The sequence below is a fragment of the Vibrio taketomensis genome (assembly GCF_009938165.1).
In the GTDB taxonomy this organism is placed as follows: domain Bacteria; phylum Pseudomonadota; class Gammaproteobacteria; order Enterobacterales; family Vibrionaceae; genus Vibrio; species Vibrio taketomensis.
In genome coordinates, this window is the sequence record NZ_AP019649.1 from 2133848 (window position 1) to 2191518 (window position 57671).

The following is a 57671-nucleotide window of genomic DNA, read 5'->3' on the forward strand; positions in this document are numbered from 1 at the left end:
TGGTTTGAATCTGGCCTACAACAATGGGATATCTCACGTGATGCGCCATACTTTGGCTTTGAGATCCCAGGTGAAGAGAACAAGTTCTTCTACGTATGGCTAGACGCACCTGTTGGTTACATGGCGTCATTTAAGAACCTATGTGACAAAACTGAAGGTCTAGACTTTGACGAATACTGGAAGAAAGACAGCACCACTGAGCTGTACCACTTCATCGGTAAAGACATCGTTTACTTCCACAGCCTATTTTGGCCTGCAATGCTAGAAGGCAGCGGCTTCCGTAAACCAAACAACGTGTTCGTACACGGTTACGTAACCGTAAACGGTGCGAAAATGTCTAAGTCTAAAGGTACGTTTGTAAAAGCAAGCACTTACCTAAACCACCTAGACCCTGAGTGCCTACGTTACTACTACGCAGCAAAACTAAACAGCCGCATCGATGACCTAGACCTTAACCTTGAAGACTTCTCTCAACGTGTAAACGCGGACGTAGTAAACAAGATTGTTAACCTAGCTTCTCGTAACGCTGGCTTCATCACTAAGCGTTTTGAAGGTCAACTAGCTGAAAACTTTGCAGAGCCTGAGCTATACAACGAATTTGTTGCAGCAGCAGAGCGTATTGCTGAACTATACGAAGCGCGTGAATTTGGTCGTGCGATTCGTGAAATCACAGCGCTAGCTGACAAAGCTAACCAATACGTTGATGAAAAAGCACCGTGGGTTGTAGCGAAAGAAGAAGGTAAAGATCAAGAACTGCAGGAAATCTGCTCGGTAGGTATCAACCTATTCCGCGTTCTGATGACTTACTTGAAACCTGTAATGCCTGCACTTGCGGCACGCACTGAAGCATTCCTAAACCAAGAACTAACTTGGGAAGGCATTGCAACACCGCTAACGGCACACAACATTACCGCATTCAAAGCGCTATTTAACCGTATCGATCCTAAAAACATCGAAGCGATGATTGAAGCATCAAAAGAAGATGCAGCAGCAGAAATGGCAGCGAAAGAGAAAGCAGAAGCAGCGAAAACAGAAACTGAACTAAGCAAAGATCCAATTGCAGCAGAAATCGAGTTTGATGATTTCGCTAAAGTTGACCTTCGTATTGCGAAGATCGTTTCATGTGAAGCTGTGCCAAAAGCGGACAAACTACTGAAATTCCAGTTGGATATCGGTGGTGAAATGCGCCAAGTATTCTCAGGCATCAAAGCGGCATACAATCCAGAAGACCTAGTAGGCAAGCTGACTGTTGTCGTAGCAAACCTAAAACCTCGTAAAATGAAGTTTGGTATGTCTGAAGGTATGATCCTAGCAGCTGGCCCTGGTGGTGCTGACCTATGGCTACTTGAGCCACATGAAGGTGCACAACCTGGTATGCGTGTAATGTAAGCGATTCGCTTTTATTACCCAAGCTTTACCAAAATCCTCGCTTCGGCGGGGATTTTTTGTATCTATTTCAAACGCATACTCCCTGAGATGGTGAAACATTGCACCAAAACAGCGCAATCACTGCAATAATGAAAACTTAACTCATTGATATGAAACAACTTTAAACTTGGCATTAAAGCTGCTCTGGTTTTAAAAACACCTAGAAACTGGGGGAACCGTTATGTTTGTTGCATTATCAATGTCAGTATCTATCGTTATTCTTTGTTTGCTCTACTACTACTCCAAACAGCGCTCACAATCACAAGAGCGAAACTATCAGCAAATCATCTCGTTGCGATTGATTATGGAGCTATGCCGACAACATCGCGCCTTGACGCACCAAGCGATGGTCTCTGATGATTTTTCAAAACCAGATGAGGTTTTACACGTTGAGCAGCAGTTACAAAAGCAAACCAGTGATCTGATCACTTTGGCCAGTTTTGATCACAAATCATTGTTTCGCATTCTCCAAATGAAAACAGCCGCGCTAGGTCAAGATTGGCAACAACGTAGTTTTGCTCGCAACCAAAGAACACACGGTACCGCCATTCGCCACTGCATGTTTCTTATCGACGATATAGCCCTTGCATGGCTAGTTGAATCTGGGCGCGAAGACTTAAGCGATGAATACCATTTAAATTGGCAACAAGTGTTGGATAGCATGGAAATCTTGACGCAACTGCGCATTTGCATTCAAGAGAAGGGGCATCGCAATGAGGAACTGCGGATAAAGTACTATGCCGACAAAATTCGTCATAAACTTCAGCAACTCAGCCTTATCAGCCCACTAACAATCCAATCACCGCTCGGGTTACAAACCCAAGCCAAGATTGATCTCCTCATCAGTATCCAAAACCTTAAGTTCACGACTCAACAACTGTATGCTTTAACTACGGATATCTCACAGTTAATCGCGCAAGTGTATGACGATATGTTATCTGACATAACAGAAAGCCTATACCAACCATTGCCAGCAGTCGGAGCGATGCCCTGCGAGAACTCCTTCCATATGGGGTGAATCGATACCCCAATGGGTTTTATCGCTGTTGGTCATGGGCATTCTCTGATAGAGTCGCCGACAATAATCTTCTCCCCCGTCGTAACCTTTCGGCGGCTGAATAGCTAATTAGGATTCCCTTTGACTAACAATGAAATTTTGCGTCGCATTCAGCACGCACTAAACCTTAAAAACGCTCAAATTATCAAAGCTTTTGAACAAGCTGAGGTGAAAGTTGCTCATGACCAACTGCAAAACTGGCTAAAGAGTGAGAGTGAAAAATCTTTCGCAAAAATGAAAGATAAAGAGTTAGCACTGTTCCTAAACGGCTTTATCAACGTTAAACGTGGCAAAAAAGACGGTGAGCAACCAAAGCCTGAGCAGCAACTGACTAACAATATGATCTTTATGAAGCTGCGTATTGCGTTGGATATGAAAAATGAAGATGTACTTGATGCTCTTGAACTGATGGGTGTTAGCCTAAGCAAGTATGAAATTGGCGCTTATTTCCGCAAGCCAAACAATAAGAACTACAAAGCGTGTAGCGATGAGTTGCTTTGCGATTTTCTAAACGGCGTACAATTTACTCAACGTCCTGATTCTGAAGAATACGCTGGATAACAAACAAAAATCCCCCAGCTTAATAAAAGCTTGGGGGATTTTTTTATCTCAATATCAATTAAAGCATTTTACGTGCTGCTTCAACCACGACTTTGATAGAGCGAGCTTCGGTTTCTTTTAGTGTCGCGTGATCTGGAATCTCTTTTTGGGTACGGTTGATAATCACGCCCGCCACACAACCCGCTTTAAGACCAGAGCTTGCACACATCGTCAGTAGTGTTGCTGATTCCATTTCAAAGTTCAGCACGCCCATATCTTGCCATTCTTGCATTGAACCTTGGAAACGCTTAACCACACGACCGGTGAAGGTGTCATAGCGCTCTTGACCCGGGTAGAAAGTATCGCTTGAAGCGGTGACGCCCATGTGCACAGTTGCGCCTGATTCTTCTACCGCTGCTTTCATTGCTGTTGCGACTGAGAAATCTGCCACTGCTGGGAATTCCATTGGTGCAAAATGCAAACTTGCACCATCTAAACGAACTGAGCCCGTAGTGACAATCATATCGCCAACATTTACATGTGGTTGAATTGCACCAGTGGTACCAACACGTAAGAAAGTACGCACACCAAGCTGAGCAAGTTCTTCTACTGCAATTGATGTTGAAGGGCCACCGATACCAGTCGAACATACTACCACCGGTTTGCCATCTAGCTCTGCACGGTAAAGCGTGTATTCACGGTGACTCGCTAGAAATACTGGATTTTCCATCTCCTCAGCGATTTTTTGTACTCGCGCAGGATCGCCAGGAATAATCGCCAACGTTGCACCAGCAAGATCAGCTTCAGTAACGCCTAAATGGAATACAGCTTGAGACATAGGAAACTCCTTGGTTTATCGAGCTCTTAATTATCGAATTATTAATCGGGGCTCGTTGTAAAAATTTATTGGGTACTGAGTTAATTTAACTAAGTTACTTAGTTGATATGGTGACACAAATCACAACCTAAAAAGCAATGACATCTTAACTTGCAGATAAAACCGTTTGGCATCACATTTCAATGTAAGGCAAATACATCACTTTGCATAAAGAATAGCCACGAAACGTGGCTATGAAGAAATTTTTACCGATTAAAGTTTAGACGCTGATTGACACTAACCTTGTTTACTCTTGAATTTAAGTAATCGCAGTGCGTTCAGTGTCACGATTGCCGTTGCTCCACTGTCTGCCAGCACGGCGACCCAAAGACCGGTAATACCAAGTAAACTGGTGACTAAAAATACACCCTTGAGGCCAAGTGCCAACGCGATGTTTTGACGAATGTTGTTGAGTGTTGCACGTGACAATTCAATCATCGCTGCTAACTCAACCAAACGGTTATGGGTAATCGCGGCATCAGCGGTTTCTAACGCGACATCCGTACCGCCTCCCATTGCAATGCCAATGCTCGCCGCTTTCATTGCAGGCGCATCATTGATGCCATCACCCACCATCGCCACATTACGCTGCGCAGATAGTTGCTCGACGTAATGCACTTTATCTTGCGGTAACAGGCTTGCTTGATAGTCGATATCAATTTTAGAACTGATTGCAGCCGCACTTCTCGGGTTGTCACCGGTTAACATGATTGAGCTGATACCCAGCGTTTTCAGCGCTTGAACAGCCTTTTGAGCATCCTCACGCAACGTATCTTGCCACGCAATCAAACCCAGCACTTGGCTTTGCTTTAGCGCAACCACTACAGTTTTGCCTTGGTCTTCTAGCTCAACGACTTGCTGTGCTAACTCATTTTCAAGAGAGAATTCCAACTTGCTTGGAGCCAACACTCGGTATAGTTCTCCCTCGATAAAGCCTTGCACACCACTGCCAACCAATGCTTGTTTTTCAGTCGCTTCAGGTAACTCAAGCTCAAGATCTTGCGCATACTTCACCAATGAAGTCGCAAGTGGGTGACTGGACCCCACTTCGATTGCAGCGATATAGCGCACCACATCATGCTCATGTTCCGCGTGTACCGCGATAACATCCGTCACCTCAGGCTTGCCTTTGGTGAGCGTGCCGGTTTTATCAAATGCCACCGTTTCTACATGGCCAAGTTGCTCTAGAGCTGCGCCCCCCTTGATCAAAGCGCCGCGACGAGCGGCCGCAGCAAGACCAGACGTAATCGCTGCCGGTGTCGAAATCACCAACGCACAAGGACAAGCAATAAGCAGCATCGCGAGTCCTCGATACACCCAGGTTTCCCAAGGCTGAGCAAACAATAGTGGCGGTGTAATGATGACGAGCAACGAGACCAACATCATTAATGGCGTGTACCAACGGCTAAAGCGATCTAAAAATCGCTCCAGCGGAGCTTTACGCGATTCAGCCTCTTCGATCAAATGCAGAATTCTATCGATCGCGTTCTCACCTTGTTTAGAGGTAATGGTAAGTTGAACTACTTTATCTACCACGACTGCGCCAGCCATCACCGGCTCATTGGTAAAACGTTCTACCGGAATAGATTCACCAGTCAGAGCACTTTCATCGAAACTTGCCCCGGTCGATATAATTCGGCCATCAGCCGGTAGACGTGCGCCGGGTGCAACTTCAATTACATCGCCTTGGTTAAGTTCACTGGCTGCAACGTCGACTCGCTTGCCATCGACCACTTTGGTCGCGGTTTCTGGTACCAGCTCCATTAAAGCTTGTACCCCACTACGGGCTCTCGATGCCGCAAAAGCCTCTAAGCGTTCACCAACTAAAAACAGTAGCAATACCATCGCAGCTTCAACGCTTTCACCTAAATACAGAGCACCAATTGCCGCCACACTCATCAAGGTTTCGATCGCAAATGGCGTGCCTGATTTAGCAAGAGAAATCGCTTTTTTGGCAATAGGGTATAAACCCACTAAACAGGTGAGAACAAATAGCCATTCACTGATTTGTGGAAGATAAGGTTTGATCATCGCCGCCACGGCCATAGCTGAAGCGATCGCTATGATTTGGCTATTTTGTTTGATAATCGACGACCAGCCAGTCGCTTGAGGTGCCGACGATTTTTGATCTGGGGAACTAAAGGTAAAACCTGTATCCAAAATGGTTTGTTCAACCAAACTGGCAACCGCATTGTCATTCGATTTCACAATCAATTTCTCGGTGGCAAACAGTACTTTTGCTTCACTGATGCCTTTAATTTTTTTGACTGCTGTTTCGACTTTACGTGCACAGGACGGACAGTCCATGCCGTTTATTTTCCAACTGTAGTTAAATAAAGAAGACGCCTGAGCGGAGTCACCTTCCTCATCATTTAAATCTGCACCACCACTGCAACTTGAACTGCTGCAGCAGTCACTACTGGTTGATTCAACCGATGCCATACGAATACTGTTGAACTTAGGGCTAGCGCAAGATGTGGATTGAGATGGGTTTATTGCTGCCTTATTTGAACGGCACGCTTCATGTTTAGTGCACATAATTGATTCTCCTATCAAAGATAGTCACTTCAGTCTATGTGCTAAGCATAAACCTTGGAGTACACTCCAAGGTCAAGCAGTTAATTAGATATTTCTTTGCTCAAAGCTTCTTTGTTGGCAGCAACATCTTCAATTAACACCGCGTCATGGGTACAAAACGGGGTGGTATTAAGACTCGCAATCGCAGGATCTTTAGGCTCCAACTCCATCGCTTCTCCTTGCATTAGGTCTCGAATATGTTTTCGTAATACCCAAAGTGCGATCAATCCAAACACAACCGTTCCGACTGCTTGACCATATAACACTCCGAGCGCACCAAACCAACTGGCACCAAGGTGCACAAAAGGTAAGGTACCCAACGTGGCTTTACCCAAGTTCAACGCCGTTGAATACAGTGGCTTACCCAAATTATTAAAGGATGTATTGGCAACAAACTGCATGCCATTAAAAATAAAGCTGATGGCAACAAACGAGCAGAAAGTGCCTACGATAAGAGCCGCATCGCCAGTCAAACTAAAGCCGCTGATGATCAAGCCTTGAACTAAGTAAAGGATGATGCACACGGTTATGGTGTATACCGTCGTCACGATCAGTGAGTTATTCAGCGTTTCTTTGACCCGATCAAAACGCTCAGCACCAAAATTCTGGCCGATAATCGGGCCAACAGCGCCAGAAAGCGCAAAGATCACCGCAAAACACACCGGCGTTAAACGCCCAATGACAGCGAAACCAGCAACAAAATCTTCACCAAATTTGGCAATCGAAGAAGTAACAATCGCATTACCAATTGGAGTTGCGATATTAGTGATAATCGCTGGCACCGCGATCGTGAGAATGGCTTTTGCATTGCAGCGCCACGCAAACCATGACGGCATCGCAACTAAGTTATGAATTTTGACTAATGGGTAAAGTGAGAAAGCGAATACCGTAATTCTTGCCACCACCGAAGCTGCCGCCGCCCCTTCTACGTTCCATTTAAAGACAAAAATAAACAGTGGATCCAGCACAGCATTGACAATACCACCAGCGAGCGTTGCCCACATCGAGCGTTTTGCATCGCCAGCAGCGCGCAGCCCCGCCCCGGCTGCCATTCCTAACGCCAAAATCGGACCGCTGGGAATTAATATTTCCAAATAAGCTTGAGCTCGCTCTGCCACGTACCCCTGCGCACCTATCGCGGCGAGAAGTTGGGGAATTGAGTTGTACATGACGATACTCACCACACAGCTAATTGCAAAGGCAGTGAGTAATGTGCTCGCACTTAATGATCTGGCATAGGTAAACTGCTTACTGCCAATCGCTTTAGAAACCAAAGCGCCCATAGCAATTGAAGTACCAATGGAAATTGAAGTAGAAAAGAAAACCAGTGTGCCAGCAAAGCCGACAGCGGCGGCCAACTCAACCTGACCAAGCATACTGATAAACAGCATATCGAGCAGATCGACCACAAACAGAGCCATCAAACCTACCGACCCCGCACCAGACATGACCAGAATGTGTCGCATGGTCGAACCTTGAATAAATTTGGCACTTTGGTCGCTCATGGCTAATCCTTTTCTCCTATATCACAGCAAAAATAAAAGGCGCCTAAGCGCCTTTTGACCTGAATTTTCAATCAGACTGGATGTTTAAAACATTCATCGATATTTTTCGCAATCGCACGCAACACATCTTTACGTGTAATAATGCCAACCAGTTTACCATTCTCAAGAACTGGATATACCTTAGGTTTGCCTACTTGCATCATCTCAGCCAGTTCAATGATGGTCATATCTGGTGTCACTGTCAGCACGTCAGGGTACATACAATCACTGACAATGTGCGTGTCTTGGCAGTAGTAACTAACCTTAATCAGTTTATCAAGTAAGTCTTGGCCAGAGAGAAATCCAATGACTTCCTTGTTCTCGTTTACCACAGGACCACCAAGATAATCAGAGCCCATCACTTTATCCAACGCCGCGCTGAGTGACATTTCTGGTGTGAAAGTTACCGCTTGCAGTTTCATGTAGTCTCTTACTCTTAACGATTCCATGTTCGTCTCCTTGTTGGTGCAACTGACTTTGGCACCTTGCCTAAAATCTTTGCTTACTGTAAGTGTCGCCTAATTTCTTGATTTTACTAAATGGTAACCACCAATTTTTGTAATGGATTTTGTCTTTTACTTAACAAACCTTACACAAAGACCAAAAAGACCACTGGTTTTGCCCGTGGTCTTAGGATTTGATTTGAGAAAATTACTTCTGCCAGCGCTCTGCTGCCTTGGTATCTGAGTCACGAGAATCAACCCAGCGAGTCGCTTCCGTGGTACGCTCTTTTTTCCAAAACGGTGCTTTAGTTTTCAGGTAATCCATCACGAATTCGCAGGCTTCAAACGCCGCGCCACGATGGGCACTTGCGACACCAACAAACACGATTTGATCGCCTGTCGTCATGTCACCTACGCGGTGAATAACTCTGATCGCTTCTAGAGGCCAACGTTGCTCAGCTTCATCACAAATCTCAGCCAGTGCTTTTTCTGTCATACCTGGGTAATGCTCAAGTGACAAACCGACCACATCATCGCCAAGGTTCATATCACGAACTTTACCGACAAAAGTAACGATAGCGCCAGAAGCATTGCTCTGTGCCAACGCTTGGTACTCATCACCAACGTTGAAATCTTCAACTTGTACTAATACACGCGGATCCATCTTACCCTCCGGTAACCGGTGGGAAGAAAGCAACTTCATCACCAGCCGTTAGCGGGTGAGTCAACGGAACAATAGATTGATTAACCGCCGCTAGTAGACGACCAGGATCCAAGGCAAGATCCCACTTACCTTCTTGCGCCGCTAAATGAGCACGCAACTGTTCAACTGTTGCAAACTCGTCTTCAAGTTGCACTTCATCGGTCTCAACCAGTTCACGAGTTTGGGCAAAGAATAAAACTTTAATCACGCTTCCACCTTAAAGTGTCCTGATTTACCACCCAGTTTCTCAAGCAGGCGAACCTGACTGATCACCATATCTTTCTGTACCGCTTTGCACATGTCGTAAATCGTCAGTGCCGCAACAGAAGCTGCCGTTAGCGCTTCCATTTCGACACCGGTTTTACCTGCTAGTTTACATACCGATTCAATACGCACGTAGTTTTCCACTTCGTTTGCTTCAAGCTGAACTTCTACTTTCGATAGCAACAAAGGATGACAAAGTGGGATCAAATCCCATGTTTTCTTCGCTGCTTGAATGCCTGCAATACGCGCCGTGGCAAACACATCACCTTTGTGATGCTGACCTGACATGATTAGTTGCAGTGTTTCTGGTGCCATATGAACAAAAGCTTCAGCGCGCGCTTCACGTACTGTTTCTGCTTTGCCCGATACATCCACCATGTTCGCTTCGCCCGAAGCGTTGATATGGGTAAACTGGCTCATGAGTGCTCCGCGTTATCGCTCAGCGATTAAACTGAAAGGTGTGGCATAAAGTTACAAGGACGGTGGCTCGCATCTAGCTGCTGCTTGATGATCTTAGTCCAACCTGTACGACATGCACCGGTAGAACCTGGCATTGCAAAAATAACAGTATGGTTAGCAAAACCCGCAATAGCGCGAGATTGAATGGTTGATGTACCGATTTCTTCATAAGAAACTTGGCGGAACAACTCACCAAAACCTTCTACTTCTTTGTCAAATAGTGGACGCAGTGCTTCTGGCGTGCTGTCACGTGAAGTAAAGCCTGTACCACCAGTAATCATGATTGCTTGAACACTTTCATCAGCAATCCATTGAGAAACGATTGCACGAATTTTATACATATCATCAATAACAATCTGTTTCGCTACCACGTTATGACCCGCTTCTTGAGCGTTCTCTACAAGGTAGCGGCCTGATGTATCGTTTTCTTCAGTACGCGTGTCAGACACAGTTAGAACTGCGATGTTTGCTGGTTGGAACTTGCTTTCTGCATGACCCATTTGCTCACCTACCTGTTGTGATTAGTTATGTGTCGAACTATGTCGACTAATAATTTTTGATAAAGAGTGTGCGATTAACCGCCAATTGACGCCAAATGTGGGGTCATACCTGTATTGCCATCTTGTAAGAAGTGGCTAACAGATTTGGTCTGTAACTGCTCTTGAATTCGTTGAATAAGTTGCGGCTCTTGCTCATCTTGCTGTAACAAGTCACGCAGCTCTACGCCGTGATCGCCGAACAAGCATAGATGAAGCTTACCCATCGCCGATACACGTAGACGGTTACAGCTTTCGCAGAAGCCTTTTTCATACGGCATGATCAACCCAATTTCACCCTGATAGTCAGGATGAACAAACACTTGTGCAGGGCCATCATTTTTTTCACGAATTTTGAGTAGCCAGCCATTGGCGATCAATTGATTGCGGATTTGAACCCCAGAAACATGATGATTCTTAAATAAATCATCCATCTCACCAGTTTGCATCAGCTCGATAAAACGTAACTGAATTGGTCGGTCTTTAATCCAATCAAGAAATAACGGCAATTGGTGTGAGTTCAAGTCTTTCATCAATACAACATTGACTTTGACTTGCGAATAACCAATCTCAAGTGCACGTTCGATACCCGCCATTACTTGATTGAACTTGTTTTCACCGGTGATTTGATGGAAAAGACGTGGGTCAAGACTGTCCACACTCACATTGATATGCGTCAAACCAGCTTGTTGCCATTCGGCGACTTGCTTTTCCATGCGGTAGCCATTGGTGGTCATTGCAACTTTGCGAATACCATTGGTGTTGGCTACGGTTTCGATGATCTGGGTAAAGTCTTTGCGTAGACTAGGCTCACCACCTGTAATACGAACTTTGCTAGTACCACAGTCGGCGAAAGCTCGCACGACACGTTCGATTTCAGGCAGTGATAAAAAGGACGAGTTTTTCTGCCCCGAAGGCTTGTAGCCATCAGGTAAACAATATGTACATTTAAAGTTACATACATCTGTAACAGAGAGACGCAAGTAGTAAAACTTGCGATGGAATTTATCTTCTAATTGTTGCGCCACGGAACACCTTTCCAAACACGGGAGGCACAATCATTTCCAATTATGCCCTTGTGACATCATGTCACTGGCTCACAAAGCCTATTCAGTCATTGAACTTAGCCTCGATGAGCTCGGAGTTATGGCAACCGTTTTGTACTCTTTTGTCATTCATTGACGAGCCAAACAGCAGCTTGCGAATAAAATACTTAAAAATGGTAAGGATTCCACCCTTGAGCGGAAAAAAAACCAGTTTTCACGTAAATTCGCTTAAGTGTAAGTATCCAAATTAAGCAAATTATCTTAGATTGTAGCTGATAACACGCAAAACTAGAAAATACAATGACTATCTACTCTACAAAAAAAATCGTCGCGATTGGCGGCGGACATGGCTTAGGACGTATGCTTGCAGCGCTAAAAGATTTTGGCTCTAACGCAACTGGCATCGTCACCACAACCGATAATGGTGGTTCTACCGGGCGTATTCGTCACTGTCAGGGCGGTATCGCATGGGGTGACACGCGTAACTGTGTTAACCAGCTCATTACCGAACCATCAATCAGCTCAATGATGTTTGAGTACCGCTTCAAGGGCTCTGGTGAACTTGATGGTCACAACCTTGGCAATCTAATGTTGACGGCGCTAGATAACCTTTCAGTGCGACCACTCGATGCCATTAATCTAATTCGCAGCATGCTAAAAGTGGATGTCAACATCGTGCCGATGTCAGAGCACCCATCTGATTTAAAAGCCCTTTCTCTTGATGGCAAATGGGTTACGGGTGAAACTAGCGTTGACGAAATGGAAGCCGATCTACAACGCTTAGATCTAGAACCGGAAGTACCTGCTACTAGAGAGGGAGTTCAAGCGATTGAACAGGCGGATCTGATTATTTTAGGTCCAGGAAGCTTTCTCACCAGCGTTATGCCGCCATTATTGCTGCCCGAAGTTGGCCGTGCGATTGCCAACAACCATAAGGCTAAAATTGTATTTGTCGAAAACTTGTCTCCTGAGCACGGCCCGGCAGGCCGAATGGATTTGAGACAAAAATTGGAATGGTGTGAGCGCGCTTGTCGAGGTCGTAAGCTCGACGTGGTTCTTGGTAACGACGCTCATGACGATCTAAATGAATGGAATTGTGTGCAAGCAGACTTGGCTTCGCAAAACCGTGATTGGCGACATGACCGCAATAAACTCAAAGCCGCCATTATCAACTTACTCAGCAAATAACGCATTCGGCACAAACCCCTGAGATTTGTGCCGATGTTTTAATGTTTAGACAGTAACTCTGCGTATTGTTGCTGAGTTTGAGACAACAAACTCAGCATTTGTTCTTTGTGCACCGAGCTATCGAGAAAAAGACCTGCTTTCCCCGCCCCGTCATAATCTACTGCCAAGGCTCTCAATGCTTCTGCTCCAAAGCTAGCGGCACTGCTTTTCAACGCATGACTGATCTCTTTTAGGTAGGCATCTTGGTCTACCTCGGCTTGGTTTAGCTTCTGCGTGTATTGATTCAATTCACCAAGAAAGATATCCAATAATATTGGCAAATTATCGTCACCTATCTCTTGTCTCAATCTATCAATTTGTTGTTGATTGATAATATTCATAACAACCTTCTTATAGTTGCTTGTCATTCCAGGCTTGCAATTTTCGGTAAATCGTCGATGGGCTGACATCTAAATAGCCCGCAGCTTTTGGAATGTTGCCATCACAAGCTTGAATGGCTTGCTCAATAGCACGCTTTTCCGTCATCCACAGTGGGAAGATATCATGTACCGACAAAACTTCCTTCTCTAGCAATGAAGGTGCCATACTCTCGCACACTGGAATATTTAGCGGCGGTGGCAGCATATCGAGCATGATTTCTTTGCCATTATTGAGCACCACCACATTACGCAAAACGTTTTGCAATTGACGCACGTTCCCCGGCCACTCAAAGCGAGAAAAGCGATCGACAACTTCAGGCGAGAGGCGCACAAAGTCCTTGCCCTCTTCTTTCGACATAAAGCCAAGTAGCGAGTAGGCAATTTCAATTACATCTTCACCACGTTCACGCAACGGCGGCAAATGCAATGGAATAACGTATAAACGATAGTACAAGTCTTCACGAAAACGGCCTTCTTGCACTTCCTTCCATGGGTCACGGTTAGTTGCACAAACAAAACGCACATCAACGCTTTTCATCTTAGATGAGCCGACTTTTTGGAAAGTACCAGTTTGAATAAAGCGCAGTAATTTGGTTTGCAGATCCAAATCCATTTCACACAATTCATCAAGGAACAGCGTACCACCATCAGCAAGTTCAGCCGCGCCTTGACGATCCGTTGCGGCACCAGTAAACGCACCTTTTACGTGTCCAAACAATTCACTCTCAATCAGGTCTTTGGGAATCGCTGCACAGTTAATGGCAATAAACGGTTTATCACCACGCTTACTCGTTGCGTGAATTGCCTCCGCACATACTTCTTTACCGGTACCACTCTCACCAGTAATGAAAATACTGGCTTTACTGGTTGCTGCTGAGTCAATGGTGCGATACACCGCCTGCATCATTTGGCTACTGCCGATGAAACCTTGATAGCCTTGGTTGAGGCCTTCTTCTGTTTTGAGTTTGGTCGCTTTACGAATTGCATTATTGACCGTAACCCTGAGGCGATCTGCCTCACATGGCTTAATCAAAAAGTCTTGAGCACCGTGACGCATCGCTTCAACGGCGGTGTCGATCGAACCGTGAGCGGTCATGAAAATAACCGGAACATCCGGATTTTGCTGTTTAACTTCAAATAACACGTCCATACCCGTCATATCAGGTAGGCGTAAATCGAGCAAAATCAGATCTGGGGTGCGAAAAGAGAGACTTTCAATAGCATCACGGCCCGTGCCGACGATGTTAATGTCGATGCCTAGCGGCGTAAGATAAGAACGGTAGAGCGCCGCAACGGAAGCGGTATCCTCAACCATCAGTAAATATTTATTTTTATGTTGAGCGGTGTTGCGCTGCATAATCTAGCCAATATTTCTGTTGCATTTTATACCAATAATTGCATTGCGCATTGCATTTTGCAAATACCCTAATGAAATTTAGCTAACTAGCTCTGAATTTCTGGCACTTATCGCTACAAAAAGCTGGCACGATTACTGCTGTGTGTATAGTGACCCTAACGGGTCACCTAGCCAACTGACGTTGTTAGTGAACCTAGTATTCACAAATGACAGCCAATAGAGTGTTTCTATTGGCTATTTTTTTGCCTATTACTTTTCACGCTATGCCGAGGTGAACGCTAACACTCATTAGCGCTCACACAACAACAACGAGCCTCTAGCTATTCGTAATAAACTGCGCTCTTAGCTTCTCTATCTCATCACGCTTCGCTGCAGCCAATTCAAATTCAAGATTCTGAGCATGCTGATACATTTGCGCTTCCAGCTTACTGATCTCTTTATCCAATTGTTGGGGTGTTAGTACATGATAATCTTGAGAAGGCTCAGCCACTTTAGAAAGTGATACCGTTTTATTACTACGCTGCTTACGACCTTTCGCGATATCACCCAGCTCCATAATATCTTTGATATTACGTTTAAGAGCTTGTGGTTCAATACCTTGCTCTTGGTTGTAAGCATGTTGTTTCTCTCGACGACGGTTAGTCTCATCCATCGCTCGCTTCATCGAGCCGGTGATTCGATCGCCATAAAGAATCGCTTTACCATTAATATTACGCGCAGCACGACCAATGGTCTGAATGAGCGAGCGCTCCGAACGCAAGAAGCCTTCTTTATCCGCGTCCAAAATCGCGACCAGCGATACCTCTGGCATATCCAAGCCTTCTCGCAATAAGTTAATGCCTACTAACACATCAAACTCACCCAAACGTAGGTCACGAATGATCTCAACTCGCTCAACGGTATCGATATCGGAGTGCAAATAGCGCACACGTACATCGTGCTCTGTCAGGTACTCTGTTAAGTCTTCGGCCATACGTTTAGTAAGTGTCGTCACCAACACGCGCTCATCTTTAGCCGTTCGGATGCGGATTTCAGACAACAAATCATCAACCTGAGTCGCTACTGGTCGCACTTCAAGTTCAGGATCGAGTAGACCCGTTGGGCGCACAACTTGATCGGCAATCTCGCCTGCGGATTTTTCCAGTTCATAGTTGCCTGGCGTAGCAGAAACGAAGATAGTTTGTGGTGCTAACGCTTCAAATTCATCAAATTTTAGTGGGCGGTTGTCTAACGCAGATGGTAGACGGAAACCATATTCCACCAGTGTTTCTTTGCGTGAGCGGTCACCTTTAAACATCGCACCAATCTGCGGCACGGTTACGTGCGATTCATCAATGATCAATAAACCATCTGCGGGCAAGTAATCAAACAATGTTGGAGGCGGCTCCCCCTCACTGCGACCACTTAGGTAACGCGAGTAGTTTTCAATGCCTGAACAGAAACCCAATTCATTCATCATCTCGATATCGAATTGAGTGCGCTGACTGATACGCTGCTCTTCGAGCAATTTGTTATTGTCGAGCAGATACTGTTTACGCTGTTCGAGTTCGACTTTGATCTCTTCTACCGCTTCAAGAATTCGCTCACGAGGCGTAACGTAGTGCGTTTTCGGATAGATGGTATAACGAGGTAAATCACGCTGTTTAACGACACCAGTCAATGGGTCAAACACACTGATGCAATCAATCTCGTCATCGAACATCTCAATGCGTACCGCATCTTGGTCTGATTCCGCAGGGAAGATATCAATCACTTCCCCGCGCACACGAAACTGACCACGCTCAAAAGCCACGTCATTACGGCTATATTGCAACTCAGCTAAGCGGCGCAGAATATCGCGCTGGTCCATCACATCACCACGGCGAACGTGTAACATCATCTTGAGGTAAGACTGCGGATCACCCAAGCCGTAAATAGCCGAAACCGATGCAACAATAATGGCATCTTTGCGCTCTAGTAATGCTTTGGTTGCTGACAAACGCATTTGCTCAATATGAGCATTCACTGACGCATCTTTTTCAATAAAGGTATCAGTGGTTGGCACATAAGCTTCGGGTTGGTAGTAATCGTAGTAAGAAACAAAGTACTCAACCGCATTATTAGGAAAGAAGGCTTTCATCTCACCATACAGCTGCGCCGCTAGGGTTTTATTGGGAGCCAACAGAATGGCCGGGCGCTGAGCTGTGGCAATAACATTAGCAAGGGTAAATGTTTTACCTGAGCCGGTTACCCCCAACAACGTTTGATGAGCCAAACCCGCATCTAATCCTTCAAGTAGTTGATGGATAGCGGTCGGTTGGTCTCCTGACGGTTTATACTCTGAGACGAGATCATACAATTTGCTCATAGTATCCTCTGAATCTTACTGAATTGATGCCTATTCTGCCTGTATATATATACATGCTCAAGATTTATATAGCCGTGTCATTGCCTTGATTTCTGCATTTGAAAATCACCTGAGTATATTTACGTTCGTTCGGGTTGGATATGTCGATCGATGTTTTTTTATTCTACTGGTAATAGTTCTAGATCCTGCCCATATAAACTGATATTATTCCTGCCCCTTGAGAGTTATCACCCCCTCAAATCCATTAAGCATATTCCACAGCTTATGCACAAATTTTGATTTTTTGTGTATTTTCCTTGTACGATCCTTTTTTCATATTTCGTCATTTATTAGATCAAAATCTCTTTTAACCACTTGCTATCACAAGCTTTATCTAAAGATCTTTTTCACGATAAGTTTAAGCGTATTGCACAGTGATTAATCCATTTTTTGGGTTATCAAAGCACAATTAACATACTTATCCACAATTTTAGTGGATAACTAAATTAAGCCCTGTCGTGATAAGGGTTTAGCATCTAACAAACGCTGATTAAAATCCAATATGGTAAAAAGCACATAGACTCATCTAAAGACTGGATACGCTATCTCACTAAATTTAATGAATTTATCGAATTTTACTATTGACACACAAATCGTGGATGGATAATATTCGCAGCGCTTAATGCAATTCCTCCTTAGCTCAGTTGGTAGAGCGACGGACTGTTAATCCGCAGGTCGCTGGTTCGAGCCCAGCAGGAGGAGCCAAATTCCAAGAAAAAGCCGTGTCATTTGACGCGGCTTTTTCTTTTTCTAAGCACTGAGATTCAACTTGCGTGCACAATAAGCTTTCACTTTCTATCGTCAAAGCTATATACCGACAAATAAATAGAGGCGCTCAATGAGCGCCTCTATTGCTTTAAACCATTTCAACCCAGCTGTGATTAAATCACAAAGCCTGCGAAAATGAAGCCAAAGATAATACTGAACACTAGGCTCAGTAGACCTGGAATCATAAAGCTGTGGTTGAAGATGTACTTACCAATCTTAGTTGTACCTGTGCGGTCAAAGTCAATTGACGCAATGATTGGACCGTAGTTTGGAATAAAGAAGTAACCATTCACCGCTACGAACGTTGCAATAATCACTTCTGGTGGCAAACCAAGCATAATACCTACCGGAACTAGTACAGCTGTCGTTGCACCTTGGCTGTTTACCATCACAGATAGACCGAATAGCGCGAAAGCAAATGTCCATGGCGCAACTTCCACCATACCAGACACGGCTTCTTTAACCATCGCGTCGTGACCTGCAATAAATGTGTCACCTAGCCATGCAATACCGAAAATCGCCACGATTGCACGCATACCTGCGTGGAATACTGAACCTTGAGTAATTGCATTGCCATCTGGTTTACAGATAAGAATGATCAGCGCACCAATTGCCAACATGATGATTTCAATAGTATGTGCCATACCCATTGGTGAACCATCGAAGTTAGGGCGTAGGAATGGGAAAGCACCCATGATTACAACCGCTAACGCGCCGAACAGGAATAGACCAACCGCGGTTTTTGCTTCTGGACGAATTTCAATTTCTTCAACTTGAACTTCTTGTTCCATCTCAGCACGGAATACTGGATCTTGCATGCGGCGTTGGTATTCTGGATCGTCTTTTAGCTCTTTACCTAGCTTGTTCACAATCACACAAGCAGCCGCAAGACCTAGGAACGTACCAGGAATTGTCACCATTAGTACGTCAGCTAGCGTAATACCTTGAGGCTCAAGGAATGCAACCAAAGCAACCACTGCAGCTGCAATTGGGCTTGCTACGATAGCAAACTGAGACGCGATAACCGCCATACCTAGTGGACGCTCAGGACGAATACCGCTACGACGGCTTACTTCAGCAATTACAGGTAGAACAGAGTAAGCAACGTGACCAGTACCCGCTAGGAAAGTAAATGACCAAGTCACTAGAGGTGCGATAAAAGTAATGTGGCGAGGATTCTTACGTAAAATGTTTGAAGCCACTTTGATTAGATAATCTAGACCACCAGCAGCCTGCATTGCTGCAGCGGCAGCAACTACTGCCATGATCATTAGCATTACGTCGATTGGCGGGCTAGTTGGCTTTAGACCGAAGACAAAGCTAAGAATCGCAAGACCGACACCACCTAGAACACCCAGACCGATACCGCCAATACGAGCACCGACTAGGATACAGGCTAGAACAATTAAAAATTCTACAAAAAACACATCAAACTCCTTGATGACAACGTTAATTAAAATTACCTAGCAGAATGATAATCTGTTTACTAGCACGTTTATCAACACAAGGTCACATAAGAATCACCCAAGCTCAAAGCATCGAAAAAAGTGCTTACTAACTCGCGCAATTTCAGCTGATTGTTAAAAATGCATTTAAATCTGGTAAAAACAAAGCGCATAAATTTTGTGTCGAATTTTTACCCATCAAATACGCAAACGTTTTTCATCCCTTTATTACGCATTTTGCGTATAATTTTTAATCAATGACCTAAAACCTTATCTTCCTTATTGTTATTGACTAAGCAAAGCAGGATAATGTCGGGATCGAATTTCTTAACTAAATAACTATGACCGAATATCTGTTGTTGTTGGTCGGCACTGTGCTGGTTAACAACTTTGTACTGGTGAAGTTCTTGGGCTTATGTCCATTTATGGGCGTTTCTAAAAAATTAGAAACGGCGATTGGTATGGGGTTAGCAACCACCTTTGTGCTGACTCTCGCCTCAGTGTGTGCGTACCTTGTTGAAAGCTACGTGTTAGAGCCTTTAGGGTTGCAGTACTTGCGCACTATGAGTTTTATTTTGGTGATTGCTGTCGTGGTTCAGTTCACCGAGATGGTGGTTCATAAAACCAGCCCGACTCTCTATCGTCTTCTGGGAATCTTCTTACCCCTCATCACCACTAACTGTGCTGTGTTGGGTGTTGCCCTGCTTAACATCAATGAAAACCATAACTTTATCCAATCGATCATTTATGGTTTTGGTGCCGCGGTTGGCTTCTCTTTGGTATTGATACTGTTTGCCGCAATGCGTGAGCGCATCACCGTAGCTGATGTGCCGGCACCGTTTAAAGGCGCTTCAATTGCGATGATTACGGCCGGATTAATGTCTCTTGCCTTTATGGGCTTTACTGGTTTGGTGAAACTATAATGAGTTCTATCGTTATTGCCATTATCGCCATTGCCGCATTAGCTGCCGTGTTTGGCGCCATTCTTGGCTTTGCCTCCATTCGTTTTAAAGTTGAAGGCGATCCTATTGTCGATCAAATCGATAATATTCTGCCACAAACCCAATGTGGTCAATGTGGCTACCCAGGTTGCCGCCCTTACGCTGAAGCCATCGCGAATGGTGACGCTATCAACAAATGCCCTCCTGGTGGTCAAGCGACCATCGAGAAGTTGGCAGATTTAATGGGTGTCGAAGCCACCGCATCAGCGCATAACCTCGATGAAGCCGTCAAAAAAGTCGCCTTTATTCATGAAGATATGTGTATTGGTTGCACCAAATGTATTCAAGCTTGCCCTGTTGATGCGATTGTTGGCGGAACCAAAGCAGTTCACACCGTCATTAAGGATGAATGTACCGGTTGTGATTTATGTGTGGCACCGTGCCCTACAGACTGTATTGAAATGATCCCTGTAGCGACGACTACAGCGAATTGGAAGTGGCAATTGAACGCCATTCCTGTTGTTGATATTACCGATTCTGCCTCCGAGCAGAAAAGCGTGAATTAAGGACTGGTATGTTGTCATTAATCGAACAAATTAAATCTGGCGCACTTTGGGACTTCCCCGGTGGTGTTCATCCGCCAGAGAATAAACTGCAGTCACTCAATACACCAATCGCTCGTGCATCAATTGCGCACGAATTGGTGCTACCGGTAAAACAGCATATCGGCCAACCTGGTAACTTGATTGTTAGTGTCGGTGAACGCGTACTTAAAGGTCAGCCTTTAACTAAGTACGACACCAGCTTTATGCTACCCATCCATGCGCCAACATCCGGCACAATCACGGCGATTGAACCTCGCACTACGGCGCACCCATCTGGTCTTTCTGAGTTATGTATTGTTATTCAACCAGACTCAAAAGAAGAATGGATTGAGCGCAATGTGATTGAGGATTACCAAAGCCTCACTCCAGAAGCTCTGATTGAGATCATTCGCCAAGCTGGTATTTCCGGTATGGGTGGCGCAGGCTTTCCTACCGCAAAAAAAATCCAATCAGGCTTGGGGCGTACCGAGATTTTGATTGTTAACGCAGCAGAATGTGAACCGTACATCACAGCTGATGATGTACTTATGCAGCACTACGCAAATGCCATTGTGCAAGGCATCGAGATTGTTGAACACATTCTCAAACCTAAGCTCACCATCATTGGCATTGAGGACAACAAACCTCAAGCAATTAAAGCACTAGAGCAAGCTGCAGAGCACAAAGATATCGTCATTCGTGTTATCCCGACCAAATACCCTTCTGGCGGCGAAAAGCAATTAATTAAAGTACTGACGAACAAAGAAGTGCCAAACACTGGCATTCCTGCTGACATTGGTTTAATGGTGCAAAACGTCGGCTCTCTGTACGCAATTCAACGAGCGGTACTCCACGGCGAGCCTTTGATTGAACGTATTGTCACTCTGACTGGTAACACCTTCGCCCAACCGCAAAACGTTTGGACGTTGATTGGTACCCCGGTTCAATCATTGCTGGACGAGTTCAACTACAGCGCGGATAAAAAAGCACCGCGTTTGATCATGGGCGGCCCAATGATGGGCTTTACCTTGCCACATACTAATGTGCCAATCACCAAAACTGCGAACTGCATTTTGGCGCCAACCTCTCGTGAAATCTCGGTGGATTCCTACGAAATGGCCTGTATTCGCTGCGGTCAGTGTGCGGAAGCGTGTCCGGCTTCCCTACTTCCACAGCAATTGCAATGGCATGCCAAAGCGCAAGAGTTCGATAAATGCGAACAGCTCAATCTTAAAGACTGTATTGAATGTGGTGCGTGTGCTTTTGTTTGTCCTAGTGAAATTCCACTGGTTAAGTACTACCGCCAAGCCAAAGCCGAGATCCGTATTCGTAAAGAAGAAGCAGAAGCTTCAGATCGCGCTAAGGTTCGCTTTGAAAACAAAAAAGCGCGCCTAGAACGAGATAAAGCCGAACGTGAAAACCGCTTCAAAAAAGCCGCGGATGATCGTCGTAAAGAGATGAAAGATTCGGGTGGCGATGATGCGATTGCCGCTGCCATTGCGCGCGTTAAAGCTCAGCAAGCGGATAAACCGCAAGAGACAGGGGCGAAACCAGCCGTTGCGGCAGCAATTGCTCGTGCTAAAGCCAAACAAGCGGCAGCTATGCAGCAAGGTCAGGCCGAGCCAGATAACAGTGAAATGGCAAAACTGCGCGAAGAACGCAAGCGTCAAGCACGTGAACGCAAAGCAGAAAAGTCTTCTGAGCCTGAGTCAAACGACAAAAAAGACGCCGTTGCAGCGGCAATAGCCCGCGCGAAAGCGAAAAAAGAGCAGCAAGCCAATGCAAGCGATGCACCAGCGGGCGACGACAAAAAAGCTGCAGTAGCAGCAGCCATTGCACGAGCTAAAGCACGCAAAGCTGAGCAAGTAGCTGATGCAGACCAAGCTGAAGCCGTAACAAGCACTACGTCAGCCGATGAAGATCCGAAAAAAGCAGCGGTTGCGGCAGCGATTGCTCGCGCCAAAGCACGCAAGGCTGAGCAAGCAGCAAGCACAGAGCAATCTGAAGCCGTAACAAGCACTACGGCAACCGATGAAGATCCGAAAAAAGCAGCGGTAGCGGCAGCGATTGCGCGCGCTAAAGCACGCAAGGCTGAACAAGCATCTGATGCTGGTCAAGCTGAAGTCGTTGCAAGCTCTACAGCAACTGATGAAGATCCAAAAAAGGCGGCAGTAGCGGCAGCGATTGCTCGTGCCAAAGCACGTAAAGCGGCACAACAAGCTCAAGCGAGTGAGTCAGCAACATCAGATGACAGCAAAGCGAGTCCATCTACAGAAAGCGCATCAATAGAGAGCGCTCAAGTAGAAGAAGATCCGAAAAAAGCAGCGGTTGCAGCAGCGATCGCTCGCGCTAAAGCTCGTAAAGCACAACAAGAACAACAAAAACAATCTGAGGAGAAAGAGTAGTGGCCTTCTTTATTGCCAGCTCACCCCATGCGCATAGCCGCAGAAGCACTCCTGATCTTATGAAATGGGTGGCAATTTGCGCCCTACCAGGTCTGATTGCCCAAACCTACTTTTTTGGTTGGGGGACTTTAATTCAGCTTATTTTGGCCATTATTGTTGCCTTAAGCTTAGAAGCTTTTGTAATGGTATTGCGCAAACGTCCACCGATGTCAGCACTGCGTGACAACAGCGCATTAGTAACGGCATGGTTATTAGCGATTGCGATTCCACCATTATCACCTTGGTGGGTGGTTGTGATTGGCCTAATCTTCGCCATCATTATTGCTAAACATCTGTACGGCGGCATCGGTCAAAATCCGTTTAACCCGGCGATGATTGCTTATGTGGTATTACTGATCTCATTCCCAGTACAAATGACGAGCTGGATCTCTCCTATTGAACTGCAGGCATCACCAGTCGGCTTTGTAGATGCCCTCTCGTTGATCTTCTCCGGCTTTAATGTTGAAGGTCTATCGCTACAGCAAATTCGCTCTGGTATTGATGGTGTCACCATGGCGACCCCACTTGATGGCTTTAAAACCGCATTAATGGCTGGTCATACAGCCCGTGAAGCATTAGCACAACCGCAGTTTGGCGCAATCGCAGGTCTAGGTTGGCAATGGGTAAACCTTGCGTATCTGATTGGCGGTTTACTACTGATTAAATTACGCGTGATTAGCTGGCATATTCCAGTCAGCTTTTTAGCCAGCTTAGTGGTAATAAGTGGTCTGTTTATGCTTTTGACACCCGATCAAACAGCGTCGCCACTGATCCACCTGTTCTCTGGTGCAACTATGTTGGGTGCATTCTTTATCGCGACCGATCCGGTTTCAGCCTCTACTACAGTGAAAGGTCGTCTGATTTTCGGTGCCTTTATTGGTGCAATGGTGTTTATTATTCGTAGTTGGGGCGGCTTCCCTGATGGCGTTGCATTCGCAGTATTGCTCGCCAACATGTGTGTGCCACTTATCGATTACTACACCAAACCACGTACTTACGGACACTGAGGTTGAGATGTTAAACGCTATTAGAAAAAATGGTCTGGTGTTAGCTATCTTCGCCTGTGCTTCAACAGGTCTAGTCGCATTAACGCAGTACTTAACCCAAGATCAGATTACTAAACAAGAGCAAAAGCAGTTGCTTTCAGTTTTGAACCAAGTAATCCCACAAAAGCTGCATGACAATGTTTTGTATGAAGCTTGTACATTGGTGCAAGACCCGGCACTTGGTACAGAGATGCCAATGCCAGCCTACATCGCCACCAAACAAGGTCAACCAACAGCAATGGCCCTAGAAGCGATTGCACCTGATGGCTATAACGGTGCGATCAAGGTGATTGTCGGCATCGATGCCAACGGCACCGTTACCGGTACCCGCGTACTTTCACACCAAGAAACTCCCGGGTTGGGCGACAAAATCGATATTCGTGTTAGCGACTGGATTCTCAGCTTCACTGGTAAAAATCTGACTGATGAGAATGAATCAAGCTGGCATGTACGTAAAGACGGCGGTCAATTTGACCAATTTACGGGTGCAACTATCACGCCTCGCGCTGTGGTTAAATCTGTAAAAAATACCGTGCAATACTTCAACCAAAATCGTGACCATTTGCTCACGCAAGCTTACGATTGTGGAGAAAACTAATGGTCGATAAAAAGAAGCTATTTAAGGATGGTATGTGGGATAACAACCCAGCACTGGTTCAGTTGCTCGGTTTGTGTCCACTGCTTGCCGTTTCTTCAACCGTGACCAACGCACTTGGCCTTGGCGTGGCAACGCTATTGGTACTTGTGGGTTCAAACATTACTGTATCGCTGGTTCGAGACTACGTACCAAAAGACGTCCGTATTCCGGTATTTGTAATGATCATTGCTTCATTAGTAACGTGCGTACAATTACTGATGAATGCCTACGCATACGGTCTTTACCTATCATTGGGTATCTTTATTCCGTTGATCGTAACCAACTGTATCATTATCGGCCGTGCCGAAGCCTTTGCTTCAAAAAATGATCCTCTACCAGCTGCGTTAGATGGTTTTTGGATGGGACTTGGCATGACGAGCGTGCTGGTAGTATTGGGCTCAATGCGCGAAATCATCGGCAATGGCACCTTGTTCGATGGTGCGGACTTACTGCTAGGCGAATGGGCGAAAGTCTTGCGTATCGAAATTTTCCACTTCGACAGCAGCTTCCTGCTCGCTCTACTGCCACCGGGAGCCTTTATTGGTGTCGGCTTTCTGATTGCACTAAAACACGTTATCGACAAAAAACTCGATCAGCGTCAGCCAAAACAAGAAAAGCCAACAATTGAACGCGCCCGCGTGACCATTAATATAAAAGCTCACCCTAGTAGTGAGCTTTTTATTACTTAAAATTGATTCCTAAAACAAAAAATACACTGAAAAGCAGCCAACAAATGAATAATACCAAACGCGTTGAAATCCTCACTCGATTGAGAGATAACAACCCTAATCCACAGACGGAGCTCAACTGGAGCACGCCATTTGAGCTATTAATTGCCGTCCTGCTCTCAGCGCAAGCAACCGATGTTAGCGTCAATAAGGCCACGGACAAACTCTACCCAGTAGCTAACACGCCACAGGCAATACTCGAACTTGGTGTCGAAGGCGTCAAAGAGTACATCAAAACCATTGGCCTATTTAACTCCAAAGCGGAGAACGTGATTAAGACATGTAAAATCTTGATCGAAAAGCATGGTGGTGAAATCCCAGAGGATCGCGAAGCGTTAGAAGCGCTGCCAGGTGTTGGGCGTAAAACTGCCAATGTAGTACTCAATACTGCCTTTGGCTGGCCTACTATTGCCGTTGATACACACATTTTCCGCGTATCGAACCGCACCAAATTTGCTGTGGGTAAAAATGTCGATCAAGTAGAAGAAAAACTGCTAAAAGTCGTACCAAAAGAATTCAAAGTTGATGTTCACCACTGGTTGATTCTGCACGGACGTTACACCTGTGTTGCTCGTAAGCCTCGCTGTGGTAGCTGCATTATTGAAGATTTGTGTGAATATAAAGAAAAAACAGATATTTAGATAAGAATCATGCCTGTAATATCGATTTATGATAGATTCAGCATGGTATAAAACACGGGAGTAAACAATGTCAAACGGACGCATCCTACACACCATGCTACGCGTGGGTGACCTAGATAAATCAATCCAATTTTACACTGACGTAATGGGTATGAACCTGCTGCGCCAAAACGAAAATACCGAATACAAATACACACTCGCTTTCCTAGGCTATGGTGACGAGTCGCAAGGCGCCGTCATCGAACTGACCTATAACTGGGGAACAACCGAATACGACCTAGGCAGTGCATTCGGTCACATCGCAATTGGCGTTGATGATATTTACAGCACTTGTGATGCAATCAAAGCCGCTGGCGGCAACGTAACACGTGAACCAGGTCCGGTTAAAGGCGGTTCTACGCACATCGCTTTTGTCAAAGACCCTGATGGCTACATGATTGAACTGATTCAAAACTCATCAGCATCAGCAGGCCTTGAAGGTTAAGCATCATTTTAGGCAGCAAAGCTGCCCTTTATTTATGTTTTACATGATAATAATTATCATTTAGAATTCATTCATCACAAATTGGATTGAGAATTGAGATGATGGATATTTCTGAGTGGGAAAAACACACCTTACTGGCTGACATTGCTTTGCAAGAGCGCGATCATTTACGCAGTGTTTTGCATTATCAACAAGCGCTCAATGCGAGTGATCACCTCGCTATCTGTGATGATATTGAAGTCGAAGAGCGCCTACTTATCTCTGTCATCTCATGCCATAACCTCGCCTCATTTTGGCGTACGATTGGTGATAACCAATACGAGTTGAAATACTTAAAACTGGCCTCTGAAAAAGTATTAACTCTCGTTCCTCAATGCCCCAATACCCACTGTGATGCCTTTGTGACTTCAATGGGGTGTTGCAAAAAAGCGCTAATTGAATTTATGAAACGCCACCCAGACGCCAAAATTGCTCGTATGGTGCAAGATATTGATACCGCAACAAGCTGCAACTTAATCGCCAAATTCAAGCTCAACTAGCGTCAAAATACAGGTCTATTCAGTCGTTCAAGCGCACAAAAACCAGCCATGTGGCTGGTTTTTTTTTCAATTTAAATCTGTGTTCGTCCAAGTGAAATCACGACTCTTCGGTTTTTATCTTTACCGAGCGGTGACGCATTGTCAGCAATTGGACGACGCTTACCATAACCTTGAACTTGAATACGATCTTCCGGCAAACCTATCGACTTAAAGTAATCGCGCAATACATCCGCTCGCTGTTCAGACAACGCTTGACTCGTACTCTTGCTGTCTTCTGAACCGGAGTAGGTTGACACCAACACAAGGTCAATATCTTGATTGTAACGGATATACTCAGCGATTTGCGCGAGGCGTTTTTGTGATGCTTTATTCAGCTGAACACTTGAACGGTCATAGTGCAATATCGTGAATGATATATCCTCAAAATTGTATGGCAACAAGTTGGCGATACAATCACTGAATACGTTGTATTTAGGTTGAAACAATACCGAAGATAACGCGACTTCAACCCGCTCATCCGAACTCTGCCACTCTTGATAGCTAAACGTCGGATAGCGCCCTTTTTCTAGCTCACTCAAAATACTCCAAGCGGTTTGCCCTCCGATATAACCATCAAACTGCTTAAAAAAGCGAATATTGGTCATTCGATTCGCGCTATCACCAGGACGCCATGCAGGCGGCATTGACACGAGAGAAACGTCGCGAGTTTCCCCCATAGGTCGTTTCATTTTCAGCTCAAAATCTAAATTGATTTTTTTGCTCGCGTTTGAGGTAAAAACAGCTTCACCGAAATTAGGGATAGGATGAACAAGCTGGCATTGTAACGGCGTATTCGACGTCATTTGCCACTGGGATTGTGTGGGCGAGGCACCATAATGCTTGCCCATCGCCCAAGTACTTGAGCTAAATAGAGCAATGGTCATCGCTACACTTTTAACAACCCGATTCTTCATTAAGCATTTTCTCTAGAATTGTTCATCTGCGGCATAATATTGCCGAACGTCATCACTATAATGACTTTGCCTCATTAAACTAGCAAAAATCCAGCCAACTTTATCGTATTTGATTCGATTGATACCAGCGCTTATGCCCTTATTCTGACAAGCATCTTCAGTGACAACTGATTAGTATGAAAAGGAATTAACGAAATACGTGGGTCACATCGCAAGCCTGAGTGGTGAATATTCATACGCTTAAAATGGAAATTAATGTTGATTGGTATTGCATCAATAATCTGCAATAATGCAATCCTTGTCACACTAATTAAAATCAATATGACTTTAGAAAATGAAGCCTTGACGTTAAAAAGTCGCTTTCGCGGGTATTTCCCGGTAGTGATTGATGTCGAAACCGCAGGGTTTAATGCCCAAACAGATGCACTTTTGGAAATTTGTGCTGTTACGCTACAAATGGATGAACATGGCGATCTCCATCCTGCATCAACACTTCATTTTCATATTGAGCCCTTTGAAGGGGCAAATCTAGTTAAAGAAGCTTTAGACTTTATTGGTATTCGTGACCCATTTAGCCCGCTACGTGGTGCAATTCCTGAGTCTGAAGCGTTAAAAGAGATATACAAGCTTGTGCGAAAAGAGCAAAAAGCGGCCGACTGTAGCCGTGCAATTATCGTGGCTCACAACGCAACGTTTGACCATAGCTTTGTTATGGCAGCAAGTGAACGCAGCAAGCTAAAACGAGTCCCTTTTCATCCCTTTGCAACGTTTGATACTGCCACTTTAAGTGGTCTTGCTTACGGCCAAACCGTTCTAGCCAAAGCATGTAAAACAGCAGGAATGGAATTCGACAATAAGGAAGCCCACTCTGCACTATACGATACACAAAAAACCGCAGAGCTATTTTGTGGAATCGTTAATAAATGGAAAGCACTTGGTGGCTGGCCTTTAGTTGACGAAGAAACTGAACAAACACAACAATAAACGCAAACATAACAAACGAGTACACTATGAATCCTGTTGTAATATCTGTATGTATCATGCTGATACTTGCCCTAATGCGGGTCAACGTCGTGGTTGCACTGACGTTAAGTGCCATCATTGGTGGTTTAGTTGCTGGCATGAGCTTAAATGACTCAATTGCCGCTTTTGAAAGTGGTTTAGGTGGCGGTGCAACTATCGCACTGAGCTATGCGATGTTGGGTACCTTTGCGGTAGCCATTTCTCGTTCTGGTATCACGGATCTACTTGCTAATAGCGTGATTAAACGCCTACATGGTAAAGAAAATAGCACTGCAACAACGGGGCTAAAATATGGCTTACTGTTTTCGCTAGTTCTAGTCACGATGTCGTCACAAAACGTTATTCCAGTGCATATCGCCTTTATTCCTATTCTTATTCCGCCTCTATTGGGTGTATTTGCCAAGTTAAAACTCGACCGCCGTATGGTAGCCTGTGTTCTTACTTTTGGCTTGATTACTCCATACATGGTTCTGCCTATTGGTTTTGGTGGCATTTTCCTCAACAACATCCTATTGAAAAACTTGCATGACAACGGTCTGGATGTCACGGCAGCGCAAGTGCCAACCGCAATGTTATTACCTGCTGCCGGCATGATCTTTGGTTTGTTAGTAGCGGTATTCTTTAGCTACCGTAAACCGCGTGAATATGCAGTAACTAGCCACACTGAAGAACCTCAACCAATTAAAAACATTGATAAAAAAAATGTCATTGTTGCCGCGTTGGGTATCTGTGCCGCACTAGGTGTGCAGTTAACGACGGGTTCTATGATTGTCGGTGCATTAGCTGGCTTTATGGTATTCACCTTCGGTGGCGTTATTGCGTGGAAAGAAACGCATGATGTGTTCACGAAAGGTGTACACATGATGGCAATGATCGGCTTTATCATGATCTCAGCGGCAGGCTTTGCAGCCGTAATGAAGCAAACTGGTGGTGTTGAAACCCTAGTAAGTGCGCTTTCAACTAGCATCGGTGATAATAAGCCGCTAGCCGCGTTGCTAATGCTTGTTGTCGGTCTATTGGTCACTATGGGTATCGGTTCTTCGTTCTCAACTATTCCAATTATTGCCACCATCTACGTACCGCTATCACTGGCGTTTGGTTTCTCTCCAATGGCAACGATCGCACTTGTTGGTACAGCAGCAGCGCTGGGTGATGCAGGCTCTCCGGCCTCAGACTCCACTTTAGGTCCAACATCGGGTCTGAATGCTGATGGACAACACGAACATATTTGGGAAACGGTTGTTCCTACCTTTATTCACTACAACCTGCCGCTGATTGCGTTTGGCTGGATTGCAGCGATGGTGCTTTAATAGCAATACCCCGATTTGAACCAATAAAAAAAGCTGACACATGTGTCAGCTTTTTTTTAACCGTCTAACTTATAGATGTTTTTCAAGCATCACTGAAATAACCTTAGCAAGGTCTTTTAGTGTGTCTTCATCAACAGGTTTACCTTTAGAGTCCGTTAAGTTGATTGAGGTACGGTTACCTAAATCACCTAACATAAAGGTATAAGTGCTGTAGTTAAGCTCGATTGGTTTAACACCCACCTCTTCCCAGAAATCATCACCTGGTTTCGAGTATTTAACTTTGATCGTACCTTGAGATTGAATGCGTTCTTCAATGGTGAATCCCATTTCAGGTAGCGCTTTAGGTAGACGTGGCCAAAGTACATCGTAAGGGGTACGTGCGATAATCACAGGTAAACCAGAGCGGTCGGTACCCATTGTAATTGGGATTTGTTTAACACGCTCGTTTGCTTTACGCTCCGCTTCTTGACGCAAATCGAGGTCGTAACGAGAGGTCAATAGGTTCGCCATCACCGCGCTGTAGCGCTCTTTATTGGTAAAGGTAACAGACTTACTGTCATTGCCTTCGCGCCAGTCGATCATCGATAATTTAATCATTTGGCGACCGTTACTCATTCCACGAGTGATTTCATAACGCGCACCTAGCGGTAACGATTCATCTTCAGAGATCCAAGTAACCCAATCGGTTTCAATACGATTGTCATCTTGAGAACGCACATCGATGCCACGTTCACTAAGAAGAGTCTTGGCCATTTGCCACACTTTATCTGCTTCGTCTTTTCTTAGCAGCCAAATCGTAACGTTACCATCGCCTCTTTCGATGCGCGCGCCAGGAACAAGTTCAAGTACCTGTCTTGGTGGACGAATATCAACAGCCGTACCCACACCACCGGCGAATTCACCTTGTGGAATATTGTAATTTGGGTAGAACTGAGGCTTAGAGCCTTCAAGTGACTGCCATTCAACCGGCGGAGGTGTATTCAAATAGTCGAAATCATTATCCGCTTGACGACGTCTTTCAGCACCGCCGGAGCATGCACTTAATACAAAAACAGCTAGTGCACTAACGACTAGCTGGGGTGACAACTTCATTGAAACTCCTGATAAATAAATGCTGAAGCGTAACGCTCCAGCAATCCTTAAACTTACTTAGTAGATGCCTGCATCTTTCATCGCACTTAGGACAATCGGCTCTGCTGCAGTAGAAAGCTCTGTCATCGGCAAGCGCAATCCACCAAACTCAATTAGACCCATTTTATGTGCAGCCCATTTTACTGGAATTGGGCTTGATTCAACGAATAGGTTTTTATGCAAAGACATCAAGCGTTGGTTGATCACTTCTGCTTCTTCGTAACGACCTTCTTTGGCAAGACGGAACATCGTTGCCATATCTTCTGCAGCTAGGTTATTTGTTACCGAAATAACACCGTGACCACCTAAACGAACAAAATCTAGACCTGTCGCATCATCACCACTTAGTAAGATAAAATCTTCGCCACAAAGTTCACGATGTTTTGCAACTCGAGTTAAATCACCGGTCGCATCTTTAAGCGCAACAATGTTCTCGATTTCAGCTAAACGACCGACTGTTTCAGGTTGAAGGTCTACACCAGTACGACCTGGTACATTATACAAAATCTGTGGAATATCGGTTTCCGCGGCAATCGCTTTGTAGTGCTGGTACATGCCTTCTTGAGTTGGCTTGTTGTAATAAGGCGTCACACTCAAACAACCCACGATACCTGAGTTATTGAGTAAGCGGCTGAATGTAATACATTCATGCGTTGCATTCGCGCCTGCACCTGCAATCACTGGAATGCGACCTTCAGCAAATTCAACCGTCTTATGGACCACTTTAACATGCTCTTCAATCGTTAGAGTTGCAGACTCACCTGTTGTTCCTACAGCAACAATACCATCGCTACCTGCAGCCACGTGAAAATCAACCAGCTTCTTCAGGCTAACGTAATCCACTTCGCCGTCTGAGGTAAATGGGGTAATAAGTGCAACGATACTTCCTGAAAACATGTCATTCTCCGATAATTTGATACTTTCTGCATGGTACTGTAAGGCGAGGAATAAAGACAAGCTCTTAAGCGAGCATAAATCCCCGTTTTGTTTGAATATCTGAGCCTAATTCCTTTCGAGCAACAGAATTAAGATCTATGTCATGTTGTCCCTAGCTTTCCCGAGCAATAATTTCTGGGAGTAAATCAGGAATTAATGCATCTTGAAGTCAATTGGGTATGTGCTAGAGTAGCCTTCAATAATCAAAACAAAAGTGAAGTGATAGTATGATTCAACATCTGGTAGTTAATGCCGTTGGCAGTGATCGTCCTGGTGTGTGCAACCAAATAGTACGACTTGTAACACAAGCTGGTTGCAATATTGTCGATAGCCGCATCGCTCTATTCGGTAATGAGTTTACCCTTATCATGCTATTGTCCGGTGGCAATGCCTCTATTACGCGAGTCGAAACGACTCTGCCTTTACTCGGTCAAGAGCTCAACTTGATCACCATGATGAAGCGCACCGCGAAACATGCCCATCACGACAACACCTTTACCATTGAAGCGTTTGTTGAATCCGACGACAAACCGGGGCTAACCGAGAAATTCACGCAATTTTTCGCTGACAAAGATATCGGTATTTCTTCACTGAGCGCACAAACGATAGACAAAGCCAAACTCGGCACTGAGCACGACCAATTTCAAATCGGTTTGTCTGCTCTCGTCGATTCAGAGTTCAACCTGATGCAATTACAAGAAGAATTCGCAGATCTTTGCCGTCAGTTGAACGTGGTTGGTTCTCTCAACTTTATAAAAAGCAGCCAATAAAAAAGGAATCCTCATGAACACGCTGACCGCGGGCTCTCCAGCTCCAAATTTCGCCTTACCCGATCAAGATGGCAATATTGTTAAGTTAGAAGATTTTGCTGGTAAAAAAGTACTGTTCTATTTCTACCCTAAAGCCATGACTCCCGGTTGTACCGTTCAGGCACAAGGTCTTCGTGACACAAAAACAGAACTCGATGCACACAATGTCGTCACTTTAGGCGTCAGTATTGATCCTGTGAAACGTCTGGGTAAATTTATCGAACGTGACAACCTTAACTTCACCCTACTTTCTGATGAAGATCATGCTGTTGCAGAACAGTTTGGAGTGTGGGGCGAGAAAAAGTTCATGGGTAAAGTGTACGATGGTCTTCACCGTATCAGCTTCTTAATTGATGAGAATGGTAACATTGAACATGTGTTCAATAAGTTCAAAACCAAAGATCATCATCAAGTGGTACTTGATTACCTAAATAGCAAATAACACCCTGAATAAGATAAAAAACGCCAGCAAATTCGCTGGCGTTTTTTGGTTTAACTACACAATAAACCGGTTCAGTATTTCATCTTGCTGACGCACACTTTCGGTTTGATGCGACATCGCTTCACTACTTTGTTGAGCCGCATCAGAAACCACCGTCGAAAGATCTTTAATACGCAACGTATTGTTATTGATCTCTTCAGCGACCAAGCTTTGCTCTTCAGCTGCAGAGGCTATCTGCATATTCATATCAGTAATACTTTGAATAATTGTACGAATCGCTTGCAGTGAATCATTCGCTTGTAGAGCCTTCTCTACTGCCATATCTGCGGTTAACTTGCTTTCATTCATCGCTGAAGAAACCGCAGCAGCCCCGGATTGTAGCTGTTCAATCATGCCACGAATTTCTGTCGTTGACTGTTGCGTGCGCTGCGCCAGTGTACGAACTTCATCTGCGACCACGGCAAAACCGCGACCTGAATCACCAGCTCGCGCCGCTTCAATTGCAGCATTGAGTGCCAACAAGTTGGTTTGGTCTGCAATATCATTAATCACTTTCAATATGGTTTCGATATTATTGGTTGCCGATTCTAGTCCTGCGACCTCCTCAACCGCTTGATCCACACGCATTGATAATTGATTAATCGCTTGAGTCGTATCATCGACCACTTGTGAACCTTGATTGGTTACGTCCTCTGCATCTCTGACTGCCGATGCGGCACCTTGAGCATTGTTTGCTACATCCGATGCCGTGACCGACATTTCATGCATTGCAGTTGCCAATTGCTCCAGCTCTTGAAGCTGGCTCGCCATTGCTTGTGATGCTTGATACGCATTAACCTGAGATTGCTCAGTGCCCACTAAAATACTCGCGCCAATATCTTTTGATTGAATAATTTGTAGCTGTAAGTTCTCAGTAAACGTATTAAAACCTTTGGCTAACTGAGAAAACTCCGCGTCGGTATTGGTATCAAGACGTTTAGTCAAATCGCCTTGGCCAGAGGCCACATCTTGAATTGCCTCATTCAGCGCATTCAGTGGACGCATTAAGAACTTGATGAGTAATGACAAGCCTAAAACACTTAGTGCCAATGCGATCAATGCATACACAATCGTACTATTGCGCATCTCATCAACCGTTTTTAACACCACTGATTCATCGACTACCGAGCCAACATACCAGCCTTCGGAAGCCACTTTAGTGAAACGAACTAGGTAAGTTTGACCATCTTTTTCAAACCGCTGTTCCCCCTCTCGCACTATCGCTTGAGGTAAGTAACTACTAATCGACTTGCCATTATATTGAGCATTAGGGTGTGCAATGGTGGTGCCATCTGGAGCTACGATAAATAAGTAACCTGCGTTAAACAAGTTAGTTTGGTTGACGATTTCAGCCAGCGCTGACAGCTCCATATCGTAAAATACCACGCCAAGAAACTGCCCTTTGCTGCGCATTGGCATCGCGATAGAAATCACCACATGATTGGTTGCAGAGTCCACATAAGGCTCAGTCACAATCAAATCACCTTTCGACTTTGCTTCCTGATACCATGGACGGGTACGAGCCTCGTAGCTTGAATCGACTTCCCATCCATCGTCATTCTCCACCACACTACCATCGGTTTCGTAGCCCGCACCAACCACAATGTATTGGTTTTTCACTGTCGACGTTTCAAGTACCGAAGAAACATAGTCGCGATCCATCGGATTAAGCTCGATCATCTGCGTCGTCGCTTGCGCAAGTTTACGACTACCTTCCATCTCAGCACTTACCGTTCGGCTTAGCTCGTGCTCAATATCATTTAAGCTAGTGCTCACTAATTGTTCTACTTCTGCTTTAACTAGCATCGATTGCTGCACCGACAATAGCACTACAGTAACGAAGAGCAGTGCCGATGAAGCGGCAACAATTTTCTGGCTGAACTTCATTCTTACCTCACAATAAAACAGCAACTGTCGCTTTATCGGCTAACCCCCGCTTTTATTTACCTTTTGCTACATTATTATTTTCACTCAGTGAGAATTAGCGATGAATTTGTTATTTTGATCACAAAAAAAGCCAACCTCGTGAGGCTGGCTTTCCAATGTATCGTGGCAAAAGAGCAAATCAGTCTGCGGCGGGAGCGGATTCGCCCTCATCTAATCCCGGCAATGCATTCCACACGGCTTTAACTAAGGTCGCAAGTGGGATAGCGAAAAATACTCCCCAAAAGCCCCACAAACCGCCAAACACCAATACCGCCACAATGATGGCCACCGGGTGAAGGTTAACCGCCTCAGAGAACAGGATTGGCACTAACACGTTACCGTCTAAAGCTTGAATAATGCCGTAGGCAATCAATAGGTAGTAGAACTCCGATGATAATCCCCACTGGAACAAACCGACCATTGCCACGGGTACTGTCACCGCTGCGGCACCGATATAAGGGATCAGTACAGAGAAACCAACCAGTACGGCAAGCAGTGCTGAATAGCGTAAATCGAGAATTGCGAACGTCACGTAACTCACGCCGCCCACAATCAGAATCTCCATGACTTTACCGCGAATGTAGTTTGAGATTTGTTCGTTCATCTCATCCCAAACTTTGGTTGCCAATTTACGATTGCGCGGCAACATACCACTCGCCATGGCAATCATTTCTTGCTTATCTTTCAACAAGAAGAACACCAACAACGGAACTAAAATTAGATACACCGCCAATGTCGCCAAACTCACTAACGAAGCGAGTGAACCTTTAACCACACTTTCGCCAACGCTGATCATTTGGTTTTTCGCATTCGTTACCAAAGATTCAACAATCTCAAAACTGGCAAGTTCTGGGTATTTCTTCGGTAGTTCCACCAGCGTGTGCTGCAAGCCGTTATACATGTTTGGGATGTCATTAACCAAGTTGCCAACCTGAGTCCAAATAGTCGGAACTAAACCAAACAAGGCGATCAACGCCAAACTAAAGAAAGTGAGTAAAGCCACGACGACAGATAGTGTGCGTGGAATGCCTAATTGGGTGAGCTTAGACACTGGCCACTCAAGTAAGTAGGCCAAAACGATGGCAACCAGAAGTGGTGCGATCAAATTGCCGAAAAAGTAAATGGTCACGAAGCCCACCAGCAGAATCGCGACTAAGCTCACTGCATGTGGGTCTGAAAAACGTCGCTTATACCAACGACTCACCATATCAAACATCTAAGACGTTCCCTTTAGTCACGTTCAACGAGTAGTGCTTACCAACATCAATACAATCTACTTGACACCCATGTTGGCGAAGAAAGCGCATGATATCTAACTTAGAGCTAATATCTACTACTAATATGGTTAATGTTGCGTTTTCCTCTAAAGCCTTAACATGACGCTTAGCCAGCAATAAGGCCATCGGGCAACGTTGCTGCCGCAGATCTAGCTGTTCCATTTTGTTGATTCGCCAAGTCGTCCATATTGATCCCATTGTATACTTAACTGATGCTGAGATGCGAATTTCTAACCTCAACACTTACCTGACTTTTAAATAAAAGTGAGGCGCTAGAACAACTTTATTTAGTTGCGTTGAAACGCTTGCATCAATAAAGTGTCTATACCTATGTCATTTCTGTCGCTCCCCATATATGCGAGCGGCAACGATTTGAGATTACTTGGCATATTTCATGGAATTAGGAAGTTACCCTGTCAATTATGTTTAAACAGACGCGTTCACTCATCGCCCTTTGTATTGCTGCCACACTCAGTGTTCCACCAACACCGGTCATGGCTAACCCCATTGAATTACCGGATATTGGCACTGCGGCAAGTAGCACTTTGACCATCGATCAAGAGCTACAGTATGGTGACGCTTACATGCGCATGCTCAGAAATCGCGCGCCCATCGTTAACGATCCTGTTTTAGTGGAATATGTCGACACTCTCGGCCATCGTCTGGTCGCCAATGCCGATGACGTGAAAACGCCCTTTACCTTTTTTATGATTCGCGATCGCAATATTAACGCCTTTGCCTTTTTTGGTGGCTACGTCGCGATTCACACTGGCCTATTTCTCCATGCAAAAACTGAAAGTGAGCTCGCGTCTGTATTGGCGCACGAAATCGCTCACGTTACGCAACGTCACTTAGCTCGAAGCATGGAAGAACAGGCCAAGCGTTCTCCAGCCACGTTAGCTGCGCTCGCAGGTTCTCTTCTGCTCGCCATTGCTGCTCCAGAAGCGGGGCTTGCCGCTATTACCGCTACTACCGCAGGTAACATGCAAGGGCAAATAAACTATACTCGAAGCAATGAGAAAGAGGCTGACCGCTTCGGCATTGCCACGCTATCTAAAGCGGGCTTCGATGTGACGGCTATGCCGCGCTTTTTTGGCCGATTAGCGGATGAATATCGCTATGTGACCACACCACCACCGATGCTACTTACGCACCCGTTACCACAAGACCGAATTACCGACAGCCGAGTTCGAGCTCAAAGCTACCCTCACTTACGAGTCGACGAATCACTGGATTATCACTTAGCGCGCTCGCGAATCGTTGCGCGTTATGCAGGAATCAAAGCCGATGCGGCTTTAGATTGGTTCAACCGTCGCGAATCTAAGGTCTCTAACACAATTAAACCTGCAATGTCTTATGGTAAAGCACTGGTTTATTTAGATAACAATCAACTCAGCGAAGCGAAAACGCTGCTTGAGCCACTATTACAACAAGATAAACAAAACCGCTTCTATTTAGACGCGATGACCGATCTCTACATCGCTTTAAAACAGCCAGAAAAAGCGGTGACGCTGCTTGAGCAAGCCCTGAAATCTGAGCCCCACAACCCAGTGCTGACGATTAATTACGCTAACAGCCTGCTCAATGAGGACAAACTGTCTCAAGCGATTCGTGTTTTACAACGCTACACTCACGACAATCCGAATGATGTCAATGGCTGGTCACTGCTCTCAGAAGCCAATGCCAAAGTGGGGAATGGCGAAGAAGAGTTAGCCGCTCGAGCAGAAATTATGGCACTACGAGCCAACTGGAATAAAGCCATTCAATATTACACTCAAGCAAGCCAAATGGTTGAGCTGGGTAGCCTAGAACAAGCCCGATACGATGCACGTATCGACCAATTGATGGTCATGCGTGATCGCTTTATGGCACTACAATAACAATTAGGAGAATTTCTATGTCAGTCGTGATTTATCACAATCCACGTTGCTCAAAAAGTCGTGAGACTCTTGCCTTAGTCGAAGCACAAGGCATTGAACTACAAGTAGTCAAATACCTTGAGACACCATTGTCAGTCACTGAACTTAAACAGCTATTTAGTCAACTTGAGCTCGCTGATGTACGTGCGATGATGCGCACGAAAGAAGCCATCTACAAAGAATTGGAATTAGCACAAGCCTCTGACGACGCATTGTTTGAAGCAATGGCTGCGACCCCTATTCTTATTGAGCGCCCAATCGTAGTTGCCAATGGCAAAGCTAAACATGGTCGCCCACCAGAGCAAGTTCTAGAAATATTATGATCTGTAAGCTAATTGTTCTTTATTACAGCCGCCATGGCTCAACCAGAGCACTAGCCCGCCAAATCGCACGAGGGATAGAGTCTATCCCTCATTGTGAGGCGATACTGCGCACAGTCGACGATTTTCAATCTAACGATAACGCGCCCACCGATCCGATTATCACACTCGAAGAGCTCAAACAATGTGATGGTTTAGCGATGGGGAGTCCAGTATGGTTTGGCAATATGGCGGCGCCACTGAAACACTTTTGGGATCAAACGTCAGGGCTTTGGCTCAGTGGTGATCTTATCGATAAACCCGCTTGCGTATTTACCTCATCATCAAGTTTGCATGGAGGACAAGAAACCACATTACAAAGTATGAAACTGCCACTGTTTCATCATGGCATGTTGGTTATGGGTATCCCCTACTCTCATCCTGAATTGCATACGACTCAAAGTGGCGGCACGCCATATGGCGCTACACATGTCGCTCATACAGGCAATGTCACGCTATCCAGCGAGGAAAGTGAGTTAGCTCGGCAGTTAGGAAAACGCCTCGCTACAACCGCGAGAAAATTAATCAAGGAGTGATTATGCCAACTGAAGATTCAGACAAGCTGCTAAAAGGAATGTCACCGACCACTAAATCATTTCGCCTTTTGGCGCTATGTGGCAATTTAGCGCTTTTGGCTTGGGTTGCGATTTGGCAATTGTCGCTTTCCCCTCACCCACATATCAATAGTACAACTTTAGCCATTGCTTGGTGTATTCCATTGCTACTGCCACTACCCGGGATTTTAGCGGGTAAGCCCTACACTCATGCTTGGGCTAATTTCATTTTAATGCTCTATTTCCTGCATGCTCTGACCATTCTCTACATCGATGGTGGTGAGCGTTTACTCGCACTTATAGAATTGCTACTCACCAGTGCAGCCTTTATCGGCAATATTCTCTACGCTCGTGCAAGAGGCAAAGAGCTTGGCCTCAAACTTAGACGCTTATCAGAAGTCGAGAAGAAAGAGAAAGCAAGGTTTGAAAAATAGCCCGTAAAGCAAAAAAAGGTCTAGCACCGCTAGACCTTTCTTGTTCACTGTTTTGATTAAGCATCAATATCAGCAGCAGGTACTTCAACTTCTGCCGGCTGCGTCTGTGATGGGTCAGCAGATTCTTGAGCTGGCGCCACGTATTTATCGCTATGCCACTCAAACATCAAAGTTGGCTTAACTTCCACTGGCTTAGAAGCCACCTGTTCGATAATTTGTGGTAATGCTTGCTCTGCCGAGTTTTCAGCGGCCGGTTGATTTGCTGGTTGTCCCGCCAAATCGACGATCGGAGCTGGCACTGGTATTGCCGGAACCTCTGGTTTTGCGACTTCAACCGCAATAGGTGTTACTTCTTTCATTCTGGCCACTTGTTGCTCAAACTGCTCTGGTGTTGCTAACAAGTGCACCAAAAAGGTCACTTCATTACCCTGAATTTTTTGGATTTCTAAAGACGCGACCGAGTTTAGTTGCTGAAGCTTGCGTTCTAGAATGAAGAAATCAACCGCATTTTCTAAAGAGGTAAAGCGCGCGGTTAACGACTCCGAAGACTCACTCGACACATAAACGCTGCTTTGTTTAGCGAAGTAGTCGCTAACGTGGTTAATCATTTTTTCGACGGCATCGTCACCATTGTTGTTACCAGACAATGGCGCTTGGCGAGTCACACCAATCGTTTTTGGCGCTTGGTCATACAAAGCCCAACGTAGGTTGTTATTACTCGCGCGGACTAATAAAACCGCATCAACCGGATAACGTTGACTCACTTGACCGACAGGTAGAGCAAATCCACCCCATAGCTCAGAAACATTGGCTCCTGTAACGTCTTCAAAGTCGCCAACAGGAATAGTGATAGGTAAGCCTCGTAATTGAGCTTGTTGCTTTAAACGCTCTAGTGACTTTGAGTCGCTATGTTCCCAAGCAATTGCGCGCTCTGCTGGCGTTTCTTCAACAAACCATACTAATACGTTGGAGCGTTGCGCTGGCCATGTAGGAAGTTGAGCTTGAGTTAACAATGCATCGATTTGCGGGCCATTGAACTTAACTTTCAACGTTGGCTGTTGATCTTTCTGACCATAGCTTAATTGAGCAATATATTGAGAACTTTGTTTCAACGCTTTTTGAACGATCGGATTCGTCAACGCATCCTCTGTACCAGAGGCGCGTACAATCACCTCTTCCATACCGCTCATGCGAGCCTGAACTTCTGGCTCTTTTGCATTTTGATCCAACACGATTTCGGTTTGATACAAATCCACATTTGTCAAAGCTAAAGCAGGGAAACCAATCAGTCCCAATGCGAGTAACAATAAAGAGCGCATATATTTCCTAGAGTCAGTTACAGCGAGTATAGGCAACGATGATAAGCAACTTCTCAATAGTGAGCAACACAGCTCGCGTGAATTCGTGAAAAAAGCAAGATCATAGTTTTTATGTTCTATCCAGTTTGATTCACTACAAATATGAGGTCTGATACTAATTCTATAAACCTAAGTTTTAGATCTCACACACAATTCTATCAACAATTGATCTAGTTCAGATTGTAAACATTTGTTGGAGTGATAGAATCCCGCGAATTTTTTGTCTGAGCCATTAATTTGCCGATTTTGTCATCTCGAAAAATTCGGTGAAATTTGGATTAATGCCACTATAAAGGAATAAAACAATGAAAAATGCCATTCAAGGCGCTCAAATGCTGTTCGTCGCATTTGGTGCTCTGGTACTGGTTCCTCTTCTCACGGGACTGGATCCAAACGTTGCACTATTTGGTGCAGGTATCGGTACTCTCGTTTTCCAAGTTATTACTCGTCGTTCTGTTCCTATCTTCCTTGCTTCCTCTTTTGCCTTTATCGCTCCTATTCTTGTTGGTGTTCAAGCTTGGGGTATTCCTGCCACTATGGGTGGTTTGATGGTCGCTGGCATGGTTTACGTGGCACTGGGTGGTTTAATTAAACTGCGTGGTGTGGGCATCGTACATAAAATCCTACCTCCTGTTGTCGTTGGCCCTGTAATCATGGTGATCGGTCTAGGTCTAGCGCAAAACGCGGTTAGTATGGCGGTTGGTATGGCTGGTGGCGAACAAGTTATTGAGAGAAGCACAGCGCTAATAATCTCTTTTGCATCGCTACTGACCACCGTATTTATTAGCGTATTTACTCGTGGCTTCTTAAAACTAATGCCAATCCTTGGCGGTATTGTTGTCGGCTACGTACTCAGCCTGTTCTACGGTATCGTCGACTTCACACCAGTACAGCAAGCGGCATGGTTTGCCCTACCTGCGTTCGTCATGCCAGAATTTAACATCAATGCAATTCTATTTATGATTCCAGTGGCGATTGCACCTGCGGTTGAGCACGTGGGCGATATGCTGGCAATCTCGAACGTAACGGGTAAAGATTACCTGAAAAAACCAGGCCTACACCGCACAATCACTGGTGACGGGGTGGCGACAATTGTCGCATCAATGGTCGGTGCTCCGCCAAACACGACTTACTCAGAAGTGACCGGGGCGGTAATGCTAACGAAGCAATTCAACCCTGTGATCATGACATGGACTGCAATTACAGCGATTACACTGTCTTTGGTTGGTAAACTAGGCGCATTGCTACAAACGATTCCACTGCCAGTAATGGGTGGCATCATGATCCTACTGTTTGGTTCTATCGCAACGGTTGGTCTAAATACGCTAATCAAAAACCACGTTGACCTACACAAGTCTCGCAACCTAGTGATCGTTGCTATCACGCTAGTATTTGGTATCGGTGGCATGGCGTTTGGCATTGGTGACTTTAGCCTTCAAGGCATCAGTCTATGTGGTATCGTGGCTATCGTTCTAAACCTAATCCTTCCACAAGATCTTGGCGAAAATCACGTCGTTGATAACGCACAAATGGAAGAAGACGTAAAATAAGTCAGAGACTTAACGTTTAAGATATGAATACAAGATCGCTTCGCAACGGAATATGAAATGTTGCAAAGCAAGCGACATTGCTAACTTCCTAAGTAAAAAGGGTGACGATAATCGTCACCCTTTTTTCATTTCATCAGTAAGACGCAAGCGATCTTCGATGCTCTGTGCTCACGATTCTCAGATCTCGCTCTTACAGGCACAAATCCACAAATTGACCACGCGTTAATGCCGCCAAATCTTGTGGTGCAAGCTCAATCTCTAAACCACGGCGTCCGGCGCTAACCATCATAGTGCTCAGCTCTAACGCGCTGGAATGGATAAAGGTTGGCAACGCTTTCTTTTGCCCTAGAGGGCTAATACCACCCACTACATAACCCGTCGTTTTTTGTGCAATGTCAGGATTCGCCATTTCCGCCTTTTTGGCTTTAGCCGCTTTTGCCGCCAGTTTCAAATTGAGTTTGTGCTCAACAGGCAGCACCGCTACCGCAAGATTTTTGGCCTCACCGTTTAGGCAAAATAGCAAAGTCTTAAACACTTGCTTTGGATCTTGGCCAAGCGCTTCCGCAGCTTCTAAACCATAACTCTCTGCGCGTGGATCATGTTCATATTGATGGATGGTGTGAGCGACTTTCTTCTTTTTCGCCGCGTTAATTGCAGGTGTCATAATACTTCCTATCACCAATCAGGATAAACCACTGCTCGATGTCTCTCACGAGCAATAACTTATAGTGATGAGTGTCGTTAAATACAAAAGCGGCACCAATTGGTGCCGCTCTAGTTAATGCGATCTATGACATTGAGTCAATAGCGATTACTTGTAAACAATTTCGCCTTTTGGTGCGAATTTGTTCACATCAACTGGGCTGTTCGCTTCTAGGTAGTCTTTCAATACTTCAGCATCCACAAAACCTGTGTTTACGTAACCAGGGTGAGTCGATACTTTAGGGTAACCGTCACCACCAGCAGCGTTAAAACTTGGCACTGTAAAGCGGTATGTCTTATCCATATCTAGTGCTTTGCCGTCGATTTTCACGTCAGACACTTTGCCGTTTGCTACCGTCATTGAGATACCAGCAAATTGTGCGTAAGCGCCTGAATCAACTGGCTTAGTCGCTACTACATTTAGGTAGTCTAGAACTTCTTTACCTGACATATCCACGTAAGTCACGATGTTGCCAAATGGTTGTACCGTCAGAACTTCTTTGTAAGTAACGTCGCCCGCGTCGATAGAATCACGCACACCACCAGAGTTCATTACCGCAAAGTCTGCTTTTGCACGAGTCATATGAGAAGTTGCGATTAGACGACCTAGGTTGGTTTGTTCAAAACGAACGATGTTACGGTCACCTTCAAGTTTGCCGTTAGTTTCCGCAATCTTAACGTTTAGCTGATCTTGGCCTTTTTCTTGGAATGGACGTAGGAATTCCACCATTTCTTGGTCTTTCGCGATTTCATCTTCAATAAATACGCGCTTGCTCTCGCCGTCCACTTTGATTTTTTTCTTCAAGTTTACAGGGATCAGATCGTAGCTCACCATGTTTAGCTCACCATTGCGGAATTCAAAGTCCGCACGACCTACGTATTTACCCCATTCGTATGCTTGAACGATATGTGTTCCATTTTGAATGTCTGGTTTACATTCATCAGATGGCTGGAAGTTTTTCTTGATAACGTTTGGCGCTTCCATACACACAGGCTCTTGTGAGTGGCCACCAACGATCATATCTAGATCACCTTCATTTAGGTAACGAGCTAGCGCCACATCGCCCGGAGCATTGACACCGCGGTTTCCATTTTCGTAGTGACCCATGTGCGTCACTGCAAAGATAAGGTCTGGTTTTTCAGTTTGGTGTAGCTCAGCAATCAGCTTTTTCGCTTCTTCTTTTGGATCACGGAAGTCGATGCCACCGATGAACTCTGGGTTACCAATTTTTTGCGTGTCTTCGGTAGTTAGGCCGATAACCGCAATCTTTAGACCCTGCTTTTCAAACATTTGGTATGGCTGGAACATACGTTTGCCAGTTTTCTTATCGTAGATGTTTGCTGAAAGCATTGGGAAGTTGGCCCACTCTTTCTGTTTCATCAATACGTCTAGTGGGTTATCAAACTCATGGTTACCCAGCGCCATTGCATCGTAACCAATTTTGCTCATACCTTTAAAATCAGGTTCTGCATCTTGTAGATCTGACTCTGGTACACCCGTGTTAATGTCGCCACCAGATAGAAGCAATACGCTACCGCCATCAGCTTTAATCTCAGTGCGTAGCTGATCAATCAAAGTCTTGCGAGCAGCCATACCATACTCACCGTATTGGTTTTCCCAGAAACGACCATGATGGTCATTGGTGTGAAGTACGGTGAGTTTGTACGTCTTGTCTGCTTCCCAGTTGTTTTCTGTTGTGGTTGCACAACCAGCTAGCGTTGCAAGAATTGCGGCACTCAGTGCCGTTTTTACGATAAGGCGTTGCGTCATAGTCATACCTTTAAACTTATAGAATCCACTGCCAGTTACTCTCCTGTTGATGTTATGTCACGTTAACTCGCTTGCGGTTACGTGTTGTCGGAGAGTAAAACTCGACACAGTCTAAATTAATCCAATTTATTGAACATTTGGTTTTCATGTTAATGCAACATCGATCACTATATTTTTAACCATAAAGTGCAACAAAAGCGAAGACTTACATTTGGTTGAACAAAAGATCACAAGCAAACGTTTAACTACTAACGAAATGATAACTGCAGCGCGGTCTACAGTCGCGATAGTTCGGGAAATTCACGCATAAAAAAAGCTGCCATTCGGCAGCTCTTGAGATTGTGCGTTATCTCGATTAACGAATATCGATGTGCGCAAAGCTCTTGATCAAATCATCAAGGTCTTTCATCTGTTTTAGGAACGGCTCTAGTTTGTCTAGAGGCAATGCTGAAGGACCATCACAACGCGCCTGATCTGGGTTTGGATGCGCTTCAATGAATAGACCTGCAATACCCGTCGCTAAACCTGCTTTTGCTAGTTCAACGGTTTGCTCACGGCGACCACCTGATGCTGCACCTGATGGATCACGCATTTGTAGCGAGTGAGTCACATCAAAGATGATTGGGCTACCGTTTGATGCTTGTTTCATCACACCAAAACCAAGCATATCTACAACTAGGTTATCGTAACCGTGGCAAGAACCACGCTCACATAGAATCACGTTATGGTTACCGCATTCAGCAAATTTCTCAACGATATTGCCTACTTGACCAGGGCTCATAAATTGAGGTTTTTTAACGTTAATTACCGCGCCTGTTTTGGCCATTGCTTCAACAAGGTCAGTTTGACGAGCAAGGAAAGCTGGCAATTGAATCACGTCAACCACGTCAGCCACTGGTTGTGCTTGTGCTTCCGTGTGTACGTCAGTAATGATTTTCACGCCAAAAGTATCTTTTAGCTCTTGGAAAATCTTCATACCCTCTTCTAGACCAGGACCACGGTAAGAATGCACTGAACTGCGGTTTGCTTTGTCAAAAGACGCTTTAAATACGTAAGGGATGCCTAGCTTTTCCGTAACCTTTACGTAGTGCTCACAAATCTGCATTGCTAGATCGCGAGACTCTAGAACGTTCATACCAGCAAATAAGGTAAACGGCTTGTCGTTAGCAACTGGAATATCACCAACATGAACGATTTTCTGTTCCATCTTCTTCTCTCTATAATCAACTCAGTACCAGCATACGGGCGGTACTTAGTGCAACGTAACCTGAGTTTTACTCATGGCTCGTACTTGATTTTTCAATAGGTCAGCAGCCGGATCTTCCGGACACTGGTCAATAAAATACTGATAATCTAACAAAGCCATCTGATGACAGTCTAGCTGCTGATAGATAAAGCCGCGATCTCGAATTTCATACGGATCGTCTGGAGCAAACGTAAGAGCTAAGTCGCTACAGCGCAAAGCCAGTGTATAGCGCTCTTCTCGCAATAATGCACTTTTGATCAGCGCTAACCAACGACCAATTACGGTAGGATGATCCGCCACTTTTAAATGCTTCGGTTTCAACTGTGCGAATGGCCCTTTTTGGCCAACGAGCCACGCTCGAAGAGTGTGCTCCGAAATGTACTCACCATTAAAGGGATTCACATATTGAACCGGATGATCAGGCCAATGCAACACAACCACAAACTGGGTTGGAAAGGTAATGCCTTCAATTGGAAAACCCAATTGTTTGCCAAAATAGAGCAGCAATGCCCCTAAGCTGACAGGTATCCCCTTACGACGCTCGATGACCTTATCTAAAAACGCATTCGCAGAATCAAAGTAGGCATCCTTATCACCCTGGAAGCCCCACTGATGATAAAACAGGCGTAAAAAAGCATCAAAACGCTGTTGAGGATGCGTTTCATAAACCAGCGCCAATTCCGCTTCCTGCAACATTTGTTGCATTTGCGCTGTAGCCCAATCCACTTGAGTTTCAGGATCAATCGCTTGGTTTAGAATCAACGCGCCTTCAGCAAGTTCAATCGCGTCAAAATTTTCATCAAACCACTGTTGCATCACTTCTCATCCAATCAAAATAGTAGCGGAGTTTTCGTAATCGCAATTTTACCGGCCATCATCAGCCAGCCTAATGCACCTAAAAAGGCAAAGATGCGTAACAGGTTATTTTTTGCCAGCTTTAACGCAAAGAAGCCAAGGGCAATGTACGCTAATACGCAAGTTAACTTTGACGGTAGCCAAGGCGCTGCTGACCACGGAATAAACAGCACAATCAGTGCAACACCCGATAATAGCAATGCCGTATCGTTAATATGTGGAAATACCTTAAGAAACTTATTCTCTCTTAGCGGTGAGTTCGCCATTAACAAGACAAAACGTACCGATAGCAAGGTGGCACTTAATGCAATGGTCAGTAAATGAAAATGTTTCAGTCCTTCGTACATCTCTTCGCTCTCTTATTATTTCGTGTAACGGCCTAAAGTTACTCGGTCGTTATGTCCGTAATCTTGGAAAGTTTCGACTTCTTGATAGCCAAAATCGTGGAAAATTGTGCGCACTGCAACGCCTTGGTCGTAACCATGCTCAAACAGCAACCAACCGTCATCCTGCAAAAAACCACGTGCGATATCGGTAATATGACGAATATCCGCCAAACCATTATCGGCCGCAACTAACGCACTCAGCGGTTCAAAACGAACATCGCCTTGCGTCAAATGTGGGTCGTTTTCTTCAATATACGGAGGGTTTGAGACGATAACAGCAAACTGCGTACCAGCTTTGAGCGGTTCAAACCAACTGCCTGCTAGAAAGCTCGCATTTTTGATACCTAAACGCTGAGCATTACGAGTGGCGAGTTGCTGGGCATCTGGCATCAAGTCGATACCGAACACCTTACGTGCTGGCAATTCTGATGCTAATGCCAGTGCGATTGCCCCCGTGCCTGTACCTAAATCTAAAATATCGCCGTCGCTGGTCAACGCTTTATCCAGCGCAAGCTCTACGAGACGTTCAGTATCAGGACGTGGGATGAGTGTGGTTGGCGACACCTCTAAAGGCATCGACCAAAATTCACGCTCACCGACAATATAAGCCACTGGCTCACCCGTTAAACGACGCGCCAGTAGTGATTCAAACGGAACAAGTTCTTGCTCACTTAACTCTTTTTCCGGCCAAGTCAGCAAAAATGATCGCGGTTTGTTCAACGCGTGGCAAAGTAACACTGCAGCATCAAGAGACGGCGAATCACTGCCGCTCTCTTGAAGTTGTAACGTGGCACGCTTAAGTGTGTTTTCCACACTGTTTGACGCAGCCATGAAGTTAGTTGTTCTCTGCTAGAGCCGCTAGCTGGTCTGCTTGGTGTTCTTGAATTACAGGTTCAATCAAGCTCGCTAGGTCGCCTTCCATCACTTCGTTTAGGCGGTAAACCGTCAAGTTGATGCGATGATCAGAAACACGACCTTGTGGGTAGTTGTAAGTACGGATACGGTCACTACGGTCACCTGAACCTAGTAGGTTACGACGAGTATCTGACACTTCAGCTGCGCGGCGCGCTTCTTCTGCTTGCACGATACGCGCTGCTAGCACGGCCATTGCTTTCGCTTTGTTCTTATGTTGCGAACGCTCATCTTGACACTCTACGACTGTACCCGTTGGTAAGTGAGTAATACGGATTGCAGAATCGGTCGTGTTAACGTGCTGACCACCCGCGCCCGATGAACGGAACGTATCGATTTTCAGATCTGAAGCTTTAATTTCTGGCAGTTCCGCTTCTGGAATTTCTGGCATGATTGCAACCGTACAAGCAGAGGTATGCACACGGCCTTGAGATTCAGTTTCAGGCACACGTTGCACGCGGTGACCGCCTGACTCAAATTTCAATACACCGTAAACACCATCACCACTCACTTTCGCGATCATTTCTTTATAACCGCCTTGCTCAGATTCGTTGCAGCTCATCACTTCGATGCGCCAGCCTTTCTTCTCAGCAAATTTCGAGTACATACGGAACAAGTTACCAGCAAAAATACCGGCTTCATCACCGCCCGCACCGGCACGAATTTCTAGGAAACAGTTACGATCATCGTTTGGATCTTTTGGTAGCAATAGAATTTGCAGCTCGTCGTTCAAACGCTCAATTTCTTCTTTTGCTTCTTTGATTTCTTCCTGAGCCATTTCACGCATTTCTGCGTCGTCTTCTTTTGCCATCTCTTCGGCAGCTTCAAGGTTTTCTTCAGCCTGCTGATAAGCTTGGAAGCACTTAGTGACTTCTTCTAATTGAGAGTACTCTTTTGATAGCGCACGAAATTTGTCTTGATCACTAATGACACTTGGGTCACCAAGTAGGTGTTGCACTTCTTCATAACGTTCTACTAACGTTTCTAGCTTAATACGAATAGAGGCTTTCATATATTTAACTCAGGGTTTTAGTTATAGCGGGTCATCTAGACCCAAACTTTGTCTAATGAGGGCAAGCTTTGCGGGCTCACCTTGCTCTGCTGCCACTTGCAGGGCGCGTGTTGGGGCATGAATTAGTCGGTTAGTGAGTTTGTTGCTTAACTCCACTAAGACTTTTTCTGGATCACCACCAGCAGCAAGAGCTTGAATACTTTTATTTAGCAGATCCTCTCGGATCTCATTGGCATTTTGGCGAAATTCACGAATGCTATCGACACTTTGTAGTGAGCGCAGCCAAGTCATAAAGGCAGCACTTTCTTCACTCACGATCGCTTCGGCTTGAATCGCTTCAACTTTACGTTGTTCGATGTTGCTATCAATAATCGATTGCAAATCATCCACGCTATACAAGTAAGCGTCATTAATCTCACCGACTTGCGCTTCAATATCGCGTGGTACGGCAATATCGACTAATAGCATAGGTTGGAAACGTCGCTGTTTCAGTGCACTTTCTACCATACCCTTACCAATAATAGGCAAAGGGCTCGCCGTTGAACTTATCACGATATCTGCACGTGATAAGTGCTCTGGGATTTCTGGCAGACTGATCACTTCCGCACCAAATTGATCCGCGAGTAATTGCGCACGTTCTTTCGTTCGGTTTGCGACAATCATATTGGCACAACCATTCGCAGCTAAATGTTTTGCTACCAGTTCAATCGTCTCACCCGCACCAACTAACAGCACGGTGGATTGTTGAAGTGATTCAAAAATGTGTTTGGCTAATGTACATGCGGCATAAGCTACCGACACTGCATTACCGCCAATATCGGTCTCGGTGCGTACGCGTTTCGCCACGGAAAATGTTTTTTGAAACCATTTTTCCATCGTGGCATTGACTGCCTCACTAGCACGAGAGTCAGCAAAGGCTTGCTTTACCTGACCTAATATTTGCGGTTCACCAAGAACCAAAGAGTCCAGACCACAAGCAACGCGCATTAAATGGCGAATAGCAGCCTGCTCTTCATGAATGTAAATGCTGGGTTTCAGTTCTTCGGCATTAACTTGATGAAACTGTGCGAGCCAATCAATCAGCTTGTTTTTACTTGCGGTTTTCACATCGCAATAAATTTCAGTGCGATTACAAGTAGAAACAATAACACCACCGCTAACCAATTGGTTTTGCGATAATTGTTGCAGTGCCAAAGGTAGCTTATCCGGCCCGAACGCAACTTTCTCGCGCAGTTCTACTGAGGCCGTATTATGATTGATACCAAGAGCAAGCAATGACATGTATTGTGGGTTCTCTGATTCTTGAAGAATTAAAACAGGGACGGAATTTTACTTGATGCCCCCCATGAATAAAAGGGGATCACCCAACTGTTTTCAATTAACGCCAGTGATTATGCATAATATCGCAGGTAAAATAAGATTCTAGCAATCAATTTGAATAGTACTGTTGAACGCTGATTTTCTCGCATAAATAAGGGTAACCAGTCGTTTCAGTGTTATAGTAACCGCCATTCTCCGTGCCAATTAAGGAAATCTACTCGCCATGGTTTTGCGACTCCCCTTAAAACTCATTTGTCTTACGTTTTCACTTTTGTTACTCAATGGTTGTAGCTCAATAGAAGACAGTTACACCAGTGTCGAGTGGCAAGCTCATCAGCAAAGACTTGAGCAAATTGAGCGTTATTCAGCGGCAGGAAAACTTGGTTACATTTCCCCCCAGCAAAGAGAATCTCTCAGTTTTCATTGGCAGCAAGCACCTGAAAACCAAGAACTGCGTTTATCTACCTTTTTAGGCCAGACCGTGCTGAATTTGAGCGTTGATGCAACCGGTGCGAAAGTAAAAACTTATGAAGATGATGTGTATACCGATGTGAGTGCCGACCGATTGATTTCACGTCTTACGGGTCTGAATATTCCAGTTGAACAACTCAATGACTGGCTACTTGGTAAACCTACCAACGCCGACAGCTTTACCGTTAACGAGAGAGAAACCTTAGCCTCGCTAACCAAAACCATTAACGGACAAACATGGCAACTGTTTTACTCGAGCTATCAAGACGTGCAGTTTTTAGGTTCGACCTTGCCTGTCCCACACAAATTGAAATTAAAACAGAACGACACCACCATTAATTTGGTCATTTCTAAGTGGACCTTTAAGTAATGATTCGCGAAACCACGCATTGGCCTTCACCCGCCAAACTCAACCTCTTTCTCTACATCACCGGACGTCGTGCCAACGGTTATCACGAACTGCAAACTATATTCCAATTTTTGGATCATGGTGATGATCTGACCATCACCGCTAACGACAGCGGCGATATCACCCTAACACCTGAGATCCCTGGGGTAGCGCTCGAAGAGAATCTTATCTGGCGTGCAGCTGTCGCCTTGCAACAGTTTACCGGTTGTCAATTTGGCGCAGATATTCAACTCAACAAGATTTTGCCGATGGGCGGTGGCATTGGTGGCGGTTCATCGAATGCTGCAACTGTGCTCGTTGCTCTCAATTATTTATGGCAAACCAATTGCAGCGAAGATCAATTGGCAGAGATTGGACTAAAATTGGGCGCTGACGTACCCGTATTTGTTCGTGGTCATGCAGCGTTTGCTGAAGGTGTTGGTGAGGAGATAAGCAAGGTTGAACCAGAAGAAAAATGGTACTTGGTCGTAAGACCAAATGTAAGCATTGCAACAGTCGATATTTTTACCCACCCGGATTTAACTCGAAACACGCCAAAACGCCCATTATCCGTGCTTCTTAAGAGCGATTACGGAAACGATTGCGAAAAAATTGTGCGATTGCTTTATCCAGAGGTTGATAAGCAACTTTCATGGCTGCTACAATACGCGCCGTCAAGACTGACAGGTACAGGATCATGCGTATTTGCCGAATTTTCGAGCGAAAACGGCGCGAGAAATGTACTCGAACAACTTCCTGACAATGTGACGGCATTTGTGGCAAAAGGAAACAATATTTCGCCGCTCTACCGCACACTGGCTAACTACCGTTTAGCCCACAACACATCTATTTAAAAACTGGACGCAAACCTGAGGTTTCCACCGTGCCTGATATGAAGCTATTTGCTGGTAACGCAACACCTGAACTAGCCCAACGTATTGCTGATCGTCTTTACATCTCTTTAGGTGATGCAAGTGTTTCTCGTTTTTCTGACGGCGAAGTTGCTGTACAAATCAACGAAAACGTACGTGGTAGTGATGTATTCATCATCCAATCGACTTGTGCACCAACTAACGACAATCTAATGGAACTTGTCGTAATGATTGATGCAATGCGCCGCGCTTCTGCGGGCCGTATTACAGCAGTAATCCCTTACTTTGGTTACGCTCGCCAAGACCGTCGTGTACGTTCTGCTCGTGTGCCAATCACTGCAAAAGTAGTGGCTGACTTCCTGTCTAACGTTGGTGTAGACCGCGTTCTAACTATCGACCTACACGCAGAGCAAATTCAAGGCTTCTTTGATGTACCTGTAGACAACATCTTCGGTACGCCAGTACTACTTGAAGACATGCAATCTCGTGGTCTAGAAAACCCAGTTGTGGTTTCACCTGACCTAGGTGGCGTAGTACGTGCTCGTGCAACAGCAAAAGCACTAGGTGATATCGATATCGCTATCGTTGATAAACGTCGTCCACGTGCAAACGTTTCTGAAGTAATGAACCTAATCGGTGATGTTGAAGGTCGCGACTGTGTGATCGTAGACGACATGATCGATACTGGTGGTACTCTATGTAAAGCAGCTGAAGCGCTTAAAGAGCGCGGTGCTAAGCGTGTATTCGCTTACGCAACTCACGCTGTTTTCTCTGGCAACGCTGCAGACAACATCAAAAACTCAGTACTAGACCAAGTGATCGTAACTGACTCAATCACTCTGTCTAAAGAGATGGAAGCGACTGGCAAAGTAACTACACTAAGCCTATCTCGCATGCTTGCTGAAGCGATTCGTCGTATCAGCAACGAAGAGTCTATCTCTGCGATGTTCAACTAATCACTTCGATTAGACCGAATTGAAAACACCCCTTTTTAGGGGTGTTTTTTTATTGCTTGATCAAGCCAGTCATCCACAACCTCGCCTGACAGCAAAATTGTGTGCTATTATACTGCGCTTTTTGAGATTCCAGAGAGATCCTAACCGTGACTCAACAGATCAAACTTCTTGTCGGACTGGCTAACCCTGGCCCTGAATACGCTAAGACTCGCCATAATGCGGGCGCTTGGGTCGTGGAGGAGTTAGCTCGCGTTCATAACGTTACGCTAAAGAATGAGCCAAAGTTCTTTGGTCTTACTGGACGTATCATGGTAAATGGTGAGGATCTGCGCCTATTGATCCCAACCACTTTTATGAACCTATCTGGCAAAGCCGTGGCAGCGCTGGCTAAGTTCTACCAAATTAAACCAGAAGAAATCATGGTCGCTCATGACGAGCTAGACTTACCTCCTGGTGTCGCTAAATTTAAAAAAGGCGGCGGTCATGGTGGTCACAATGGTTTGCGTGACACCATTAGCAAATTAGGCAATAACAAAGAGTTTTATCGTCTTCGTATTGGCATTGGCCATCCGGGACACAAAGATAAAGTGGCTGGTTATGTGCTAGGCAAAGCACCTGCTAAAGAGCATGAGCAACTAGAAGCAGCAGCGGATGAAGCCGTTCGCTGTCTCGACATCTTACTAAAAGATGGCCTAAGCAAAGCACAAAACCGCTTACACACGTTCAAAGCTGAATAAGGTTACAATCATGGGTTTTAAATGTGGCATCGTTGGTCTACCAAACGTAGGTAAATCAACTCTGTTCAATGCACTAACTAAAGCGGGTATCGAAGCAGCAAACTTCCCGTTCTGTACTATCGAACCAAACACTGGTGTGGTTCCAGTGCCAGATCTACGTCTAGATGCGCTATCAAAAATCGTGAACCCTCAGCGCGTACTGCCGACTACGATGGAATTCGTAGACATCGCAGGCCTAGTTGCGGGTGCATCTCGCGGTGAAGGTCTAGGTAACAAATTCCTAGCTAACATCCGTGAAACTGACGCAATTGGTCACGTTGTTCGTTGTTTTGAAAACGAAAACATCATTCACGTTGCAGGTAAAGTATCACCGATCGAAGACATCGAAGTGATCAACCTAGAACTTGCTCTAGCTGACCTAGACTCTTGTGAGCGTGCGATTCAACGTAACGCTAAAAAAGCAAAAGGCGGCGACAAAGACGCTAAATTTGAACTAGCTGTACTAGAAAAGCTACTTCCAGTTCTTACTGAAGGTGGTTCAGCGCGCACAGTAGATCTTTCTAAAGAAGAACTAGCAGCGGTTGGTTACCTAAACTTCCTAACGCTTAAGCCGACGATGTACATCGCTAACGTGAACGAAGATGGTTTCGAAAACAACCCTTACCTAGACGCGGTTCGTGAGTTTGCAGCAAAAGAAAACAACGTTGTTGTACCTGTTTGTGCATCAATCGAATCTGAAATGGCTGAGCTTGAAGATGATGAGCGCGAAGAGTTCCTAGCAGACATGGGTATCGAAGAACCAGGTCTAAACCGCGTGATCCGCGCAGGTTACGAATTGCTGAGCCTTCACACTTACTTCACTGCAGGCGTTAAAGAAGTTCGCGCATGGACTATCCCTGTAGGCGCAACTGCACCAAAAGCAGCGGGTAAGATCCACACTGACTTCGAAAAAGGCTTCATTCGTGCTGAAGTTGTTGGTTACGACGACTTTATCCAATACAAAGGTGAAAGCGGCGCGAAAGATGCAGGTAAATGGCGTCTTGAAGGCAAAGATTACATCGTAAAAGATGGTGATGTGGTTCATTTCCGCTTCAACGTATAATTAACTGCCCATTTTTTGCGCAAGTTATTGAGTTTAAAAGCCAGCAACGATGCTGGCTTTTTTTATTCCCCCAGTAATCACTGCCAAATTGGTGAACGAGACATTGTCATTTTATTAGCAGTTTTCGACCGTTAACACGCCTCTTTGTTTAAAAAGGAATCGAACGATTCATTTATCCCGATTTCTTCAAAAAAACTGTTGACGGCTCTCGCTTAGATACGCATAATTCGCCCCGTTCCAACGAGACGGAAACGAATCGAAACGAACAAAACAACATGGTAATGGCTACGTAGCTCAGCTGGTTAGAGCACATCACTCATAATGATGGGGTCACAGGTTCGAATCCCGTCGTAGCCACCATTCCTAAATGTTCTTTAAAGAGCAATTAGGAATAGATGCGGAAGTGGCGGAATTGGTAGACGCACCAGATTTAGGTTCTGGCGCCGCAAGGTGTAAGAGTTCAAGTCTCTTCTTCCGCACCATGTTTTGATGGTTTTTTGACTATCACCTGTAGGTCTATCGCCAAGCGGTAAGGCAGCGGCTTTTGATGCCGCCATTCCCTGGTTCGAATCCAGGTAGACCTGCCACTAATTAAAGTGGAAACCTTTGAAAAGGGGTTGTCACTAAGAGCGTGAAGGTTTATATTGTCTCGCTCACAAGATGGCTACGTAGCTCAGCTGGTTAGAGCACATCACTCATAATGATGGGGTCACAGGTTCGAATCCCGTCGTAGCCACCATATTAAACTAATAGTTTTTACCAATTAACTGTTAGTTATGTAGATTCAAGATGCGGAAGTGGCGGAATTGGTAGACGCACCAGATTTAGGTTCTGGCGCCGCAAGGTGTAAGAGTTCAAGTCTCTTCTTCCGCACCATATTGAAATCAATCTACACATAATTTTGCGGAAATGGCGGAATTGGTAGACGCACCAGATTTAGGTTCTGGCGCCGCAAGGTGTGAGAGTTCAAGTCTCTCTTTCCGCACCATTATTCGATAATCATTGATTATCACCTGCAGGTCTATCGCCAAGCGGTAAGGCAGCGGCTTTTGATGCCGCCATTCCCTGGTTCGAATCCAGGTAGACCTGCCACTACAATTTCATATGGCTTTTACCAATTAGCGGTATGAATACAAACAATATGCGGAAATGGCGGAATTGGTAGACGCACCAGATTTAGGTTCTGGCGCCGCAAGGTGTGAGAGTTCAAGTCTCTCTTTCCGCACCATATTGTTCACAATTTTGGCTACGTAGCTCAGCTGGTTAGAGCACATCACTCATAATGATGGGGTCACAGGTTCGAATCCCGTCGTAGCCACCATATTCAACTAAGAATTGAACTTTCAATTTTTGGTTACGTAAAGATTCAAGACGCGGAAATGGCGGAATTGGTAGACGCACCAGATTTAGGTTCTGGCGCCGCAAGGTGTGAGAGTTCAAGTCTCTCTTTCCGCACCATCTTGATCGATTACAAACAAATTATGCGGAAGTGGCGGAATTGGTAGACGCACCAGATTTAGGTTCTGGCGCCGCAAGGTGTAAGAGTTCAAGTCTCTTCTTCCGCACCATAATTTGATAGTCATGATGACTATACCCTGCAGGTCTATCGCCAAGCGGTAAGGCAGCGGCTTTTGATGCCGCCATTCCCTGGTTCGAATCCAGGTAGACCTGCCATTACATCTTCATATGGCTTTTACCAATTGGCGGTATGAATATAAATAATATGCGGAAATGGCGGAATTGGTAGACGCACCAGATTTAGGTTCTGGCGCCGCAAGGTGAGAGTTCAAGTCTCTTCCGCACCATTATTCGATAATCATTGATTATCATCTGCAGGTCT

At 45.2% G+C, this 57671-nt stretch carries 55 protein-coding genes, 15 tRNA genes and 1 riboswitch (2 of these 71 running past the window's edge); of the genes, 42 read left to right on the plus strand and 28 right to left on the minus strand.

From position 1 onward, the window contains the following. From metG to Vt282_RS09685, 3 genes are all read left to right on the plus strand, one after another. Positions 1-1389, plus strand: the 3' portion of a protein-coding gene (gene metG / locus Vt282_RS09675; RefSeq protein WP_162047522.1) for a methionine--tRNA ligase. The gene continues 663 nt to the left of window position 1, outside the view; the window shows 1389 of its 2052 coding nt (coding positions 664-2052); the start codon falls outside the window, past its left edge; the stop codon is at positions 1387-1389. A 220-nt stretch (positions 1390-1609) separates the two neighbouring features. After that, a complete protein-coding gene (locus Vt282_RS09680; RefSeq protein ID WP_162063262.1) occupies positions 1610-2446 on the plus strand; it encodes a hypothetical protein in 837 nt (278 codons plus the stop codon). 120 nt (positions 2447-2566) lie between these two features. After that, positions 2567-3046, plus strand: a complete 480-nt coding sequence (locus Vt282_RS09685) for a YehS family protein (protein WP_162063263.1) — start codon at positions 2567-2569, stop codon at positions 3044-3046. A 58-nt stretch (positions 3047-3104) separates the two neighbouring features. Here Vt282_RS09685 and udp read toward each other — a convergent pair whose 3' ends face one another. From udp to moaA, 9 genes are all read right to left on the minus strand, one after another. Next, positions 3105-3863 carry a uridine phosphorylase gene (gene udp / locus Vt282_RS09690; RefSeq protein WP_162045886.1) on the minus strand — a complete coding sequence of 253 codons (759 nt, stop codon included), beginning with the start codon at positions 3861-3863 and terminating at the stop codon, positions 3105-3107. A 276-nt stretch (positions 3864-4139) separates the two neighbouring features. Continuing rightward, positions 4140-6440: a zinc/cadmium/mercury/lead-transporting ATPase gene (locus Vt282_RS09695; protein ID WP_162063264.1), complete on the minus strand. Its 2301-nt coding sequence runs from the start codon at positions 6438-6440 to the stop codon at positions 4140-4142. An 80-nt stretch (positions 6441-6520) separates the two neighbouring features. Then, positions 6521-7984, minus strand: a complete 1464-nt coding sequence (locus Vt282_RS09700; RefSeq protein WP_162063265.1) for an MATE family efflux transporter — start codon at positions 7982-7984, stop codon at positions 6521-6523. Positions 7985-8055: 71 nt separating this feature from the next. Beyond that, positions 8056-8472: a CBS domain-containing protein gene (locus Vt282_RS09705; RefSeq protein WP_162045883.1), complete on the minus strand. Its 417-nt coding sequence runs from the start codon at positions 8470-8472 to the stop codon at positions 8056-8058. A gap of 202 nt (positions 8473-8674) precedes the next feature. Next, on the minus strand, positions 8675-9130 hold the full coding sequence (gene moaE, locus Vt282_RS09710) for a molybdopterin synthase catalytic subunit MoaE (RefSeq protein WP_162063266.1): 456 nt from the start codon (positions 9128-9130) through the stop codon (positions 8675-8677). A 1-nt stretch (position 9131) separates the two neighbouring features. Next, positions 9132-9377: a molybdopterin synthase sulfur carrier subunit gene (moaD, locus tag Vt282_RS09715; protein WP_162063267.1), complete on the minus strand. Its 246-nt coding sequence runs from the start codon at positions 9375-9377 to the stop codon at positions 9132-9134. After that, a complete protein-coding gene (moaC, locus tag Vt282_RS09720) occupies positions 9374-9853 on the minus strand; it encodes a cyclic pyranopterin monophosphate synthase MoaC (protein ID WP_162063268.1) in 480 nt (159 codons plus the stop codon). The genes moaD and moaC overlap by 4 nt, the downstream gene beginning before the upstream one ends. Before the next feature lie 26 nt (positions 9854-9879). Next, positions 9880-10392, minus strand: a complete 513-nt coding sequence (gene moaB, locus Vt282_RS09725) for a molybdenum cofactor biosynthesis protein B (RefSeq protein ID WP_162045879.1) — start codon at positions 10390-10392, stop codon at positions 9880-9882. A 74-nt stretch (positions 10393-10466) separates the two neighbouring features. Next, positions 10467-11456, minus strand: a complete 990-nt coding sequence (gene moaA, locus Vt282_RS09730) for a GTP 3',8-cyclase MoaA (protein ID WP_162045878.1) — start codon at positions 11454-11456, stop codon at positions 10467-10469. Then, positions 11445-11584, minus strand: a riboswitch (molybdenum cofactor riboswitch). (Overlaps the previous gene by 12 nt.) A 190-nt stretch (positions 11585-11774) precedes the next feature. On the opposite strand from moaA, the gene Vt282_RS09735 reads away from it, so the two are divergent. Continuing rightward, positions 11775-12662 (plus strand): YvcK family protein, encoded by an 888-nt coding sequence (locus Vt282_RS09735; RefSeq protein WP_162063269.1) that lies wholly within the window; start codon positions 11775-11777, stop codon positions 12660-12662. Positions 12663-12700: 38 nt separating this feature from the next. Here the strand turns inward: Vt282_RS09735 and luxU are convergent, their stop codons facing one another. The 3 genes from luxU to uvrB all read right to left on the minus strand — a co-directional run bounded on the left by luxU (position 12701) and on the right by uvrB (position 16785). Continuing rightward, complete coding sequence (gene luxU / locus Vt282_RS09740; protein WP_162045876.1) at positions 12701-13042, minus strand: quorum-sensing phosphorelay protein LuxU; 342 nt, start codon at positions 13040-13042, stop codon at positions 12701-12703. 10 nt (positions 13043-13052) lie between these two features. Further along, positions 13053-14438, minus strand: a complete 1386-nt coding sequence (gene luxO / locus Vt282_RS09745) for a quorum-sensing sigma-54 dependent transcriptional regulator LuxO (RefSeq protein ID WP_162045875.1) — start codon at positions 14436-14438, stop codon at positions 13053-13055. Between the two features lie 316 nt (positions 14439-14754). Next, a complete protein-coding gene (gene uvrB / locus Vt282_RS09750; RefSeq protein WP_162063270.1) occupies positions 14755-16785 on the minus strand; it encodes an excinuclease ABC subunit UvrB in 2031 nt (676 codons plus the stop codon). A gap of 668 nt (positions 16786-17453) precedes the next feature. Here uvrB and Vt282_RS09755 point away from each other — a divergent pair. After that, positions 17454-17529 (plus strand) — tRNA-Asn (locus Vt282_RS09755). Positions 17530-17705: 176 nt separating this feature from the next. Here Vt282_RS09755 and Vt282_RS09760 read toward each other — a convergent pair. Then, positions 17706-19019 (minus strand): anaerobic C4-dicarboxylate transporter family protein, encoded by a 1314-nt coding sequence (locus Vt282_RS09760; protein ID WP_162063271.1) that lies wholly within the window; start codon positions 19017-19019, stop codon positions 17706-17708. Between the two features lie 359 nt (positions 19020-19378). On the opposite strand from Vt282_RS09760, the gene rsxA reads away from it, so the two are divergent. The 9 genes from rsxA (at position 19379) to Vt282_RS09805 (ending at position 27081) form a co-directional block, all read left to right on the plus strand. Next, complete coding sequence (rsxA, locus tag Vt282_RS09765) at positions 19379-19960, plus strand: electron transport complex subunit RsxA (RefSeq protein ID WP_162045872.1); 582 nt, start codon at positions 19379-19381, stop codon at positions 19958-19960. Further along, positions 19960-20544 (plus strand): electron transport complex subunit RsxB, encoded by a 585-nt coding sequence (gene rsxB, locus Vt282_RS09770; protein WP_162045871.1) that lies wholly within the window; start codon positions 19960-19962, stop codon positions 20542-20544. The genes rsxA and rsxB overlap by 1 nt, the downstream gene beginning before the upstream one ends. Positions 20545-20552: 8 nt before the next feature. After that, on the plus strand, positions 20553-22967 hold the full coding sequence (gene rsxC / locus Vt282_RS09775; RefSeq protein ID WP_162063272.1) for an electron transport complex subunit RsxC: 2415 nt from the start codon (positions 20553-20555) through the stop codon (positions 22965-22967). Then, positions 22967-24013, plus strand: coding sequence for an electron transport complex subunit RsxD (rsxD, locus tag Vt282_RS09780; protein WP_162063273.1), 1047 nt, complete (start codon positions 22967-22969; stop codon positions 24011-24013). The genes rsxC and rsxD overlap by 1 nt, the downstream gene beginning before the upstream one ends. 7 nt (positions 24014-24020) lie before the next feature. After that, positions 24021-24650 carry an electron transport complex subunit RsxG gene (gene rsxG, locus Vt282_RS09785; RefSeq protein WP_162063274.1) on the plus strand — a complete coding sequence of 210 codons (630 nt, stop codon included), beginning with the start codon at positions 24021-24023 and terminating at the stop codon, positions 24648-24650. Next, positions 24650-25378 carry an electron transport complex subunit E gene (locus Vt282_RS09790; protein ID WP_162063275.1) on the plus strand — a complete coding sequence of 243 codons (729 nt, stop codon included), beginning with the start codon at positions 24650-24652 and terminating at the stop codon, positions 25376-25378. The genes rsxG and Vt282_RS09790 overlap by 1 nt, the downstream gene beginning before the upstream one ends. A 44-nt stretch (positions 25379-25422) precedes the next feature. After that, positions 25423-26058, plus strand: coding sequence for an endonuclease III (nth, locus tag Vt282_RS09795; RefSeq protein WP_162045866.1), 636 nt, complete (start codon positions 25423-25425; stop codon positions 26056-26058). 67 nt (positions 26059-26125) lie between these two features. Further along, a complete protein-coding gene (gloA, locus tag Vt282_RS09800; protein WP_162063276.1) occupies positions 26126-26542 on the plus strand; it encodes a lactoylglutathione lyase in 417 nt (138 codons plus the stop codon). Between the two features lie 101 nt (positions 26543-26643). Then, the gene (locus Vt282_RS09805) at positions 26644-27081 is read left to right on the plus strand and encodes a DUF2753 family protein (RefSeq protein ID WP_162063726.1); all 438 of its coding nucleotides are present in this window, start codon (positions 26644-26646) and stop codon (positions 27079-27081) included. A gap of 71 nt (positions 27082-27152) precedes the next feature. Here Vt282_RS09805 and motY read toward each other — a convergent pair whose 3' ends face one another. After that, positions 27153-28004, minus strand: a complete 852-nt coding sequence (gene motY, locus Vt282_RS09810; protein ID WP_415663421.1) for a flagellar protein MotY — start codon at positions 28002-28004, stop codon at positions 27153-27155. Positions 28005-28355: 351 nt separating this feature from the next. Between motY and rnt the strand changes: the two genes are divergently transcribed. Beyond that, positions 28356-29018, plus strand: a complete 663-nt coding sequence (rnt, locus tag Vt282_RS09815) for a ribonuclease T (RefSeq protein WP_162045863.1) — start codon at positions 28356-28358, stop codon at positions 29016-29018. 26 nt (positions 29019-29044) lie between these two features. Continuing rightward, the gene (locus tag Vt282_RS09820; protein ID WP_162045862.1) at positions 29045-30367 is read left to right on the plus strand and encodes a Na+/H+ antiporter family protein; all 1323 of its coding nucleotides are present in this window, start codon (positions 29045-29047) and stop codon (positions 30365-30367) included. A 69-nt stretch (positions 30368-30436) separates the two neighbouring features. Here Vt282_RS09820 and bamC read toward each other — a convergent pair whose 3' ends face one another. Both bamC and dapA read right to left on the minus strand, forming a co-directional pair. Continuing rightward, entirely contained in the window at positions 30437-31459 is a 1023-nt protein-coding gene (gene bamC / locus Vt282_RS09825) for an outer membrane protein assembly factor BamC (RefSeq protein ID WP_162045861.1), read from the minus strand. Between the two features lie 57 nt (positions 31460-31516). Then, positions 31517-32395 carry a 4-hydroxy-tetrahydrodipicolinate synthase gene (gene dapA / locus Vt282_RS09830; RefSeq protein ID WP_162045860.1) on the minus strand — a complete coding sequence of 293 codons (879 nt, stop codon included), beginning with the start codon at positions 32393-32395 and terminating at the stop codon, positions 31517-31519. Between the two features lie 266 nt (positions 32396-32661). Here dapA and Vt282_RS09835 point away from each other — a divergent pair, with 266 nt between their 5' ends. After that, positions 32662-33204, plus strand: a complete 543-nt coding sequence (locus Vt282_RS09835; RefSeq protein ID WP_162063278.1) for a glycine cleavage system transcriptional repressor — start codon at positions 32662-32664, stop codon at positions 33202-33204. 13 nt (positions 33205-33217) lie between these two features. Further along, the gene (gene bcp, locus Vt282_RS09840; protein WP_162045858.1) at positions 33218-33685 is read left to right on the plus strand and encodes a thioredoxin-dependent thiol peroxidase; all 468 of its coding nucleotides are present in this window, start codon (positions 33218-33220) and stop codon (positions 33683-33685) included. 54 nt (positions 33686-33739) lie between these two features. On the opposite strand, the gene Vt282_RS09845 is transcribed toward bcp, so the two are convergent. The 3 genes from Vt282_RS09845 to Vt282_RS09855 form a co-directional block, all read right to left on the minus strand. Further along, on the minus strand, positions 33740-35611 hold the full coding sequence (locus Vt282_RS09845) for a methyl-accepting chemotaxis protein (RefSeq protein ID WP_162063279.1): 1872 nt from the start codon (positions 35609-35611) through the stop codon (positions 33740-33742). 178 nt (positions 35612-35789) lie between these two features. Further along, positions 35790-36866: an AI-2E family transporter gene (locus Vt282_RS09850; protein ID WP_162063280.1), complete on the minus strand. Its 1077-nt coding sequence runs from the start codon at positions 36864-36866 to the stop codon at positions 35790-35792. Then, the gene (locus Vt282_RS09855; RefSeq protein ID WP_162063281.1) at positions 36859-37089 is read right to left on the minus strand and encodes a sulfurtransferase TusA family protein; all 231 of its coding nucleotides are present in this window, start codon (positions 37087-37089) and stop codon (positions 36859-36861) included. Before Vt282_RS09855 ends, Vt282_RS09850 begins: the two co-directional genes overlap by 8 nt. 257 nt (positions 37090-37346) lie before the next feature. On the opposite strand from Vt282_RS09855, the gene bepA reads away from it, so the two are divergent. From bepA to Vt282_RS09875, 4 genes are read left to right on the plus strand one after another with little or no spacing between them, the layout of a single operon-like run. After that, positions 37347-38807, plus strand: coding sequence for a beta-barrel assembly-enhancing protease (gene bepA, locus Vt282_RS09860; protein ID WP_415663447.1), 1461 nt, complete (start codon positions 37347-37349; stop codon positions 38805-38807). 17 nt (positions 38808-38824) lie between these two features. Next, positions 38825-39169: an arsenate reductase (glutaredoxin) gene (arsC, locus tag Vt282_RS09865; RefSeq protein ID WP_162063283.1), complete on the plus strand. Its 345-nt coding sequence runs from the start codon at positions 38825-38827 to the stop codon at positions 39167-39169. Next, entirely contained in the window at positions 39166-39741 is a 576-nt protein-coding gene (gene wrbA / locus Vt282_RS09870) for an NAD(P)H:quinone oxidoreductase (RefSeq protein ID WP_162063284.1), read from the plus strand. The genes arsC and wrbA overlap by 4 nt, the downstream gene beginning before the upstream one ends. A gap of 2 nt (positions 39742-39743) precedes the next feature. Beyond that, positions 39744-40193, plus strand: a complete 450-nt coding sequence (locus Vt282_RS09875; protein WP_162063285.1) for a DUF2069 domain-containing protein — start codon at positions 39744-39746, stop codon at positions 40191-40193. Positions 40194-40249: 56 nt separating this feature from the next. Here the strand turns inward: Vt282_RS09875 and Vt282_RS09880 are convergent, their stop codons facing one another. Then, positions 40250-41512 carry a DUF2066 domain-containing protein gene (locus Vt282_RS09880; RefSeq protein WP_162063286.1) on the minus strand — a complete coding sequence of 421 codons (1263 nt, stop codon included), beginning with the start codon at positions 41510-41512 and terminating at the stop codon, positions 40250-40252. Positions 41513-41856: 344 nt separating this feature from the next. Between Vt282_RS09880 and Vt282_RS09885 the strand changes: the two genes are divergently transcribed. Then, positions 41857-43101 (plus strand): uracil-xanthine permease family protein, encoded by a 1245-nt coding sequence (locus tag Vt282_RS09885; RefSeq protein WP_162045849.1) that lies wholly within the window; start codon positions 41857-41859, stop codon positions 43099-43101. A 190-nt stretch (positions 43102-43291) separates the two neighbouring features. Here Vt282_RS09885 and ybaK read toward each other — a convergent pair whose 3' ends face one another. From ybaK to hemA, 8 genes are all read right to left on the minus strand, one after another. After that, complete coding sequence (ybaK, locus tag Vt282_RS09890) at positions 43292-43765, minus strand: Cys-tRNA(Pro) deacylase (protein ID WP_162045848.1); 474 nt, start codon at positions 43763-43765, stop codon at positions 43292-43294. A 147-nt stretch (positions 43766-43912) separates the two neighbouring features. Then, positions 43913-45574: a bifunctional UDP-sugar hydrolase/5'-nucleotidase UshA gene (gene ushA / locus Vt282_RS09895; RefSeq protein WP_162063287.1), complete on the minus strand. Its 1662-nt coding sequence runs from the start codon at positions 45572-45574 to the stop codon at positions 43913-43915. A 355-nt stretch (positions 45575-45929) separates the two neighbouring features. After that, positions 45930-46781, minus strand: coding sequence for a 3-deoxy-8-phosphooctulonate synthase (gene kdsA / locus Vt282_RS09900; protein WP_162045846.1), 852 nt, complete (start codon positions 46779-46781; stop codon positions 45930-45932). A gap of 45 nt (positions 46782-46826) precedes the next feature. Then, positions 46827-47636, minus strand: a complete 810-nt coding sequence (locus Vt282_RS09905) for a SirB1 family protein (RefSeq protein ID WP_162063288.1) — start codon at positions 47634-47636, stop codon at positions 46827-46829. Positions 47637-47650: 14 nt separating this feature from the next. Beyond that, a complete protein-coding gene (locus Vt282_RS09910) occupies positions 47651-48022 on the minus strand; it encodes a SirB2 family protein (RefSeq protein WP_162063289.1) in 372 nt (123 codons plus the stop codon). 15 nt (positions 48023-48037) lie between these two features. Beyond that, positions 48038-48892 carry a peptide chain release factor N(5)-glutamine methyltransferase gene (gene prmC, locus Vt282_RS09915; RefSeq protein WP_162063290.1) on the minus strand — a complete coding sequence of 285 codons (855 nt, stop codon included), beginning with the start codon at positions 48890-48892 and terminating at the stop codon, positions 48038-48040. A gap of 4 nt (positions 48893-48896) precedes the next feature. Beyond that, a complete protein-coding gene (gene prfA / locus Vt282_RS09920) occupies positions 48897-49985 on the minus strand; it encodes a peptide chain release factor 1 (RefSeq protein ID WP_162063291.1) in 1089 nt (362 codons plus the stop codon). Between the two features lie 21 nt (positions 49986-50006). Beyond that, a complete protein-coding gene (gene hemA, locus Vt282_RS09925; protein WP_162045843.1) occupies positions 50007-51266 on the minus strand; it encodes a glutamyl-tRNA reductase in 1260 nt (419 codons plus the stop codon). Positions 51267-51528: 262 nt separating this feature from the next. Between hemA and lolB the strand changes: the two genes are divergently transcribed. The 19 genes from lolB to Vt282_RS10025 all read left to right on the plus strand — a co-directional run. Further along, positions 51529-52146, plus strand: a complete 618-nt coding sequence (gene lolB, locus Vt282_RS09930; RefSeq protein WP_162045842.1) for a lipoprotein insertase outer membrane protein LolB — start codon at positions 51529-51531, stop codon at positions 52144-52146. Further along, positions 52146-53018, plus strand: a complete 873-nt coding sequence (ispE, locus tag Vt282_RS09935; RefSeq protein WP_162063292.1) for a 4-(cytidine 5'-diphospho)-2-C-methyl-D-erythritol kinase — start codon at positions 52146-52148, stop codon at positions 53016-53018. Before lolB ends, ispE begins: the two co-directional genes overlap by 1 nt. A gap of 29 nt (positions 53019-53047) precedes the next feature. Next, positions 53048-53992 carry a ribose-phosphate pyrophosphokinase gene (locus Vt282_RS09940; RefSeq protein WP_162045840.1) on the plus strand — a complete coding sequence of 315 codons (945 nt, stop codon included), beginning with the start codon at positions 53048-53050 and terminating at the stop codon, positions 53990-53992. Between the two features lie 146 nt (positions 53993-54138). After that, positions 54139-54729 (plus strand): aminoacyl-tRNA hydrolase, encoded by a 591-nt coding sequence (gene pth / locus Vt282_RS09945; RefSeq protein ID WP_114767888.1) that lies wholly within the window; start codon positions 54139-54141, stop codon positions 54727-54729. Positions 54730-54739: 10 nt separating this feature from the next. Further along, positions 54740-55831 (plus strand): redox-regulated ATPase YchF, encoded by a 1092-nt coding sequence (gene ychF, locus Vt282_RS09950; RefSeq protein ID WP_162045839.1) that lies wholly within the window; start codon positions 54740-54742, stop codon positions 55829-55831. 283 nt (positions 55832-56114) lie between these two features. Next, a tRNA-Met gene (locus Vt282_RS09955) sits at positions 56115-56191 on the plus strand. A 37-nt stretch (positions 56192-56228) separates the two neighbouring features. Continuing rightward, positions 56229-56313 (plus strand) — tRNA-Leu (locus Vt282_RS09960). Between the two features lie 30 nt (positions 56314-56343). Further along, positions 56344-56418, plus strand: a tRNA-Gln gene (locus Vt282_RS09965). Between the two features lie 75 nt (positions 56419-56493). Then, a tRNA-Met gene (locus Vt282_RS09970) sits at positions 56494-56570 on the plus strand. Positions 56571-56622: 52 nt separating this feature from the next. Further along, positions 56623-56707: transfer RNA gene (locus Vt282_RS09975), tRNA-Leu, on the plus strand. Between the two features lie 27 nt (positions 56708-56734). Beyond that, positions 56735-56819, plus strand: a tRNA-Leu gene (locus tag Vt282_RS09980). A gap of 29 nt (positions 56820-56848) precedes the next feature. Next, positions 56849-56923: transfer RNA gene (locus Vt282_RS09985), tRNA-Gln, on the plus strand. A gap of 51 nt (positions 56924-56974) precedes the next feature. Next, positions 56975-57059, plus strand: a tRNA-Leu gene (locus tag Vt282_RS09990). Between the two features lie 16 nt (positions 57060-57075). Beyond that, positions 57076-57152, plus strand: a tRNA-Met gene (locus tag Vt282_RS09995). A gap of 52 nt (positions 57153-57204) precedes the next feature. Continuing rightward, positions 57205-57289 (plus strand) — tRNA-Leu (locus tag Vt282_RS10000). 25 nt (positions 57290-57314) lie between these two features. Next, positions 57315-57399, plus strand: a tRNA-Leu gene (locus Vt282_RS10010). A 31-nt stretch (positions 57400-57430) separates the two neighbouring features. Then, positions 57431-57505: transfer RNA gene (locus Vt282_RS10015), tRNA-Gln, on the plus strand. A 51-nt stretch (positions 57506-57556) separates the two neighbouring features. Further along, positions 57557-57636, plus strand: a tRNA-Leu gene (locus Vt282_RS10020). 29 nt (positions 57637-57665) lie between these two features. Continuing rightward, positions 57666-57671: transfer RNA gene (locus Vt282_RS10025), tRNA-Gln, on the plus strand (it continues 69 nt past the right edge of the window).

Coding starts and splice junctions, on each gene's coding strand:
- Vt282_RS09705 (WP_162045883.1), bottom strand. CDS start 8,472: ATGGAATCGTTAAGAGTAAGAGACTACATGAAACTGCAAGCGGTAACT.
- nth (WP_162045866.1), top strand. CDS start 25,423: ATGAATAATACCAAACGCGTTGAAATCCTCACTCGATTGAGAGATAAC.
- bcp (WP_162045858.1), top strand. CDS start 33,218: ATGAACACGCTGACCGCGGGCTCTCCAGCTCCAAATTTCGCCTTACCC.
- arsC (WP_162063283.1), top strand. CDS start 38,825: ATGTCAGTCGTGATTTATCACAATCCACGTTGCTCAAAAAGTCGTGAG.
- udp (WP_162045886.1), bottom strand. CDS start 3,863: ATGTCTCAAGCTGTATTCCATTTAGGCGTTACTGAAGCTGATCTTGCT.
- rsxC (WP_162063272.1), top strand. CDS start 20,553: ATGTTGTCATTAATCGAACAAATTAAATCTGGCGCACTTTGGGACTTC.
- gloA (WP_162063276.1), top strand. CDS start 26,126: ATGTCAAACGGACGCATCCTACACACCATGCTACGCGTGGGTGACCTA.
- Vt282_RS09880 (WP_162063286.1), bottom strand. CDS start 41,512: ATGCGCTCTTTATTGTTACTCGCATTGGGACTGATTGGTTTCCCTGCT.
- Vt282_RS09845 (WP_162063279.1), bottom strand. CDS start 35,611: ATGAAGTTCAGCCAGAAAATTGTTGCCGCTTCATCGGCACTGCTCTTC.
- Vt282_RS09855 (WP_162063281.1), bottom strand. CDS start 37,089: ATGGAACAGCTAGATCTGCGGCAGCAACGTTGCCCGATGGCCTTATTG.
- Vt282_RS09835 (WP_162063278.1), top strand. CDS start 32,662: ATGATTCAACATCTGGTAGTTAATGCCGTTGGCAGTGATCGTCCTGGT.
- rsxA (WP_162045872.1), top strand. CDS start 19,379: ATGACCGAATATCTGTTGTTGTTGGTCGGCACTGTGCTGGTTAACAAC.
- Vt282_RS09805 (WP_162063726.1), top strand. CDS start 26,644: ATGGATATTTCTGAGTGGGAAAAACACACCTTACTGGCTGACATTGCT.
- ushA (WP_162063287.1), bottom strand. CDS start 45,574: ATGACGCAACGCCTTATCGTAAAAACGGCACTGAGTGCCGCAATTCTT.
- moaC (WP_162063268.1), bottom strand. CDS start 9,853: ATGAGCCAGTTTACCCATATCAACGCTTCGGGCGAAGCGAACATGGTG.
- lolB (WP_162045842.1), top strand. CDS start 51,529: ATGGTTTTGCGACTCCCCTTAAAACTCATTTGTCTTACGTTTTCACTT.
- ychF (WP_162045839.1), top strand. CDS start 54,740: ATGGGTTTTAAATGTGGCATCGTTGGTCTACCAAACGTAGGTAAATCA.
- ispE (WP_162063292.1), top strand. CDS start 52,146: ATGATTCGCGAAACCACGCATTGGCCTTCACCCGCCAAACTCAACCTC.
- wrbA (WP_162063284.1), top strand. CDS start 39,166: ATGATCTGTAAGCTAATTGTTCTTTATTACAGCCGCCATGGCTCAACC.
- luxU (WP_162045876.1), bottom strand. CDS start 13,042: ATGAATATTATCAATCAACAACAAATTGATAGATTGAGACAAGAGATA.
- Vt282_RS09820 (WP_162045862.1), top strand. CDS start 29,045: ATGAATCCTGTTGTAATATCTGTATGTATCATGCTGATACTTGCCCTA.
- Vt282_RS09700 (WP_162063265.1), bottom strand. CDS start 7,984: ATGAGCGACCAAAGTGCCAAATTTATTCAAGGTTCGACCATGCGACAC.
- ybaK (WP_162045848.1), bottom strand. CDS start 43,765: ATGACACCTGCAATTAACGCGGCGAAAAAGAAGAAAGTCGCTCACACC.
- rsxB (WP_162045871.1), top strand. CDS start 19,960: ATGAGTTCTATCGTTATTGCCATTATCGCCATTGCCGCATTAGCTGCC.
- bamC (WP_162045861.1), bottom strand. CDS start 31,459: ATGAAGTTGTCACCCCAGCTAGTCGTTAGTGCACTAGCTGTTTTTGTA.
- Vt282_RS09680 (WP_162063262.1), top strand. CDS start 1,610: ATGTTTGTTGCATTATCAATGTCAGTATCTATCGTTATTCTTTGTTTG.
- uvrB (WP_162063270.1), bottom strand. CDS start 16,785: ATGAGCAAATTGTATGATCTCGTCTCAGAGTATAAACCGTCAGGAGAC.
- dapA (WP_162045860.1), bottom strand. CDS start 32,395: ATGTTTTCAGGAAGTATCGTTGCACTTATTACCCCATTTACCTCAGAC.
- prmC (WP_162063290.1), bottom strand. CDS start 48,892: ATGGCTGCGTCAAACAGTGTGGAAAACACACTTAAGCGTGCCACGTTA.
- moaB (WP_162045879.1), bottom strand. CDS start 10,392: ATGGGTCATGCAGAAAGCAAGTTCCAACCAGCAAACATCGCAGTTCTA.
- rsxG (WP_162063274.1), top strand. CDS start 24,021: ATGTTAAACGCTATTAGAAAAAATGGTCTGGTGTTAGCTATCTTCGCC.
- Vt282_RS09875 (WP_162063285.1), top strand. CDS start 39,744: ATGCCAACTGAAGATTCAGACAAGCTGCTAAAAGGAATGTCACCGACC.
- Vt282_RS09910 (WP_162063289.1), bottom strand. CDS start 48,022: ATGTACGAAGGACTGAAACATTTTCATTTACTGACCATTGCATTAAGT.
- prfA (WP_162063291.1), bottom strand. CDS start 49,985: ATGAAAGCCTCTATTCGTATTAAGCTAGAAACGTTAGTAGAACGTTAT.
- hemA (WP_162045843.1), bottom strand. CDS start 51,266: ATGTCATTGCTTGCTCTTGGTATCAATCATAATACGGCCTCAGTAGAA.
- Vt282_RS09850 (WP_162063280.1), bottom strand. CDS start 36,866: ATGTTTGATATGGTGAGTCGTTGGTATAAGCGACGTTTTTCAGACCCA.
- kdsA (WP_162045846.1), bottom strand. CDS start 46,781: ATGGAACAGAAAATCGTTCATGTTGGTGATATTCCAGTTGCTAACGAC.
- Vt282_RS09905 (WP_162063288.1), bottom strand. CDS start 47,636: ATGCAACAGTGGTTTGATGAAAATTTTGACGCGATTGAACTTGCTGAA.
- Vt282_RS09790 (WP_162063275.1), top strand. CDS start 24,650: ATGGTCGATAAAAAGAAGCTATTTAAGGATGGTATGTGGGATAACAAC.
- luxO (WP_162045875.1), bottom strand. CDS start 14,438: ATGCAGCGCAACACCGCTCAACATAAAAATAAATATTTACTGATGGTT.
- Vt282_RS09735 (WP_162063269.1), top strand. CDS start 11,775: ATGACTATCTACTCTACAAAAAAAATCGTCGCGATTGGCGGCGGACAT.
- motY (WP_415663421.1), bottom strand. CDS start 28,004: ATGACCATTGCTCTATTTAGCTCAAGTACTTGGGCGATGGGCAAGCAT.
- Vt282_RS09885 (WP_162045849.1), top strand. CDS start 41,857: ATGAAAAATGCCATTCAAGGCGCTCAAATGCTGTTCGTCGCATTTGGT.
- Vt282_RS09695 (WP_162063264.1), bottom strand. CDS start 6,440: ATGTGCACTAAACATGAAGCGTGCCGTTCAAATAAGGCAGCAATAAAC.
- moaE (WP_162063266.1), bottom strand. CDS start 9,130: ATGGATCCGCGTGTATTAGTACAAGTTGAAGATTTCAACGTTGGTGAT.
- rnt (WP_162045863.1), top strand. CDS start 28,356: ATGACTTTAGAAAATGAAGCCTTGACGTTAAAAAGTCGCTTTCGCGGG.